This window comes from Leisingera sp. XS_AS12 (genome assembly GCF_041224635.1).
Classification (GTDB): Bacteria; Pseudomonadota; Alphaproteobacteria; order Rhodobacterales; family Rhodobacteraceae; genus Leisingera.
Genome location: NZ_JBGFGM010000126.1, coordinates 113,907 through 169,894 on the forward strand (window position 1 = coordinate 113,907; position 55,988 = coordinate 169,894).

General features: G+C 62.9%; 50 protein-coding genes and 1 tRNA gene (2 of these 51 cut by a window edge). 28 read left to right on the forward strand and 23 right to left on the reverse strand.

Going from position 1 to position 55,988, the window contains the following annotated elements; all coding sequences use genetic code 11:
• Positions 1-2,328, forward strand: the 3' portion of a protein-coding gene (mfd, locus tag AB9K35_RS20860) for a transcription-repair coupling factor (RefSeq protein WP_369929117.1). 1,131 nt of this gene lie to the left of the window's left edge; 2,328 of the gene's 3,459 nt are visible here — the last part of the coding sequence; its start codon lies beyond the left edge, outside the window; its stop codon occupies positions 2,326-2,328.
• Between the two features lie 83 nt (positions 2,329-2,411).
• Here mfd and AB9K35_RS20865 read toward each other — a convergent pair whose 3' ends face one another.
• The 3 genes from AB9K35_RS20865 to AB9K35_RS20875 all read right to left on the reverse strand — a co-directional run bounded on the left by AB9K35_RS20865 (position 2,412) and on the right by AB9K35_RS20875 (position 5,982).
• On the reverse strand, positions 2,412-3,635 hold the full coding sequence (locus AB9K35_RS20865) for a multidrug effflux MFS transporter (protein ID WP_369929119.1): 1,224 nt from the start codon (positions 3,633-3,635) through the stop codon (positions 2,412-2,414).
• Positions 3,636-3,811: 176 nt separating this feature from the next.
• The gene (locus AB9K35_RS20870) at positions 3,812-4,468 is read right to left on the reverse strand and encodes a DsbA family oxidoreductase (RefSeq protein WP_369929121.1); all 657 of its coding nucleotides are present in this window, start codon (positions 4,466-4,468) and stop codon (positions 3,812-3,814) included.
• On the reverse strand, positions 4,465-5,982 hold the full coding sequence (locus AB9K35_RS20875) for a class I adenylate-forming enzyme family protein (protein WP_369929123.1): 1,518 nt from the start codon (positions 5,980-5,982) through the stop codon (positions 4,465-4,467). The genes AB9K35_RS20870 and AB9K35_RS20875 overlap by 4 nt, the downstream gene beginning before the upstream one ends.
• 64 nt (positions 5,983-6,046) lie before the next feature.
• Between AB9K35_RS20875 and AB9K35_RS20880 the strand changes: the two genes are divergently transcribed.
• Positions 6,047-6,670, forward strand: a complete 624-nt coding sequence (locus AB9K35_RS20880) for an XRE family transcriptional regulator (RefSeq protein WP_222453254.1) — start codon at positions 6,047-6,049, stop codon at positions 6,668-6,670.
• 29 nt (positions 6,671-6,699) lie between these two features.
• On the opposite strand, the gene AB9K35_RS20885 is transcribed toward AB9K35_RS20880, so the two are convergent.
• Positions 6,700-6,933, reverse strand: a complete 234-nt coding sequence (locus AB9K35_RS20885; RefSeq protein WP_369929125.1) for a hypothetical protein — start codon at positions 6,931-6,933, stop codon at positions 6,700-6,702.
• A 532-nt stretch (positions 6,934-7,465) separates the two neighbouring features.
• A complete protein-coding gene (locus tag AB9K35_RS20890) occupies positions 7,466-9,283 on the reverse strand; it encodes an extracellular solute-binding protein (RefSeq protein WP_369929127.1) in 1,818 nt (605 codons plus the stop codon).
• Between the two features lie 324 nt (positions 9,284-9,607).
• Here AB9K35_RS20890 and AB9K35_RS20895 point away from each other — a divergent pair, with 324 nt between their 5' ends.
• Positions 9,608-10,381 (forward strand): 3-hydroxybutyrate dehydrogenase, encoded by a 774-nt coding sequence (locus AB9K35_RS20895; RefSeq protein WP_369929129.1) that lies wholly within the window; start codon positions 9,608-9,610, stop codon positions 10,379-10,381.
• 91 nt (positions 10,382-10,472) lie between these two features.
• Positions 10,473-11,501 (forward strand): patatin-like phospholipase family protein, encoded by a 1,029-nt coding sequence (locus tag AB9K35_RS20900; protein WP_369929131.1) that lies wholly within the window; start codon positions 10,473-10,475, stop codon positions 11,499-11,501.
• Here the strand turns inward: AB9K35_RS20900 and AB9K35_RS20905 are convergent.
• The 3 genes from AB9K35_RS20905 to AB9K35_RS20915 all read right to left on the reverse strand — a co-directional run bounded on the left by AB9K35_RS20905 (position 11,498) and on the right by AB9K35_RS20915 (position 14,110).
• Positions 11,498-12,208, reverse strand: a complete 711-nt coding sequence (locus AB9K35_RS20905; protein ID WP_222453249.1) for a DUF502 domain-containing protein — start codon at positions 12,206-12,208, stop codon at positions 11,498-11,500. The genes AB9K35_RS20900 and AB9K35_RS20905 overlap by 4 nt on opposite strands.
• An 85-nt stretch (positions 12,209-12,293) precedes the next feature.
• Positions 12,294-13,205 carry a pseudouridine-5'-phosphate glycosidase gene (locus AB9K35_RS20910; RefSeq protein ID WP_369929133.1) on the reverse strand — a complete coding sequence of 304 codons (912 nt, stop codon included), beginning with the start codon at positions 13,203-13,205 and terminating at the stop codon, positions 12,294-12,296.
• Positions 13,202-14,110, reverse strand: coding sequence for a PfkB family carbohydrate kinase (locus tag AB9K35_RS20915; protein WP_369929135.1), 909 nt, complete (start codon positions 14,108-14,110; stop codon positions 13,202-13,204). The genes AB9K35_RS20910 and AB9K35_RS20915 overlap by 4 nt, the downstream gene beginning before the upstream one ends.
• Positions 14,111-14,414: 304 nt before the next feature.
• Between AB9K35_RS20915 and AB9K35_RS20920 the strand changes: the two genes are divergently transcribed.
• Positions 14,415-15,566: a HupE/UreJ family protein gene (locus AB9K35_RS20920; RefSeq protein ID WP_369929137.1), complete on the forward strand. Its 1,152-nt coding sequence runs from the start codon at positions 14,415-14,417 to the stop codon at positions 15,564-15,566.
• Positions 15,567-15,596: 30 nt separating this feature from the next.
• Here AB9K35_RS20920 and AB9K35_RS20925 read toward each other — a convergent pair whose 3' ends face one another.
• Positions 15,597-16,229: a thiamine phosphate synthase gene (locus AB9K35_RS20925; protein ID WP_222453246.1), complete on the reverse strand. Its 633-nt coding sequence runs from the start codon at positions 16,227-16,229 to the stop codon at positions 15,597-15,599.
• A 166-nt stretch (positions 16,230-16,395) separates the two neighbouring features.
• Here AB9K35_RS20925 and AB9K35_RS20930 point away from each other — a divergent pair, with 166 nt between their 5' ends.
• From AB9K35_RS20930 to AB9K35_RS20940, 3 genes are read left to right on the forward strand one after another with little or no spacing between them, the layout of a single operon-like run.
• Positions 16,396-17,148 carry an RNA methyltransferase gene (locus AB9K35_RS20930; RefSeq protein ID WP_222453245.1) on the forward strand — a complete coding sequence of 251 codons (753 nt, stop codon included), beginning with the start codon at positions 16,396-16,398 and terminating at the stop codon, positions 17,146-17,148.
• A 60-nt stretch (positions 17,149-17,208) separates the two neighbouring features.
• Complete coding sequence (ctaA, locus tag AB9K35_RS20935; RefSeq protein WP_222453244.1) at positions 17,209-18,354, forward strand: heme A synthase; 1,146 nt, start codon at positions 17,209-17,211, stop codon at positions 18,352-18,354.
• A 4-nt stretch (positions 18,355-18,358) separates the two neighbouring features.
• Positions 18,359-19,828, forward strand: coding sequence for a carboxypeptidase M32 (locus tag AB9K35_RS20940; RefSeq protein WP_369929140.1), 1,470 nt, complete (start codon positions 18,359-18,361; stop codon positions 19,826-19,828).
• Between the two features lie 179 nt (positions 19,829-20,007).
• On the opposite strand, the gene AB9K35_RS20945 is transcribed toward AB9K35_RS20940, so the two are convergent.
• Positions 20,008-20,358 (reverse strand): DUF6614 family protein, encoded by a 351-nt coding sequence (locus AB9K35_RS20945; protein ID WP_369929142.1) that lies wholly within the window; start codon positions 20,356-20,358, stop codon positions 20,008-20,010.
• Positions 20,359-20,490: 132 nt separating this feature from the next.
• Complete coding sequence (gene gyrA / locus AB9K35_RS20950; RefSeq protein ID WP_222453241.1) at positions 20,491-23,193, reverse strand: DNA gyrase subunit A; 2,703 nt, start codon at positions 23,191-23,193, stop codon at positions 20,491-20,493.
• 222 nt (positions 23,194-23,415) lie between these two features.
• Here gyrA and AB9K35_RS20955 point away from each other — a divergent pair, with 222 nt between their 5' ends.
• Together AB9K35_RS20955 and AB9K35_RS20960 are read left to right on the forward strand one after the other, a co-directional pair.
• A complete protein-coding gene (locus AB9K35_RS20955) occupies positions 23,416-23,685 on the forward strand; it encodes an usg protein (RefSeq protein ID WP_369929144.1) in 270 nt (89 codons plus the stop codon).
• Between the two features lie 191 nt (positions 23,686-23,876).
• Positions 23,877-25,055: a hypothetical protein gene (locus AB9K35_RS20960; RefSeq protein ID WP_369929146.1), complete on the forward strand. Its 1,179-nt coding sequence runs from the start codon at positions 23,877-23,879 to the stop codon at positions 25,053-25,055.
• Positions 25,056-25,123: 68 nt separating this feature from the next.
• On the opposite strand, the gene AB9K35_RS20965 is transcribed toward AB9K35_RS20960, so the two are convergent.
• Positions 25,124-26,077: a radical SAM protein gene (locus AB9K35_RS20965; protein WP_369929148.1), complete on the reverse strand. Its 954-nt coding sequence runs from the start codon at positions 26,075-26,077 to the stop codon at positions 25,124-25,126.
• Between the two features lie 151 nt (positions 26,078-26,228).
• Between AB9K35_RS20965 and zwf the strand changes: the two genes are divergently transcribed.
• Together zwf and pgl are read left to right on the forward strand one after the other, a co-directional pair.
• Positions 26,229-27,713: a glucose-6-phosphate dehydrogenase gene (gene zwf, locus AB9K35_RS20970; protein WP_369929150.1), complete on the forward strand. Its 1,485-nt coding sequence runs from the start codon at positions 26,229-26,231 to the stop codon at positions 27,711-27,713.
• Complete coding sequence (gene pgl, locus AB9K35_RS20975; RefSeq protein WP_369929152.1) at positions 27,710-28,381, forward strand: 6-phosphogluconolactonase; 672 nt, start codon at positions 27,710-27,712, stop codon at positions 28,379-28,381. Before zwf ends, pgl begins: the two co-directional genes overlap by 4 nt.
• A 76-nt stretch (positions 28,382-28,457) precedes the next feature.
• Here the strand turns inward: pgl and AB9K35_RS20980 are convergent, their stop codons facing one another.
• The 3 genes from AB9K35_RS20980 to AB9K35_RS20990 all read right to left on the reverse strand — a co-directional run bounded on the left by AB9K35_RS20980 (position 28,458) and on the right by AB9K35_RS20990 (position 31,296).
• The gene (locus AB9K35_RS20980) at positions 28,458-28,940 is read right to left on the reverse strand and encodes a hypothetical protein (protein WP_369929154.1); all 483 of its coding nucleotides are present in this window, start codon (positions 28,938-28,940) and stop codon (positions 28,458-28,460) included.
• A gap of 160 nt (positions 28,941-29,100) precedes the next feature.
• A tRNA-Gly gene (locus AB9K35_RS20985) sits at positions 29,101-29,174 on the reverse strand.
• A 73-nt stretch (positions 29,175-29,247) separates the two neighbouring features.
• Entirely contained in the window at positions 29,248-31,296 is a 2,049-nt protein-coding gene (locus AB9K35_RS20990) for an ASKHA domain-containing protein (RefSeq protein ID WP_369929156.1), read from the reverse strand.
• A gap of 265 nt (positions 31,297-31,561) precedes the next feature.
• Between AB9K35_RS20990 and guaB the strand changes: the two genes are divergently transcribed.
• From guaB to AB9K35_RS21005, 3 genes are all read left to right on the forward strand, one after another.
• On the forward strand, positions 31,562-33,010 hold the full coding sequence (gene guaB / locus AB9K35_RS20995) for an IMP dehydrogenase (protein WP_369929158.1): 1,449 nt from the start codon (positions 31,562-31,564) through the stop codon (positions 33,008-33,010).
• 36 nt (positions 33,011-33,046) lie between these two features.
• Positions 33,047-34,228: an RsmB/NOP family class I SAM-dependent RNA methyltransferase gene (locus AB9K35_RS21000; protein WP_369929160.1), complete on the forward strand. Its 1,182-nt coding sequence runs from the start codon at positions 33,047-33,049 to the stop codon at positions 34,226-34,228.
• Between the two features lie 93 nt (positions 34,229-34,321).
• Entirely contained in the window at positions 34,322-36,637 is a 2,316-nt protein-coding gene (locus tag AB9K35_RS21005) for an ATP-binding protein (RefSeq protein WP_369929162.1), read from the forward strand.
• Between the two features lie 35 nt (positions 36,638-36,672).
• Here the strand turns inward: AB9K35_RS21005 and AB9K35_RS21010 are convergent, their stop codons facing one another.
• Entirely contained in the window at positions 36,673-37,293 is a 621-nt protein-coding gene (locus AB9K35_RS21010) for a gamma-glutamyl kinase (RefSeq protein ID WP_369929164.1), read from the reverse strand.
• 192 nt (positions 37,294-37,485) lie between these two features.
• Here AB9K35_RS21010 and recA point away from each other — a divergent pair, with 192 nt between their 5' ends.
• The 3 genes from recA to AB9K35_RS21025 all read left to right on the forward strand — a co-directional run bounded on the left by recA (position 37,486) and on the right by AB9K35_RS21025 (position 41,729).
• Positions 37,486-38,553: a recombinase RecA gene (gene recA / locus AB9K35_RS21015; protein WP_222453229.1), complete on the forward strand. Its 1,068-nt coding sequence runs from the start codon at positions 37,486-37,488 to the stop codon at positions 38,551-38,553.
• Positions 38,554-38,708: 155 nt separating this feature from the next.
• Positions 38,709-41,363 (forward strand): alanine--tRNA ligase, encoded by a 2,655-nt coding sequence (gene alaS, locus AB9K35_RS21020; protein ID WP_369929167.1) that lies wholly within the window; start codon positions 38,709-38,711, stop codon positions 41,361-41,363.
• Positions 41,364-41,441: 78 nt separating this feature from the next.
• Positions 41,442-41,729 carry a DUF1330 domain-containing protein gene (locus AB9K35_RS21025; protein WP_222453227.1) on the forward strand — a complete coding sequence of 96 codons (288 nt, stop codon included), beginning with the start codon at positions 41,442-41,444 and terminating at the stop codon, positions 41,727-41,729.
• 180 nt (positions 41,730-41,909) lie between these two features.
• Here AB9K35_RS21025 and typA read toward each other — a convergent pair whose 3' ends face one another.
• The 5 genes from typA to AB9K35_RS21050 form a co-directional block, all read right to left on the reverse strand.
• Positions 41,910-43,730, reverse strand: a complete 1,821-nt coding sequence (typA, locus tag AB9K35_RS21030; protein WP_222453226.1) for a translational GTPase TypA — start codon at positions 43,728-43,730, stop codon at positions 41,910-41,912.
• Positions 43,731-43,824: 94 nt separating this feature from the next.
• Positions 43,825-44,160, reverse strand: coding sequence for an SMR family transporter (locus AB9K35_RS21035; RefSeq protein ID WP_222453225.1), 336 nt, complete (start codon positions 44,158-44,160; stop codon positions 43,825-43,827).
• Positions 44,161-44,362: 202 nt separating this feature from the next.
• Complete coding sequence (locus AB9K35_RS21040) at positions 44,363-45,529, reverse strand: HD family hydrolase (protein WP_369929170.1); 1,167 nt, start codon at positions 45,527-45,529, stop codon at positions 44,363-44,365.
• Positions 45,526-45,768 carry a hypothetical protein gene (locus tag AB9K35_RS21045; RefSeq protein ID WP_222453223.1) on the reverse strand — a complete coding sequence of 81 codons (243 nt, stop codon included), beginning with the start codon at positions 45,766-45,768 and terminating at the stop codon, positions 45,526-45,528. Before AB9K35_RS21045 ends, AB9K35_RS21040 begins: the two co-directional genes overlap by 4 nt.
• Complete coding sequence (locus AB9K35_RS21050; protein WP_222453222.1) at positions 45,768-46,421, reverse strand: alpha/beta hydrolase; 654 nt, start codon at positions 46,419-46,421, stop codon at positions 45,768-45,770. The genes AB9K35_RS21045 and AB9K35_RS21050 overlap by 1 nt, the downstream gene beginning before the upstream one ends.
• A 186-nt stretch (positions 46,422-46,607) precedes the next feature.
• Here AB9K35_RS21050 and AB9K35_RS21055 point away from each other — a divergent pair, with 186 nt between their 5' ends.
• The 10 genes from AB9K35_RS21055 (at position 46,608) to AB9K35_RS21100 (ending at position 54,720) form a co-directional block, all read left to right on the forward strand.
• Positions 46,608-47,066 (forward strand): Rrf2 family transcriptional regulator, encoded by a 459-nt coding sequence (locus tag AB9K35_RS21055; RefSeq protein WP_222453221.1) that lies wholly within the window; start codon positions 46,608-46,610, stop codon positions 47,064-47,066.
• Positions 47,067-47,149: 83 nt separating this feature from the next.
• The gene (locus AB9K35_RS21060; RefSeq protein ID WP_369929172.1) at positions 47,150-48,193 is read left to right on the forward strand and encodes a cysteine desulfurase family protein; all 1,044 of its coding nucleotides are present in this window, start codon (positions 47,150-47,152) and stop codon (positions 48,191-48,193) included.
• Between the two features lie 14 nt (positions 48,194-48,207).
• Complete coding sequence (gene sufB / locus AB9K35_RS21065) at positions 48,208-49,731, forward strand: Fe-S cluster assembly protein SufB (protein ID WP_369929174.1); 1,524 nt, start codon at positions 48,208-48,210, stop codon at positions 49,729-49,731.
• A gap of 6 nt (positions 49,732-49,737) precedes the next feature.
• Positions 49,738-49,995, forward strand: a complete 258-nt coding sequence (locus AB9K35_RS21070; RefSeq protein ID WP_369929176.1) for a hypothetical protein — start codon at positions 49,738-49,740, stop codon at positions 49,993-49,995.
• A gap of 16 nt (positions 49,996-50,011) precedes the next feature.
• Complete coding sequence (locus AB9K35_RS21075; RefSeq protein WP_369929178.1) at positions 50,012-50,326, forward strand: YbjQ family protein; 315 nt, start codon at positions 50,012-50,014, stop codon at positions 50,324-50,326.
• A gap of 76 nt (positions 50,327-50,402) precedes the next feature.
• Entirely contained in the window at positions 50,403-51,161 is a 759-nt protein-coding gene (gene sufC, locus AB9K35_RS21080; protein WP_222453216.1) for a Fe-S cluster assembly ATPase SufC, read from the forward strand.
• Positions 51,161-52,441, forward strand: a complete 1,281-nt coding sequence (locus AB9K35_RS21085) for a SufD family Fe-S cluster assembly protein (protein WP_369929179.1) — start codon at positions 51,161-51,163, stop codon at positions 52,439-52,441. The genes sufC and AB9K35_RS21085 overlap by 1 nt, the downstream gene beginning before the upstream one ends.
• Positions 52,441-52,926 (forward strand): hypothetical protein, encoded by a 486-nt coding sequence (locus tag AB9K35_RS21090; RefSeq protein ID WP_222453214.1) that lies wholly within the window; start codon positions 52,441-52,443, stop codon positions 52,924-52,926. The genes AB9K35_RS21085 and AB9K35_RS21090 overlap by 1 nt, the downstream gene beginning before the upstream one ends.
• Positions 52,923-53,507 carry a YIP1 family protein gene (locus AB9K35_RS21095; protein ID WP_369929181.1) on the forward strand — a complete coding sequence of 195 codons (585 nt, stop codon included), beginning with the start codon at positions 52,923-52,925 and terminating at the stop codon, positions 53,505-53,507. Before AB9K35_RS21090 ends, AB9K35_RS21095 begins: the two co-directional genes overlap by 4 nt.
• Positions 53,500-54,720 (forward strand): cysteine desulfurase, encoded by a 1,221-nt coding sequence (locus AB9K35_RS21100; RefSeq protein ID WP_369929183.1) that lies wholly within the window; start codon positions 53,500-53,502, stop codon positions 54,718-54,720. Before AB9K35_RS21095 ends, AB9K35_RS21100 begins: the two co-directional genes overlap by 8 nt.
• A gap of 78 nt (positions 54,721-54,798) precedes the next feature.
• Here the strand turns inward: AB9K35_RS21100 and AB9K35_RS21105 are convergent, their stop codons facing one another.
• Together AB9K35_RS21105 and AB9K35_RS21110 are read right to left on the reverse strand one after the other, a co-directional pair.
• Positions 54,799-55,389 (reverse strand): HD domain-containing protein, encoded by a 591-nt coding sequence (locus AB9K35_RS21105; RefSeq protein WP_222453211.1) that lies wholly within the window; start codon positions 55,387-55,389, stop codon positions 54,799-54,801.
• Positions 55,390-55,392: 3 nt separating this feature from the next.
• Positions 55,393-55,988, reverse strand: the 3' portion of a protein-coding gene (locus AB9K35_RS21110; RefSeq protein ID WP_369929185.1) for a gamma-butyrobetaine dioxygenase. It continues 538 nt past the right edge of the window; 596 of the gene's 1,134 nt are visible here — the last part of the coding sequence; its start codon lies beyond the right edge, outside the window — the gene reads right to left on this strand; it ends in the stop codon at positions 55,393-55,395.

Genomic DNA, 55,988 nt, shown 5'->3' on the forward strand with positions numbered 1-55,988 from the left:
ATCAAAGCGCGGATGCAAGTCGGGCCGGTGGTTGTCGCCTCTTATTCCGAAGGCGCGCGTGAACGACTGGCCGGGCTGATCGAGGATGAGGGGCTGGCGGAGGCGATCCCGGTGATGGACGGCACCCGCATCGGCAAGTCTGGCCTGCATCTGGCGGTCTGGGCGCTGGAGCACGGGTTCGAGGCGCCGGACATGACGGTGATTTCGGAGCAGGACGTGCTGGGTGACCGGTTGATCCGCGCGCCGAAGAAGCGCCGCAAGGCAGAGAACTTCCTGACCGAGACCCAATCGCTCAGCCCCGGTGATCTGGTGGTGCATGTGGACCATGGCATCGGCCGCTACAAGGGGCTGGAGGTGGTCACGGCGGCGGGGGCCGCGCATGAATGCATTCTGCTGGAATACGCCGAACAGGCCAAGCTCTACCTGCCCGTCGAAAACATCGAGCTGTTGTCCAAATACGGCCACGAGGAAGGGTTGCTGGACCGTTTGGGCGGTGGCGCATGGCAGGCCAAGAAGGCCAAGTTGAAGGAACGCATCCGCGAGATGGCGGACAAGCTGATCCGCATCGCCGCCGAGCGCGCCCTGCGCAAGGCCCCGGTGATGGATCCGCCGCCGCATGCCTGGGAGGAGTTCTCGGCCCGCTTCCCCTATCAGGAGACCGACGATCAGCTGCGCGCCATCGAGGATGTGATGGAGGATCTGCACTCGGGTCAGCCGATGGACCGGTTGATCTGCGGCGACGTGGGCTTCGGCAAGACCGAGGTGGCAATGCGTGCGGCCTTCGTCGCCGCCATGTCGGGGCTGCAGGTGGCCGTGGTGGCTCCGACCACTCTGCTGGCGCGCCAGCACGCCGCATCCTTTGCCGAGCGGTTCCGCGGGTTTCCATTGCAAGTCAGGCAGTTGTCCAGGTTTGTTACAGCCAAGGAAGCGAGCCAGACCCGCGAGGGACTGGCCAAGGGCACCGTCGACATCGTGGTGGGCACCCACGCGGTGTTGGCCAAGAATATCAAGTTCCAGAACCTCGGCCTGTTGATCATCGACGAGGAGCAGCATTTCGGCGTTGCCCACAAGGAGCGTCTGAAGCAGCTGCGCAGCGACATCCATGTGCTGACCCTGACCGCAACGCCGATTCCGCGCACGTTGCAGCTGTCGTTGACCGGCGTGCGGGATCTTTCGATCATCGGCACACCGCCGGTGGACCGGTTGGCGATCCGAACCTACGTCAGCGAGTTCGACAGCGTTACCATCCGCGAGGCGCTCCTGCGTGAGCACTACCGGGGCGGCCAGAGTTTCTATGTGGTGCCGCGCATCAGCGATCTGCCGGAGGTCGAGGAATTCCTGAACGCGCAGCTGCCGGAGTTGACTTACGTGGTGGCGCACGGCCAGATGGCCGCGGGTGAGCTCGATGATCGCATGAATGCCTTTTACGACGGCAAATATGACGTATTGCTTGCAACAACGATCGTGGAGTCGGGGCTGGATATTCCGACCGCGAATACGATGGTGGTGCACCGCGCCGACATGTTCGGCCTGTCGCAACTCTACCAGATCCGCGGGCGGGTCGGGCGCTCCAAAACCCGCGCCTATGCCTATCTCACCACCAAGCCGCGCCAGCGGCTGACGCCTGCAGCCGAGAAACGCCTGCGGGTTCTCGGCTCGCTCGACACCCTGGGCGCGGGCTTTACGCTGGCCTCGCAAGACCTTGATATCCGGGGTGCAGGCAATCTTCTGGGCGAAGAGCAGTCCGGCCAGATGCGCGACGTGGGCTATGAGCTGTACCAGTCGATGCTGGAAGAGGCGATTGCCAAGATCAAATCGGGCGAAGCCGAAGGGCTGGCCGACACCGACGACCAATGGGCGCCGCAGATCAACCTCGGCGTGCCGGTGTTGATCCCCGAGGATTATGTGCCGGATCTGGACGTGCGTCTGGGGCTCTATCGCCGCCTGTCGTCGCTTTCGACCAAGGTGGAGCTGGAAGGATTTGCGGCCGAGCTGATCGACCGGTTCGGCAAACTGCCCAAGGAGGTGAACACGCTCCTGCTGGTGGTGCGGATCAAGGCGATGTGCAAACGCGCAGGCATCGCCAAGATGGATGGTGGCCCCAAGGGGGCAACGATCCAGTTCCACAATGACAAGTTCGCCTCGCCGCAAGGTCTGGTGGAATTCATCCAGGCGCAGAACGGTCTGGCCAAGGTGAAGGACAACAAGATCGTCGTCCGCCGTGACTGGAAAAAGGACAGCGACAAGATCAAGGGGGCGTTCGCCATTGCCCGCGATCTGGCCGAAAAGGTTGTCGCGGAAAAGAAAAAGGCCAAGGCAAAAGCCTAGGCCTGAAGGGCGCCAAGGAAACCGGGGTTTCCTTGGCCATGTTTTGTTTACGCATACCGCTGACCGCAGGTTGCGATGCGGGGTTATTCCGCGGGCAGGCGGGCCTCGATATGGGCCATGCGCAGCATCAGCGTAAAGGCCAGGCAGGTCATCGTGAGCAAGCCGGTGCCAAGCGGCAGCAGGGTGCCATCAAACAACAGCCCGACCGGAGCCGCGATGGCCACCGCCAGTACGGTTGAAACCGCTCCGGTGACCGAGGCCGCCATGCCGGCAATATGGCCCATCGGCTCCATCGCCATGGCATTCAGATTGCCGAGCGTGGTGCCCGCCAGAAAGAAAACGCTGGTCTGCCATGCCACGAACAGGCCGAACATCAAGGTTTGCGGCAGCGCCTGGGTGCTCAGCAGCAGCATCGTGGCGGAGAACAGGATTTGGGCTCCGAGCGACCAGGTCACAATTCGGCGCATGCCGACACGCACCACGATGGCGGCATTCAGCAGGCTGGCGCTGCCAGACATCAGCGCCACGAAGCCGAACCAGAACGGAAAGCTTGCCCCGCGGTCGAAGATGACATCGTAGACCTGCTGCACCATCGTCAGCATCGTGAACAGCATGCCAAGGCACAGGGTTTGCACCATGATGGACAGGCGCACGCTGGGATGGGCGAACATCTCGCGTACCGCGCCCATCAGCAGTGGCATGCGGAAGGGGCGGCGGTTCTGTCTTGGCAGGGTTTCGGGCAGGCGCAGGCCCATCCAGGCAATGATCACCAGCGCAAACAGGGTGAACGCAAGGAAGATGGCGCGCCAGCTGGAAACCGCGATGATGCCCGCGCCCAGCATCGGCGCAATGGCAGGGACAAGCGTGAAGATCATCATCGCGATCGACATGATCCGCGCCATTTCGCGCCCGGAGAACAGGTCGCGCACAATTGCCAGACCGACCACCCGTGGCCCGGCAGCGCCGAGCCCCATCACGACGCGCGAGGCCAGCAACAGCTCAAGCGACTGCGCGCGCCAGGCGACCAGCGCCGCCGCGATGTAAAGGATGGCGCCGCCTGCGATCACGCGCTTGCGCCCAAATGCGTCTGACAGGGGGCCGGTAAAAAAGGTGCCCATCCCCATGCCCAGCACAAATGCCGTCAGCACCAATTGGGCGCGATTGATGTCTCCGGGGCTGAGGGCCTGACCGATTTCGGGCAGGGCAGGCAGCATTGCGTCGATGGAAAAGGCAATGGTGGCAAACATCATCGCGATAAGCGCGATGAACTCGGCTTTTGAGACGCCGGGCTTGGCGGAAATATTCATCTGAAACCTCTAACGGGGCTACAGGCGGCACCGGGGATCGGCGCCGGTCTGCGAGCCTTGCGTTTCCGCTAGCATGAATGCGACAACCGGGCCATATCCCGAGCCGCACAAAACGCTGTGCATTGTTGCGATGCTAAGCAGTTTCCCGCCGCCGTGGCGAGGTTTCAAAGGCGGTGTCAGTCGGACTCCGCGTTGGCCAACTGCTGCTGGATATCCGCGATGACCTGTTTCCACAGCTCGGGCTGCTGGGCGCCCGGAACCGCATGCTGATTGGCAACGATGAAGGTCGGCACCGACGTGACCCCCATCTTGCGGGAGTGCGCATCGCGGCTCTGGATGGTTTCGACGTCGCTGTCACCTTCGAGAAGCCGACGAATGGCGGCCGCGTCCAGACCGGCTTCCTCGGCCAGTTCGGTCAGCACATCGTGGTCTCCAATGTCCCTGGCCTTTATGAAATAGGCCTCGAAAAGCGCATCGACGATCAGCGACTGTTTGCCTTCGATGCCCGCCCAGTGGATCAACCGGTGCGCATCCAGCGTGTTCGGCGTGCGCGTCATCCCTTCGAAGTTGATCGACAGCCCGGCCTTCTCGGCGTGTTCTACCACAGGGGCATAGGCCTTCACCGCGCCTTCCTTGCCGCCGAACTTGCGCTCGAGATATTCGCGTCGGTCCATGCCCTCGCGTGGCATGTCGGGATTGAGCTGGAAGGGGTGCCATTCGATCACGAAGGGGTGATCCGGAACGTCTGCCAGGGCCTTGTCCAGATGTGTCTTACCAATATAGCACCAGGGGCAGATCGGATCGGACAGGATGTCGAGTTTGACAGTGGTCATCTTGGGTTTCCTTTGAACAGAGCGGGCAGGGCGCGACGGCGCAATTTTCCGTTAGCGCCCAGCGGCAGGCTGTCGAGATGGACATAGGCGCGGGGCTGCTTGTATCGCGCCAACCGGGCGGAGGCAAAGGCCTCCAGCTCGGAAACGCTCACTTCTTCGGGACCGGTGTAAAAAGCGGCGATGATCTGCACGCCGGGCTTGATCTCGACCGCAGCAGCCGCGACCTGTGCGAGGCCGGGATGCGCAGCCAATGCGGTTTCAACTTCGATCGGAGAGACCCTGTACCCGCCCGCGTTCATCATATCATCATCGCGGCCGAGATAGTGAATCTGACCGTCGGCGTGCATCACGCCGAGATCGCCAGTCAGGAACCAGTCGCCCTGAAATCGTTCGGCGGTCTCGGCCTCGGCATGGAGGTATCCCAGCATCAGTCCCGGGTCGCTGCGGTGGACGGCGATGGTGCCGGGCTCGCCCCTTGGCACTGGTCCTTCGGCGCCGAGGATGGCGACCCGCCGTCCGGGCTGGGGCTGCCCTAGGCTGCCGTCGTGCGCGGGCTGCTCCGGACAGGATGAGATGAAGGTGGAGCACTCCGACATGCCGAAGGCTTCGTGCAGGGGGCGGTCGGTTGCCCGTTTCCATTGCGCCAAGATCGCAGGGTTCAGCTTTTCACCTGCGCAAAGCCCGTGGTGCAGATCCGGCAGGGGCGGCAGGTCGGCGCGAAGCATTTTCCGATAGACACCTGGCGCGGCGGCAAAGAGCGTGGCGCGATGGTCTCGCAGCATTTGCGGGAGTGCTTCGGGGCTGGTGCCGGGCGCGGGCACCAAGGCTGTGGCCCCGGCGGCCCAGGGGTCCATCAACCCGGTGCCAAGCGTGAAGGTCCAGTTGAATGCGCCCGCATGCAGAAGCCTGTCGTCGGGCCTCAGCGCGTACCAGCCGGAGACCATCATCTGCCGCGCCCAGACCGCCCGATGGGCATGCAGCACGGCGCGCGGATTTCCGCTGGTTCCGGAGGTGAAGACGATATAAGCCGACCGGTCCGGGCTGCCCATGTCGTAGTCGCAAGGGGCCAGATCCCGCATGGCCACCAGAGACACGGTCGTGATCTGGCAGGGGTGACTCGCGCAGGAAATGGCTGGATCCCGCAGCACCGCTGCCGGTTTCAGGAGGGCGATCATTCGCGCGGTCTCCGGTTCCGTCAGCTGGGCCGAGGTCGGCACCGGCACCAGCCCGGCGGCAATCGCGCCCAGGTAGGCAATCGGAAATTCCACCGTATTGCCGAGCCGCATCAGCACCACGTCACCCGGGCGCAGCCCGGCTTGGAGCAGGCCGGTGCCAGTGCCCCGAACCGCGGCCTCCAGCTCCGCGTAGCTCCAGTCGGTATGTCGCGGGCCATCCACGATCGAAAGCGCGGTCTTGTCCGGTTGTGTTTCGGCGTGGCGCAGCACATGGGCGGCCATGTTGAACGACGTTGGGCAGGGCACCGCCGCGGCGGAGGTGTCGGAAATGGATAGCATCACAATTGGCTAGCCCGCGCGCTCCTGCGTTGCAAGCGGCGTTGGCGCGGATTATAGAGAGCGCATGAAAGCCCGTGACCCGAAATCCCTGATTACCATTGCCCGCGCCAGCGGCTCGGACGAGACTGCTGAACCCTTGGATCTGGGAGCCCGCGTGCGCGAACTGCGCAAGGCGCGGGACTGGACGCTGGAATACGCGGCCAATCAGGCAGGGCTGGCGCGCTCGACATTGTCCAAGATCGAAAATGGCCAGATGTCACCGACTTACGAGGCGTTGAAGAAGCTGGCCGAAGGGTTGGAAATCTCCGTGCCGCAGCTGTTTACCCCGCCGCAAAGGGACCAGGTGAACGGGCGGATGACGGTGACCAAGTCCGGCGATGGCGCGGCCCATGCCACCGCCACCTACGAGCATGAGCTGCTGGCGGACGGCCTGTCCCGCAAGCAGATGCTGCCGTACCGTGCCCGTGTTCGCGCGCGGTCGATGGAGGAATTCGACGGCTGGGTGCGCCACGACGGCGAGGAATTCCTGTACGTGCTCACCGGTGTCATCAAGCTTTACACGGAATTTTACGAGCCGATCGAGATGCGTCGTGGGGACAGCGCCTATTACGACGCTGCCATGGGGCACAACGTGATTTCCACCAGCCCGGAAGATGCAATGATCCTCTGGGTAACCTCGCTGGCCTGATCCACTTCGGGGCCAGTGGACCAGCTTCGCTAATGTTGCGGCTGGCCGTCCAACTCGCGCAGCAGGCTTTCGACATAGAGGAAGTCATCGACCTCTTCTCTTGCCTCGGTGAGCGTGAGGTGATGGGTGCGGGCCAGATAGGCGACGAATTTGTCCCGGTCATCCAATAGCGATGGGGCGTTCTTGGCCTTCAAATGTGGAAAGCGCTGTTTGATGCGTGGCATCCTGTCAATCCAGCTGGCAGCTGCTGCTTGTACAGGCATTGGGGGCACTCCCTGACAAACGGTTCACGATGGTTGGATGCCCATCCTAACATTTTTTCGACGACCTGATAACAGGGCGTCAAGCGCAGCGGCGTGGCCCGCCCTCAAAGTCGCCGGTCACCCGGCCGAAATCACAGTCCGATGGACGCCGAAAGATGGCTGGATGCGATGGTTCGTTTGCGGTGCTTTGGCGGCAGCTGGTGCTCCGGGCCGCGCGCGATGGGGCTAGCGCATTGTCGTCCGATCGGTCCGTCTGGCGCGTGTCGAAGCACCGCTGCGTTGGGGGCTATCCAAGGTGACAGTTTGACGTTGTCGGATGTTGCCTGGGCCGTTGGGCGGTGTGCCCGAGGGGCAATTCAAAGCTCATATCTCGCCCGCCGTTCGGAGCAGTTTCGACGTGCTTGAAGGCCAGAATGCGCACAGGATCGTTTTGCGAAAATGCAAGGGTGGGGTGTTAGAGGGTAATCCGGAGAGAGGAGGTGTCGCCGCCCTATCTGTCCCTGCAGGGGCAGTGGCGGCGACACCAAATGCCTTACTCAGGCTGATGCCACCAGACATGCGGCATGAACTCGGTCCGGTCGCCGTAGATCGGCAGTGTCTCGGGAAAGCGCAGTTCTTTCTTATGCGCGATCCTGCCCACGTCGTAGGTCCAGAAGGGGATCACGTAGCGACCAGCGGTCAAAACGCGGTCCAGCGCGCGCACGGCGTGAACGAAATCCTCCGGCTCCTTGGCCGTTAGCATCGCATCGATCATCGCTTCGGCGGCCGGGCTGTTCATGCCCATCAGGTTGCGGCTGCCGGGTTCGGTAATCCCCTCGCTCCCCCAGTAATAGCGCTGTTCGTTGCCCGGGCTAAGAGACAGTTCCCGGCGGTAACGTGTGAGGTCAAAATCGTAATTCGTCTCGCGCTCGACGAATTGGGCGTTATCGACGGTCTCCACCTTAAGCGATATGCCGAGGCGCTCCAATGCGCGCCCATAGATGCCGATCACCGTGTCCATCTCGCTGTCGCCCTGGCGGATAAGAACGGTCAGTTCCAGCGGTGTTCCACCGTCGTTGCGCAGCACGCCGTCCTGCACGGTCCAGCCGGCCTCAACCAGCAGCTTGGCTGCGCGCCGCAGATCCTTTCGGTTTCGCTCACTGCTATCGCCTTCGGGCAGGCTATAGCCCTCCAGCGTGCCGGGAGGCAGGTCGTCGGCGAAGGGTTCCAGCAGCTCGCGTACGGCACCTTCTGCCGGGCCTGGGCGCATGCCCAGAACAGAACCCGAGTAATAGGACTGAATGCGGGGCTGGCTGCCGCCGGTGATCGTGCCGTTGATGTATTCGAAATTGAACGCCAGCAACAGCGCCTCGCGCACGCGCCAATCGTCCAGGGGCGCGCGGCGGGTGTTCATCACCAGGCCGGTCATCCCGGACGGGCGTTGATGAGGGATTTCGGTCTTCACGATATCGCCACGTGTGGCGGCGGGGAAATCATAGGCGACCTCCCAGCGGTCGGCATTGAATTCGCGCACCGCGCTCAGCTCACCCGCCTTGAAGGCTTCGAACAGGACGGTCTCATCGCCGAAAAAGTCGATGCGCATTTCATCAAAGTTCTGCGTTCCTGCGCGAAACGGCAGATCGGCGCCCCAGTAATCGGGGTTGCGCTGCAGCGTGACGTAACGCCCGGCTTCGTAGTCCGACACGACGTAGGCGCCGGTCCCGATGGGCGCGCCGTCGACGGTATCGGTGGCGAAATCCTTGCCCTCCCATTGGGACTTCTTGAGGATCGGCCGCATTCCGGCAATCAGCGCCAACTCGCGATCCTGCGTATTGAACGCAATCCTGAGTTTGCGCGGGCCGGTCTGTTCAATGCTTTCGACCTTGGTCCAGAAACCGCGATAGCGGGGGTGTCCCTTGGTTCCCAGGGTCTCGTAGGACCAGATCACGTCTTCGATGGTGACCGGGCTCCCGTCGGAGAATCGGGCTTCCTCCCGCAGGGTGAATTCGACCCAGGATCGATCCTCGGGCACCTCAATCGATTCGGCTAGCAGCCCGTAAAGGGTGAAGGGTTCGTCCCAGGAACGACCCATCAGGCTCTCATAGCTCCAGTAGCGTAGTTGCCAGGGGACGGTGCCTTTAAGTTGAAACGGGTTCAACGAGTCAAAGCCACCGGTGTTACCAAAGACAACCCGTCCGCCCTTGGGCGCGTCGGGGTTGGCATAGGGCAGGGACACAAAATCCGGTGGTAGAGCCGGGTCCCCATACATAGCTATGCCATGAGCTGATTCTGCCAAGGCGAAATTGGCGGTAAAAGCCAAGGTGATTCCTGCCCATGCAGCCCGAAAAATCCGGAAATTTTCTTTTCTCATTTTGCCTACAATCCCCGACGGCCCTTGTTTTCCTGCGCGATCACGCTAGGCGCGCTCCACCGTCTTTTCAAACTTTTAGCTTGGATGAAACTGGGAAATTGCTTATAAAGGGGTCACTGCTCGATAGGTTTCTTGCCTGTATGAAACCTGCCTCAATAACTGACGCCCGCCTCGCGCGGGCGTTTTTTTTGGTGACACGGCTCCGGTTGCCAAGGCTGTCCGCGCGGCAAAACGTGTGGATCTTTCCGTACTCCTACGCGTTTATTTTGCAGTTGCAGCATGGCACAGTGCGGCCAGGAACCGACAGCTGAGGGGTATAGCCAAATGTCGTTGAAAGGAAAAACCGCCGTTATCACCGGGTCGAACTCCGGGATCGGGTTGGGCATCGCGCGCGAACTGGCCCGGGCTGGCGCCGATGTGGTGCTGAATTCCTTTACGGATCGCGCCGAGGATCATGAACTTGCCAGTCAACTTGCGGCCGAATTCGGCGTTGGTGCCCACTATATTCAGGCGGACATGTCCAAGGGGAGCGAGTGCCGCGCCCTGATCGAGCAGGCCGGGGCCTGTGACATCCTGGTGAACAACGCGGGCATTCAGCATGTTGCCCCGATCGAGAGCTTTCCCGAGGAAAAGTGGGACGCGATCATCGCGATCAATATGTCGTCGGCCTATCACACCATGGCGGCGGCGCTGCCGAAGATGCGGGCGGCAGGCTGGGGACGGATTGTCAACATCGCCTCGGCCCACGGCCTGACGGCATCGCCCTACAAATCGGCCTATGTGGCGGCCAAGCATGGGGTGGTGGGCATGACCAAGACTGTCGCGCTGGAAACCGCGGAGGAGCCGATCACTTGTAACGCAATCTGCCCGGGCTACGTGCTGACACCTCTGGTGGAGGCGCAGATCCCGGACACGATGGAAAAATACAACATGAGCCGCGAGGATGTGGTGAAGAAGGTGATGCTGGAGCGCCAGCCCAGTCGCGAATTCGCCACTGTCGAGCAGATGGGAGGGACCACCGTGTTCCTGTGCTCCGACGCGGCAGCGCAGATTACCGGCACGACGATCAGCGTCGACGGCGGCTGGACCGCCCTTTAAGGGCGCGCGATCGGCAGGCGGGAGAGGGGCGGCTCTGTCTTGCGCCTCCTGCCTGCTCTGAGGCGGCACAGGCGAAAGGGGCGAAAACGCGATGGTGAAACGGATTGATCTTGCCCTGCAGGGGGGCGGCGCCCACGGGGCCTTTACCTGGGGCGTTCTCGACCGCCTGCTGGAAGAAGAGCGGTTGGAGGTGGCGGCGATCACCGGCACCTCTGCCGGCGCGCTGAACGGTGCCGCGTTCAAGTCGGGCATGGTGCAGGGCGGGCGCGAAGGTGCCAAGGCCGCCTTGGACAGGTTGTGGCGCAAGATGGGCGCCGTGGGCGATATGCGATTTGCCCATTGGCTGACGCGCTTTGATGCCGTGGCCATGGCCAGCACCTGGGAGGCGATGGTGCCGTTCTCGCCAATGGATACGATGAGCCAGGTCGTCTCGCCGTACCACTATGGGCCGTTCTATCGCAACCCGCTGCGCGACGTGGTCGAGGCCTTCGACTTTGCCAATGTCTGTGCCGATGAGGGGCCGGAACTGTTCGTCTGCGCGACCTGTGTACGGACCGGAAAGATCCGGGTGTTCCAGGGGGAGGAGCTCGGGACCGACGCCATTCTGGCTTCGGCATGTCTTCCTGATCTGTTTCAAGCGGTGGAAATCGAGGATCCCCGGACGGGCCGGATCGAGGCCTACTGGGACGGTGGCTACACCGGAAATCCCGCGTTGTTCCCACTGTTCCGCGAAAACCTGCCCGGCGACGTGGTGATCGTGAACATCAATCCGCTGGAACGTGATGAAATCCCCAAGACGCCGCAACAGATACGAAACCGGGTGAACGAGATCAGCTTCAATTCTTCGCTGTTGCGCGAACTGCGGGCGATCAACTTCGTGCAGCGGCTGCTGGCGGATGGCACGCTGGAGCCGGGGCGGATGAAGGCGGTCCGGGTCCACATGATTTCCGACGATGCGTTGATGACTCAGCTGTCCGTGACCACCAAGCTGGTTCCGGTGCCGCAGATCCTGGCGCGGTTGAAACAGGCAGGGCGCGCCGCCGCTGACAAGTTCCTGGAGCGCGACTGGGGCAACCTGGGCGAGCGGTCCTCGGTTGATCTGCCGGAGATGTTCAGTTAGGCGCTCTTTCGCGCGCCCCGGCCGCTGTCCGCTGTCAGCGGTTGGCTGGGATCCTTGGGGTTGGGGTAGACGAGGCCTGCGGAAATCACCAGTTTCGCGGAATCCTCGACCGACATGTCCAACTCGATCACGTCTTCCTCGGGAACGAACAGCAGAAAGCCCGAGGTCGGGTTCGGCGTCGTGGGAAGGAAGACGCTCATCAGCTTGCCGCTGGTTTCGGCACGGTTTGCAATCTCGCCCTTGGCCGTGGTGGAGATGAAGCCGATCGCCCAGATGCCCTTGCGCGGGTATTGTACCAGGCAGGCCTTTTCAAAGCTGCGCTCGGATTGGGCGAACACGGTTTCGGAGATCTGCTTGATACCCGAGTAGACGGTACGCACCACCGGCATCCGGTCCACGAGGCTTTCGGCAAAGCTGATCATCGACCGGCCGATGATGCCCTTGGCGATCCAGCCGACGATGACCGTGAACAACAGGAAGATGATCAGCCCGACGCCGCGCAGGTTGATCCCGATGTATTGTTCAGGACGAAACGTATGCGGCACCAGCGGCAGCACCACGCTGTCGATCCACCCCATGACGGACCACAGAAGCCAGATTGTCAGGCCGACCGGGGCAATCACCACGATGCCGGTAAAGAAAGAGGCGCGCAGCCTTGAAAACAGTCCGGGGCGGCGGTGGGGTTCTTCGTCGAAGGGCGTTGTCATCTGGTCAGCTTTTGCGGAAATTTCCAAATGAACCTAGGCATTGAATGGGGGCGGAGCAATGGGGGCCGCCCCCAAAATCAAGTCATTATGCCAGTTTGTTCAGTTCCTGGGCGATCCGGGCCGCCAGTCGCGCGTTGTTGCGCACCAGTGCGATGTTCGCGGTCAGCGAACGTCCTTCTGTCAATTCAAAGATCCGGGACAGCAGAAACGGCGTCACATCCTTGCCCGCGATGCCTTGCGCATCCGCTTCGGACTGGGCCTGCGCGATCACGGGGGCGAGGTCTTCTGCGGCGATCTCGTCCTCGGCCGGGATCGGGTTGGCGACCAGTTGCCCGCCGGGCAGGCCCATCGCCTGCCGGGTTGCGTGGGCGCGGGCGATCTGGGCGGCGTCATCCATGCGCAGCGGTGCCTTCAGGTCGGATTGCGCCGACCAGAAGGCGGGGAAGCTGTCCTGGCCGTAGGCAATCACCGGCACGCCTTGGGTTTCCAGCACTTCCAGGGTCTTCGGGACGTCAAGAATGGCCTTGGCGCCGGCTGCGACCACGGTGACCGGGGTCTGGGCCAGCTCCAGCAGGTCGGCGGAGATATCGAAGGAGGTCTCGGCCCCCTTGTGCACGCCGCCGATGCCACCGGTGGCAAAGACCGAAATGCCCGCCAGCCGAGCGGCGATCATGGTTGCGGCTACGGTGGTGGCGCCGGTGCCGCCGGTGGCGATGCAGGCGGGCATGTCGGCGCGCGAAATCTTGGCGACGCCCTTGGCCTGGCCCAGCGCCTGCAGCTGCTCGGGTTCGAGACCAACGTGCAGCACGCCGTCCAGGACTGCCATGGTGGCGGGCACGGCGCCTGCATCGCGGATGTCCTGCTCGACCTGGGCGGCGACCTCGACATTCTGCGGGTAGGGCATGCCGTGGGTGATGATGGTGCTTTCCAGCGCCACGATGGCACGGCCTTCATCCTTGGCGGACTGGACCTCGGCGGAATAACGGATGTCGATCACAGCGGGGGTTCTCCTGAAACGTAGGTGGCGGCGGCTTTCAACGCCGCGGTCAATGCGGTGCGGCGGTCGGCGCCGCCGGCTTCGGCGGCGATATGCGCCGCCATGAAGGTGTCGCCCGCCCCGGTGACGCGGGCCACGGTAACGCGGGGCGGCTCGAGGGTGATGGCGCCTGCGGCGCTGGCCTCGGTTGCGGATTTGCCGCCATCGGTCACCAGCACCCGCGCCGCGCCGCGCGCGAGCATGGCTTTTGCAGCGGTCTCGCTGTCGGTGAACTCAGCCTGGCACAGGATGCCGGCCTCTTCGAGGTTCACGTAGAGCGTGCCGCGGCTGCGGCTGAGGAAGGGGCGCAGGCGTTCAGCCTTGCCGGGTGAGGCAGGGGCCACGCGCAGGTCGGCGGCGGCAAAGGCCGGGCTGGCGGCGATCTCGTCCAGCAGCGACAGGGTCAGGTTGCCGTCCAGCGCCACCTGGCCCGCGTAGGGGGCCTCGAGAGTGCCAAGCGCGCCGTCGGACAGCGGGCGCAGGATCTTGTCGCCTGCCGCTTCCAGCGAATGGGCGTCGGCGATGGCGGCGATCAGCCCGTTGGCGCCCTCTACCGCCATGTAGCGGTCGGTGGGCAGATCCTCGGAGCGGTAGACGTGGTCGGTGTTCAGCCCGAGGTGGCCGCAGGCATTGATCAGCTCGTCCCCCTCAGGGTCGCGCCCGATCGAGGTCAGCAGGGCAGGTGTCATGCCGAAACGGGCGAGCGTCATGGCAATGTTCATCGCCACGCCGCCGGGGAGACGGGTGATGCGACCGGGCATGTCGGAGCCACGCTGCATTTCCATGCTCGAGCGGCCGATGATGTCCCAAAGGACCGATCCGATGCACAGGATGGCAGGGGCTGAAGTGTTTGGCGCTTGTGTCATGGAAACCTATTGCCGCCTTTGGCAAAACTTCGCAAGCGTGTTCGCCGCGCTGCCGCTGTAAAGGCCCGGCGCATTGAGACTTGGCGGTTGCCAGGCGCGTGTCACACGGCAAGAGGTCAGCGGGTGCGCCTGCTGTTTGCATTCACGCAGGCATAGCGGGGCAACGACGGTGCAGGTGTCGAAACAAAGGTGCTTGCTATCTTGAGAGCGCTATCCAACACTCGTGGGACCACATCAGGTAAATTGCGCCGGAAGGGGCGCGCCGTCCGGCACAAGCAGTGGGGAGTGGTACAGGCAAGATGACATGACGTTGTCCTCCGGATTGCGGCGTTGTTTGAAAGGGCTGCGGATATGCGTCGCGCTCGTGATCTGCGCCTTTGCCGCTGTTGCCTCGCCTGCCCGAAGCCACGAGGTGACGCCCACGATCGTGGATTTCTCCGTTTCGGAAGGCCGGATCACGTTGCAGCTGCGGATGAACGCGGAAGCCTTCGTGGCGGGGATGGATCTGGATCGGCTGGCGAATACCGAGGAAAGCCCGCTATCCGCCGATTACGATGAACTTCGGGCGCTGGCTCCGGCAGAGATTGAACCGATGGTGCGTCTCTTTGCCGAGGATTGGTTGAACGACCTCTCGGTCACTGCCAATGGCCCCGTAGAGCTGGCGCTGGAGACCGTGGTCATCCCGGATGTCGGTGATACGACCGTGCCGCGCGCGTCGACATTGCGCCTGGTCGGATCCCTGCCAGCCAATGCGCGCAGCTTGCGGATCTCATGGCCGACCGGATCCGGCGAGGTGGTGCTGCGCCAGAATTCCGTAGAGGCGCCCTATACCGGCTTTCTGAAGGCTGGACAGCGGTCCGTCGCGATACCGATCGGCGGCGGCGCTGTCGGCGCCCCGATGGAGGTCCTTGCCGATTATACGCGTCTCGGGATGGCCCATGTTCCGGCCAAGGGAGTGGAGCACCTGCTGTTCGTGCTCGGACTGTTCTTGCTCAGCCCGCGCCTGTGGCCGCTGATGTTGCAGGCTAGCCTGTTCCTTGCGGGGCAAAGCCTGACGCTCGCGCTGGGCGCTGTGGGGGCTGTGGCTGTCAATTTCGCAGTGGTCGAGCCGTTGGTCGCGCTGACCATCGTTCTGGTGGCGGTGGAGAATATCTTTGTCCGTCGCTTGCACTATTGGCGCGTGGTGCTGGTCGTGGTCGCTGGCCTGCTGCACGGCCTTGCGCTTGCCCAACCATTGGCGCAAGCCGGGCTGCCTCCGGGCGCGGTGTCACCCGCGTTGGTTGGCTTCGGCCTGGGTGTGGCGGCGGTTCAGGTTGCGGTGGTCGCAGTGGCCTATCTGGGGGTGCGCCTGTGGTTCGGGCGGCACCCGAAATACCGGGGCCGGGTGGCGATCCCGGCATCGCTCACCATCGCGGTGGTCGGCGGCTATTGGTTGGTTGAGCGCCTGGTTCTGTAAGGCGCCCACTTTCCGCTGGATCGGCCCGGATCAGCCCATCGCCCGGGTCAGCGTCTTCAGCGCCGCCAGGGGATCTTCGGCGTGCCAGATTTCATCACCGATACCAAAGAAGTCGGTGAAGGGCGCGACCTGGCGCACCAGGTCTTCGGTCAGCCCGCCTTCGGCGACGACCGGCACCTCGATCATCTCGGACCACCACTGGAACAGGTCAACCTCGGCCTGTGCGCCATCGCCGAGACCGGACGTGCCGACCGGACCGAAGCTGACGTAATCCGCGCCTGCTTCGCCCGCGACCATTCCGTCGTGTTGCGACGCGCCGCAAAAGGAGCCGACGATGGCATCCGGCCCCAGCGCCTTGCGCGCGGTGCGGATGGATTTTGACGCATCGGTCAGGTGGACGCCGTCCAGCCCCAGGCGCTCGGCCAGGATCTGGTGGTCGGAGATCACCAGCGCCACGTCGCGCGCCATCGTCACTTCGCGCAGGGCGTCGCCCGCGCGGCTCAGCGTGTCTTCGTCACGGCTGGCCAGATCCAGCCGCACACAGGCGACCTCGACCGCATCAAGAACCCGTGCCAGCTGACCGGGAAATTTGCCCAGCTCGAAACTGGGCGGGGAGATCAGGTAGATCTGCGGCTGTTCCGGTGCGTCTGCAGGGCTTTCCATCGTGGCGCTCCAATATTCAGGGAATTGGTCGGTATTTATCCGATTTGCTGCGGGACGCAAGGATTTGCGCGGTGCGAGGGGCAGGAAAAGGGCGGTCAGGCGGCGCCGGACCTTGCCCCGCAGCGCTGTGGGCAGTAGAGCTGTGCCGATTTTGCCGGAGATGAAGATGCCCACGGAAAACCCCCAACCCGCCTTTGTCCTTGTCCGCCCGCAGATGGGCGAGAATATCGGTGCCGCAGCCCGGGCGATGTGGAACTTCGGACTGGACCGGATGCGCATCGTGGCGCCCCGTGACGGCTGGCCCAACCCCAAGGCCGTGGCCATGTCGTCGGGCGCGGGTCGCTTGCTGGACGAGGCGCAGCTCTGCGCGGACGTGCCCGAGGCGCTGGGCGATTGCACCTATGTATTCGCCACCACCGCCCGCCAGCGCGGGCTGACCAAACCGGTCTACAGCCCCGAGCGCGCGATGCAGATCGCGGCGGAGAAGATCGCCGCAGGCGAGAAGGTCGCGGTGATGTTCGGCCCCGAACGCGCGGGCCTGGAGAACGAGGACATCGCCAAGGCCAACGCCATCATCTCGGTGCCGGTGAACCCGCTCTATGCCTCGCTGAACCTCGGTCAATGCGTGTTGCTGACCGGCTATGAATGGATGCGGCAATCCGCGGAAGTGGTGCATGAAACCACCGATCTCGGCCGCAAGGGCGAATGGGCCACCGGGCTAGAGGTGGAAAAGCTGGTCGAGCATTACGAGCAGCGGTTGGATGAGGCGGGTTTCTTCTTCCCGCCGGAAAAGGCTGAGGGAATGAAAACCAACCTGCGCAACCTTTGGTCCCGCATGCGGATGACCCGCTCCGATGTGCAGATGCTGCATGGCATCATGCGGCAGATGGTGCGCTGGAAGGAACGGGACGGCCAATAAGCCGCACTGGACCACAGCTGAAACCACCCCTAGCTTGGCAGCAAAGTTGACGAGGCAAGCATGAGCAAGCGTAGCATTTTCCAAGAAGTCGAGGGCGAGAAATCCGATGCGCCCGTGGTACAGCCGGGGGTGATCGATCGTGGCCGTTCCGGCGCTCGCAGGGCCATTCGCGCGTGGCTGATGGTGCTGTTTGGCCTGGTGGTGGCCATGATCGTCGTCGGCGGGCTGACCCGGCTCACCGACAGCGGGTTGTCGATCACCGAATGGCGACCGGTGACCGGTGCCATCCCGCCGATGTCCGAGGCCGAATGGCAGGCCGAGTTCGACAAGTACAAGCAGATCGACCAATGGCGCATCCAGAACCAGTGGATGGAGCTTGCGGACTTCAAGGAAATCTACTGGTGGGAATGGGGGCACCGTCAGCTGGGGCGCGTGATCGGTCTGGTGTGGGCCCTTGGCTTCTTTGGCTTCCTGGTCGCCCGGAAGATCCCGGCAGGGTGGACCGGACGCTTGCTGCTGCCCGGTGTGCTGGGCGCGGTGCAGGGCGCGATCGGCTGGTGGATGGTGGCCTCTGGCGTCACTCAGGGAGAGGGCATGACCTCTGTCGCCTCTTATCGTCTGGCGACGCATCTTGGGCTGGCCTTTGTGATCCTCGGCTACATTGCATGGTACGTGCTGCTGCTTGGACGCGAGGAGCGGGAATTGATGCAGGCGCGCCGGGCCAAGGAGGCGAAGCTGTTCAGCCTGTCCACCGGCCTGATGCATTTCGCCTTCCTGCAGATCCTGCTGGGGGCGCTGGTGGCCGGGATCGACGCGGGGCGCTCCTATACCGACTGGCCGCTGATGGGCGGTCAGGTGTTCCCCCCGAACCCGTTCATGGTCGAGCCGCTGTGGCGCAACTTCTTTGAAAATCCCGGCCTGGTGCAGTTCATCCACCGGGTGGCGGGCTACCTGCTGTTTGCCTTTGCGGTGGTCGCCTGGCTGCGGGGGCGCGGTTCCGCCCATGCGCGGACCCGGTTTGCCTTCAACGCGGTGATCGCCGCGATGTCGGTTCAGGTGGTGCTGGGGATTGTGACGGTGCTCTACGCGGCGCCGCTGCATGCGGCGATCACGCACCAGCTGGTGGCGATTGTCGTCTGGGTGCTGATCCTGCGCGCCCGCTACCTGTCGGCCTATCCGATTGCAACTTCGATCAAGGACCATTGAGACCATGACCGCATTTGACGAATTGATGGCGTTTGAACGCGAAACGCAGGCGCTGGCGCAGATCGCGGGCCGTCTCGGCTGGGATCAGGAAACCGTGATGCCCCGGGGCGCGGCACCGCAGCGGGGCGAGGAAATGGCCGCGATCGAAGCGGTGCTCCATGCCCGCCGAAGCGATCCGCGCGTGGCCGAATGGCTGGAGCAGGCTGACGCTTCGGATGAGGTCGCAGCGGCGCAGTTGCGCGAGATCCGCCGCAGTTACGAGCGCACGGTGAAGGTCCCCGCCGATCTGGCCAAGCGTCTTGCCCAGGTCACGTCCGAGGCACAGGGCAAATGGGCCGAGGCCCGCGCCGCCGAGGATGTCGCCGCCTTCCTGCCCGTCCTGGCCGAAGTGGTCGCTCTGAAGCGCGAAGAAGGCCAGGCGCTGGCTGCGGGTGGTGATGTCTATGACGCCATGGTGCAGGATTATGAACCCGGCATGAGCGGCGCGGGGATCGCCGAGATCTTTGATGCCATGCGCCCCGGGTTGGTTGAGCTTCGGGCCAAAGTGCTGGACCGTCCCGCCCCCAAGGCCGTCGAAGGCAAGTTCGACGAAGCCAAGCAAATGCAGTTGAGCGTCAAGATCGCCGAAACCTTCGGCTATGATTTGCGCCATGGCCGGGTCGACAAGGCGGTTCACCCGTTCAGCTCCGGCTCCGGGCTGGATGTGCGCATCACCACGCGCACCAGTGCCACCGATCCTTTCAACTGCATCTATTCCACCATCCACGAGGTCGGTCACGCCGCCTACGAGCAGAACATCTCACGCGAGTTCCTGCTGACGCCGCTGGGACGCGGGGTGTCGATGGGGGTGCATGAAAGTCAGAGCCGGATCTACGAGAACCAGATCGGGCGCAGCCGCGCCTTCACCGGATGGCTGTTCGGGCAGATGCAGGAGATGTTTGGCGACTTCGGCATCGCCGATGCGGATGCCTTCTATGCAGCGGTGAACCGCGTCAACAAAGGCTACATACGCACCGAGGCGGATGAGCTCCAATACAACCTGCATGTGATGCTCCGCTTTGATCTGGAGCGCGCGCTGATGCGGGGGGATCTGGAGGTCGCCGACCTTGAAGCCGCGTGGAACGATCGCTTCGAGGCGGATTTCGGCTATGCCGTGGACAAGCCGTCGAATGGCTGCTTGCAGGATGTTCACTGGTCCGTCGGCTTGTTTGGTTATTTCCCGACCTATGCCCTTGGCAATGTTTATTCCGGCTGCCTGTACCAGGCGCTGCGACGGGACGTGCCGGGCCTGGATGCAGAGCTGGCGACAGGCGTTACCTCGGCCGCGACTGGCTGGTTGCGCCAGAACCTGCAAAACTTCGGTGGCCTGCGCAGCCCGCGCGACACCATCATTCATGCGTCCGGGATGGAGCCGGGGCATGAGCCGCTGCTGGCGTATCTGAACGAAAAATTCGGCCTGATCTACGATTTGTAAATCGGGGCGGGCAGGGGTCCGGGGTGACGCGCAGCGGTTGCCCCGGAATTGCCGTATTGTTGGGGTATCCTCTCAGAACGTGGTGAGTTGAGAGGGTAACAAGATGCACACAGCTGTAGCTTATCTGCTTTTTGCAAGCTTCGTTCTGGCGCCGACGCTGATCTGAATTCGCTCGGCGGTCAGATCAATGCCATGCGCTCGGCCCGCTCCGGGTCGGGGAACGGTCGATAGAGGCCGTAGTCGGCCCTGGCAATCAACGCCGAGACATTCGAATACAGCTTCTCCACTTCCTCGTCATGTTCGCCAAGGACGCGGAAGGCCTGGTCCAGCTGGGTCATATCGGTAAATTCGATCTCCAGCATGAAATCACGGGAGTCGCCGCTGGCGAGGTTCAACTTGCGCCGCAGCAGGCGCCATTTCTGGACCACGCCGCGTTCCTTCAGGTAGCCCAACCATTGGTCAACCGCGCTGGCAAAACTCAGGGCCTTGGCCTCGTGGTGCAGATCGATGGCACAGTGATAGAGGTTCATCAGGCGTCTCCTCGCAGATGGTCAACCACAGGATGAGGCTGGCACAGAAGGGTTAGCAGTGTGTTAAACACCAAAAAAACGCCGCCCCGAACTGCGGGGCGGCGTTGTCGTTGATGCATTGTGAAAAGGGCTTCAGCTCTCTTCTTCGTCCTCGCCGTTCTCCGCGATCCAGGCGACCGAGACGACTTCTTCGCCTTTGCCGGTGTTGAACACCCGCACGCCACCGGCAGAGCGGGAGCGGAAGGAAATTCCCTCCACCGGTACCCGGATCGACTGCCCCTTGGAGGTTGCAAGCATGATCTGGTCGTCCATCTCCACCGGGAAGGACGCGACGATCTCGCCACCGCGCATCGCCTTGTCCATGGCGGTGACGCCCATACCGCCGCGGCCGCGCACAGGGTAGTCGTGGCTGGACGACAACTTGCCCGAACCGCCCGACGTAATGGTCAGGATCAGGTTTTCCGCTGCCGACATCTCGGCATAGAGCTCGGTCGAGAAGTTGGGATCTTCCACCGCGTCCTCATCCGAAGCCTCGGCGTCGTCGGTCAGACCGGCCATGGCGCGACGCATCTTCAGGTAGGCCGTGCGCTGCTCCGGTGTGTACTTGGAATGGCGGATGACGGACATCGAGACCACCCGATCCTCTCCGGTGAGCTTGATCCCGCGGACACCGGTGGATTCGCGCGAGTTGAACACGCGCACATCGGTGGAGCGGAAGCGGATGGCGCGGCCCGAGTTGGTGAACAGCATCACGTCATCGTCTTCCGAGCAGATCCGCACGTTGACCAGCTGCACCGAGCCGTCCTCGGGCAGTTTCATCGCGATCTTGCCGTTGCGGCGAACGTTGGTGAAATCGGACAACCGGTTGCGACGCACGTCGCCGCCAGAGGTGGCAAAGACCACCTGCAGGTTTTCCCATTCCTCGTCCGGCACATCGACCGGCATGATCGCGGCAATCGACACGCCCGGCGGGATCGGCAGGATGTTGACGATCGCCTTGCCCTTCGACGTGCGGCCGCCCTGCGGCAGGCGCCAGGTCTTCAGCTTGTAGACCATGCCGTCGGTGGTGAAGAACAGCAGCTGGGTATGGGTGTTGGCCACGAACAGCGTGGTCACCACATCCTCTTCCTTGGTCTGCATGCCGCTGAGGCCCTTGCCGCCGCGCTTCTGGGCGCGGAAGTCTGCCAGCGGGGTGCGCTTGATGTAGCCGCCGGAGGTCACGGTCACCACCATGTCCTCGCGCTCGATCAGGTCCTCGTCCTCCATGTCGCCGGACCAGTCGACGATCTCGGTGCGGCGCGGCACGGCGAAGTTGTCGCGCACCTCGCGCAGCTCGTCCGCGATGATGCCCATGATGCGCTCACGCGAGGACAGGATTTCCAGGTATTCCTTGATCTTGCGCGCCAGTTCTTCCAGCTCGTCGGTAACTTCCTTGACGCCGATCTGGGTCAGGCGCTGCAGACGCAGCTCGAGGATGGCGCGGGCCTGGGTTTCGGACAGGTTGTAGGTCCCGTCGTCGTTCATCGTGTGGGTCGGATCGTCGATCAGGCGGATGTAGTCCGCGATCTCGGCGGCCGGCCAGCGTCGTGTCATCAGTTTTTCACGTGCTTCGGCGGCATCGGCCGAGGCCCGGATGGTGGCGACCACCTCGTCGACGTTGGAGACCGCGACGGCCAGACCACACAGGATGTGACTGCGCTCGCGCGCCTTGCGCAGCTCGTAAGCGGTGCGGCGGGCAACGACGTCCTCGCGGAACTCGATGAAGGAGGTCAGGAACTTGCGCAGGGTCAGCTGCTCGGGGCGGCCGCCATTCAGGGCCAGCATGTTGCAGCCAAATGAGGTCTGCATCGGGGTGAAGCGATAGAGCTGGTTCAGCACCACTTCGGGCGTTGCATCGCGCTTCAGCTCGACCACGACCCGCACGCCGTTGCGGTCGGATTCGTCCTGTACGTGGGCGACGCCTTCGATCTTCTTCTCGCGGACCTGCTCGGCGATCTTCTCGATCATCGCGGCCTTGTTCACCTGATAGGGGATCTCGTCCACGACGATGGCGTAGCGGTCCTTGCGGATTTCCTCCACGCGGGTCTTGGCGCGGATGATGACGCTGCCGCGACCCTCGAGGTATGCCTTGCGCGCGCCCGAGCGACCCAGCATCACGCCGCCGGTCGGAAAGTCCGGGCCGGGGATGTAGTCGATCAGCTGTTCGCTGGTCAGGTCCGGGTCTTCGATCAGCGCCAGCGTGGCATCAACCACTTCGCCCAGGTTGTGCGGCGGGATGTTGGTGGCCATGCCAACGGCGATACCGCCGGCGCCGTTGACCAGCATGTTCGGGAACCGCGCGGGCAGAACCGTGGGTTCCCGGTCCTTGCCGTCGTAGTTGTCCTGGAAATCGACGGTTTCTTTTTCGATGTCCGCCAGGATTGCCGCAGCGGGCTTGTCCATGCGCACCTCGGTGTAACGCATGGCCGCCGGGTTGTCGCCGTCCATCGAGCCGAAGTTGCCCTGGCCGTCCAGCAGGGGCAGCGACATCGAGAAGTCCTGCGCCATCCGCACCAGCGCGTCATAGATCGCGCTGTCGCCGTGCGGGTGGTATTTACCCATCACGTCGCCGACGGGGCGGGCCGACTTCCGGTAAGGCTTGTCGTGGGTGTTGCCGGACTCATGCATTGCATAGAGAATGCGCCGGTGCACCGGTTTCAGCCCGTCGCGCAGATCCGGGATCGCGCGGCTGACGATGACCGACATCGCGTAATCGAGATACGAGTTGCGCATCTCGGACTCGATGGAGACCGTGGGACCGTCATAGACTGGCCGTTCCGGCAGGTTTTCATCCATATTTTCAGGAGTTTCCGGCGTATCGCTCACGTTGGCTGCCCGCTCTTTCTTCTGGCTCTATATCTTGTGTTAGCACCTTATCAGATACCGCATATGAGGCGCAAGCACACAGCCCGGCGGTCCGCAGGCGAGACCGATTTTACGGTATGATGCAGGTTTTAACAGAAATTAACCAATTGCCTCCTAGCATCATGGGAAGGGGGATAAAATTGGAGGACAATTATGGAGACAACCGAAACTGAACTGATGCTGAAGGGATATGGGCTGACCACGGCGGAGCTGACCTACCACATGCCGGATTACACCCATGTGCTGAACACCTTCGTGTGGCAGCAATACGACCTTTTGCCCGATCATCCACGCCTGTTCGAATTCATCGAGTTCTGGCAACGCGAGATCGACGGCCCCTTGCATTCAGTACGGTTCAGCCATCGCAAGATGATCGGTCCCAATGAATGGCGAAACGTGGTGGGAGAATTCCCGATCCACTGACCACATCTTGCGAGACGCCGCACTGCGCTGATCGATGGGATCAGGACGAATTTGCGTTGTTTTTCAATTGCCGCGTTCCGACTCGCGCAATAGGGTCGCGACCACAGGTTTCGGCAGGTGTTCAGGTTGTGCCCCCTTGGTGCAATGCCTGCCGGTGCCGATGGTAAAGAATTGAGGCAAGGCAAATTCTCATGCGTACACGCGTTTACGGCACAGATATTGACAACCGGTTTAAGGCGACCACCGAAATCCGCGAGAGCTTTTATGGCCGCGGCGGGGATGATGTCTTCGAGATCTTTCATCACGATTTCGACCAGAATGATCCCGACCGGGTTTTCGGCCCCGACCAGTCCGACCGGTTCTTTGGTGGCAGCGGGGATGACACCCTCGAAACGCTGCACTTCGATTTCACCAGGGAAGAGGGATATGTCGCGCATTACAGCGACTACCGGCAGATCAGTTTTGATGGTGGCCGGGGCTATGACACCGTCGCATCCGACATTGTGATCAATGCGGTCGATCAGGGCGGACTGGAGCTGAGCCTGATCGAAACCAGCGTAAGGTCTGTGGAGCATTGGGACTACGATATCTCCCTTGGCAACTACAGCTCGGCCATGCCCGCTTTCAACGGTGGCACCTTCGCAATCGTCGCTGGCACTCAGGATGATACGCTGGAGATCGCGCAGTATCAGAACTGCTCGGGAGCAGAGATCGACATAAGCACCCTGAAGGGCAATGATGCGGTTATCTACAAGGCCTACAGCAGCATCGGGCAATTGAATGTCGCAACGGGCAGCGGGCATGACTACTTCGATTTCAGCGCCCGCTGGGCGGTGTCTGCCGACGTTCGCGTCAATACCGGAAATGGCAATGACACGGTGGTGATCCACGGCTCGACGGTGAGCCATGCGCAGGACCTGGATGTGGATATCCGCACCGGCCGCGGCAAGGATACCATCGTCCTGGAAGGGATGCACAGCGAGTTCGTGTCCGCGGGCGCTGGAAGCGATGACATCTATGTTCTGACGGGAAGCTTTGCCAACGCGCCCGATACGATCAAGACGGGCGGCGGTCGGGATCGCTTGTTCGTTGAACTGGATGCCTATTCCACCGTCGCGGTTGTCCGGGACTTTGACGCCGACAAGGATGTCTTCGTGTTCGACCAGCAGGAAGCCAGGGAGCTGCTGCCCCGCGATGCGACCGTGACCTTTGACCGTCAGGAGTGGCAGGATGCGGAAGAGGATCGCCTGTTCATGGATAATGACGCGGACAAGCTCTACTACGGCGACAATGTGCTGGTTGAATTCAGCAATGACGTCACCCTCACCGCCGACAACTTCTCGGTCGGCGAGTGGGCGTTTTTCGCCTGATCCCGGCAGACGTTACGTCCGGATGACTGAACCTCCTGCTCGGGCCTCCTGCCCGGGCGGGGGGCAGCTTAGGCGGAACAGTTTGCGCCGCCCAATACGCAGAATTTGGCACAATGCGGGTGGTTCAGCTGTACCGCCCGCTCGGCGTCGGCCAGGGTGCTGCCCATCTCGAATTCCTCCGCATATGGCAGCAAGGTGCAGGCCAGCACGGCCGGGCGTTCAGCCCCCCGGCGCTTCACCACCATTCGCGAGGACGCGCACATGACGCTGTCCGGTGACTTGTTCAGGATGTTCCAGCAAGCGGTTGTGATTTCCGGCACTTCAACGGTTTCGTCCATTTCCGGGAACAGCACGGTCTGGCCGGGATCGAAGGCGTCGATTGCAAAACCATGGGCGCGGTAGAGCGCGTCGTAGCCCGCCCGCGCGTCACTTTCGCTCTCCCCCCAGACCGTGCGGCCTGCAACCGCCATTGAAAAGCCGTTGTCACGCAGCCACTGCATGCCTTCGAGGGTCTTGGCGAAACTGCCTGCGCCGCGTTCCTTGTCGTGCAGGGCCTTGCTGTGGTGGTCGACCGAGATGCGCAGGGTCAACTGGTCGGCAAAAGCCTGCTGCAGGTTCAGCAGCCCCGCTCGCACCGATTTGCGCATCATGGGCCGCATGGCGTTGGTCAGGATCAGGACCTTGTAGCCGCGCTCCAATGCCGCGCGCGCCATGGCGATCATCTGCGGGTTCATGAAGGGTTCGCCGCCGGTAAAGCCGATTTCCTGCACCGGCCAGCCACGTGCCTCCAGCTGGTCGAGATAGTCTTCGACCTCGGCGGCGGTCAGATACACGAGCGCGTCGTTTGTCGGGGAGCTGAGGATATAGCAGTTGTCGCACTCGATGTTGCAGAGTGTACCGGTGTTGAACCACAGGGTCTGCGGATTGCTGAGGGGGACCGATGCCCGGGGTTGCCCGTCTGCGGTAATATAAGGGTCCTGGAACTTGCCCGTGTTTGCAGCGGGTTTTTGCAGATCTTTCATGCGGATATCCTTTGCAGCAGTTCCCTTCCGCGCAAGCTACCTTATACTATGCGGGAATTGAAAGCCGCCGGACCTTTACATGACACGGATGTGAGCGTCAGTGTGCCTGGGCCACGCCAGTCAGGGCGAGCAACAAGCGGGAAGAGCAACGATGGTTTCGCGTATCATACCGGTCGCCCCCTTCGACCTGGTGATCTTTGGCGGTACGGGGGATCTGGCGCAGCGCAAGATCCTGCCTGCGCTTTTCCGGCGCCACTGTGCCGGACAGTTGCCGGGATCGGAATGGATCATAGGTGCCGCGCGGGCAGGGCTGAGTTGTGCCGATTATCGCAACATCGTGGCGACGGCCCTGCGCGAGCACTGTGGCCCGCGCGGCGTCGATGATGCAGAGCTGACCAGTTTCCTGTCGCGCGTCAGCTACGTGGCGCTTGACGGAATGGGCACCCAAGGCTGGGAAGAGCTTGCCGCGCAACTGCGGCCGAGCGCGGAGGTGCCGGTTCGTCTGTTCTACTTCTCGGTCGGACCGGCCCTGTTTGCACCGCTGGCGGAGCGCTTGCACAGTCATGGCTTGACCAATGGCGATACCCGCATCGTGGTCGAGAAGCCTTTTGGCCGCGACCTCCAGACGGCCAAGGCGCTCAACCGTACACTGGCCAGTCATTTCGACGAGGGGCAGATCTATCGCATCGATCACTACCTGGGCAAGGAAACGGTGCAAAACCTGATGGCGGTGCGGTTCGGCAATATGCTGTTCGAGCCGCTGTGGAACAGCCAGTATGTGGACCACATCCAGATCACCGTGGCCGAAACCGTCGGCATCGAGGGGCGGGAAGACTATTACGAACGCTCGGGTGCCATGCGCGATATGATGCAGAACCACCTGATGCAACTTTTGTGCCTGATCGCGATGGAGCCTCCGGCCAAGTTCGACCCGGATGCCGTGCGGGACGAAAAGCTCAAGGTGATCCGGGCGTTGGACCCGGTCGAGCCGCATCACATCGTGCGCGGTCAATATCAGGCGCGGCAGGCGGCTGAGGGGGGCGCGCAGGCGCATCCGTCCTACCGTGATACGGTCGGCAATCCGCGCAGCCGCACCGAGAGCTACGTGGCGTTGAAGGCCCATATCAGCAACTGGCGCTGGGCGGGCACGCCGTTTTATCTGCGCACCGGCAAGCGGCTGGTCGCACGGTCTTCGGTGATCAACGTCATGTTCAAGGATGCGCCGCATTCCATCTTTGGTGCAGAAGCCGGACGCCACGCAAACCATCTGAAGATCCGGCTCCAGCCCAACGAGGGCATCACCTTGAGCGTGACCATCAAGGAGCCGGGGCAGGGTGGCATGCGCCTGATTGACGTGCCCCTGGACATGAGCTTTGCCGAGGCCCTGGGCGAGGAGGGGGGCACTCCGCCGGATGCCTATGAACGGCTGATCATGGACGTTGTGCGCGGCGACCAGACGCTGTTCATGCGTGGTGACGAGGTCGAAGCGGCCTGGGCCTGGACCGACCCCATCATCGCGGGGTGGGAAGCCCGCGGCGACGTGCCGAAACCATATGACAGCGGCAGCACCGGACCCGGTGACGCTGATTTGTTAATGCGCCGCGATGGGCGTGAGTGGAGGGGAATAAACCCATGAAATTCAACGAATACGCTGATCGAGACATGTTGGCGATCGAGGTCGCCAATGAAATGGCGGGCGATCTGAAGACCCACCTTTTGCACAATGATCTGGTGTCGCTGGCGGTTGCAGGCGGCACCACGCCGGCGCCGATTTTCGATGACCTCTGTGCCGCGGACATCGATTGGGCGCGGGTGCAGGTCATGGCCACTGATGAACGTTGGGTGGCAGAGGACAATCCGCGCTCCAACGCGGCGATGATCCGGGCGCGGCTGCTGCAGAACCGCGCTGCGGCGGCGCAGTTCATGCCTTTCTACCTGCCCGGCCAGGACCCCGCCGCGGCCGCAGTCGAGCTGGAGCGGCAACTGCAGGATAAATTGCCCCTGTCGGTGGTCTTGTTGGGCATGGGGGAAGACATGCACACGGCCTCGCTGTTTCCCGGTGCAGACGGGCTGGAGGAGGCGCTGGCGGCCGATGCGCCTGCCTTTGCCGTGATGCGCCCGGACAGCCAGCCCGAAGCCCGTATCAGCCTGACCGCACGGGTTCTGGATGCGGCGATTGCCAAGCATCTCGTGATCTTCGGCGACGCGAAACGCGCAGCCCTGGAGCGCGCGATGACCCTGCCGCCGGAGGAAGCGCCTATTCAGGCCGTGCTCTCCGAGGCACGGGTGCACTGGGCGCCCTGAGACGTGACCTCACAGCTATCGTCAGCGCGGCCTCGGGCTGCCAGCTGGCCGCAAAAACGACTGCGGACCTCCTTGGTCAAGGCATCGTAAGGTTGCCGGTGATCGTATTGACGAAATTTCCGCTCGCGGGATCCGTCAGCGACGAAAAGCGACCTCCGCCACTGGCCTCGGCCCAGGGGCCGGTGCCGCCGCTGATTGTCCAGCTGCCGGTGAGGGCGCCGGTTGCCTCCATGGCCTCGGCGTCCCAGTGTAAGACGACGCTGTCGCCAGCCTTGTCCTTGAAAGCGCAGATGCCGCCACCCGAGGCGGCGCCTGCGGAGACCTCAACCGCGCCAAAGCAGGGGCCTGATGCGCCGTTCATCGGGTGGTCGGGGCTTTCCATGTCGACTTTTTCGTAAGTACTGCTGACCTGCATCACCATGTGATTGTCGGCGATTTGCGTCACCGTGCTGCTTGAGGTGCCCGTGCCTTGTCCGCCCTGGTCCCAGGTCGTTCCAGCAAGGGCGTTGCCTGCCGCCAGGATGCAGACAAACGCGCTGATCGAACCAAACTGTGCCATACCAATACCCTCTCAACCACGTGACCCGACCATCGGGTGCACGCGGGCAGTCTAGCACATTCGGTGTGTTTTGGTGCGACGCCGCGGTACTAGGCCTACGGGATCCGTGCCATCACGGCGGCCTGCCTGATGCTTAGGCGGTGCAGAGAAGAAAGGAAACTGGAGCGGGTAGCGGGAATCGAACCCGCGCGTTCAGCTTGGGAAGCTGACAGGCTACCATTACATCATACCCGCCTGTGGAACGAAGAATTATGCTGCGCCGCCAATGAGGTCAAGGGCGACGCTGCTGTTTTCCACAGGTTTGGTCTTAGCCGCGGCGGCGTCTTCGGCGGCCACCGCTCGCGGCACCGCTCTCGCCGCCACCGGTGTTGAAGTTGACCTGCGGCAGGGTCACCACGGTTTCCAGGATCGGGAAGGGTTCAGCCGAGTTCGGGATCGCCGAGGCGTTGACGAAATGCTCCTGGAAGCGCGGCTCCACCGCGGTCTCGATCTTCTCGATGCGGCGCACGGTTTCTTCGATCTCGGCGCGCGCATCGGTGTTCAGCAGCGCGATCCGGGCGCCGGTGCCGGCCGCGTTGCCCGCAGACGTCACCTTGTTCAGCTCGCAATCGGGTATCATGCCCAGCACCATCGCGTGCTTGGCCGAGATATGCGCACCGAACGCGCCGGCCAGCACCACCCGGTCGACCTTGTCGACGCCGAACTTGTCCATCAGCAGCCGCGCGCCGGAGTAGAGCGCCGCCTTGGCCATCTGGATCGCGCGGATGTCGGGGTTGGTGACGGTGATGGTCGGCCCGCCATCGGCAGATCCGTCCCACAGCAGGTAGGCATTGGTGCGCCCGTCCTGAATGCAGCGGCTGGTGCCGGTCTGTTCGGCCGAGCCGATGAGACCGGAGGCGTCCAGCACGCCCGCCAGCCGCATCTCGGCGATTGCTTCGATGATGCCGGAGCCGCAGATGCCGGTGATGCCGGTGGTGGCGATGGATTCGGCAAATCCGTCCTCGTCCGACCAGACGTCGGAACCGATGACGCGGAAGCGCGGCTCCTTGGTCTCCGGGTTGATTTCAACCCGCTCGATGGCGCCGGGGGCGGCGCGCTGGCCGCTGGAGATCTGCGCGCCCTCGAACGCCGGGCCGGTGGGGGAGGAGCAGGCCAGTACCTTTTCCTTGTTGCCGAGCAGGATCTCGGCGTTGGTGCCGACGTCGACCACCAGAACCAGGTCCTCGGACTTGTCCGGCGCTTCCGACAGCGCGACCGCCGCGGCATCGGCGCCGACGTGGCCGGCGATGCAGGGCAGCAGGTAGACACGGGCAGCCGGGTGGATGTTCAGATCCAGCTCGTTCGCGCGCAAGGCCAGCGCGTTGGAGGTCGCCAGCGCAAAGGGCGCCTGACCAAGTTCGAACGGGTCGATGCCAAGGAACAGATGGTGCATCACCGGGTTGCAGACGAAGACGGCATCGACGATCAGCGCCTTGTCGATCCCGGCCTCCGAAGCGATCTGGGTGAACAGCGCGTTCATGCCCTCGCGCACCGCGCGGGTCATCTCCTGGTCGCCGCCCTTGTTCATCATCGAATAGGACACCCGGCTCATCAGGTCTTCGCCAAAGCGGATCTGCGGGTTCATGATGCCCGAGGAGGCGACGACCTCGCCGGTTTTCAGATCGCACAGATGTGCGGCGATGGTGGTGGAGCCGAGGTCGACCGCCAGCCCGTAAACCGTGCCTTCATAGTAGCCCGGCCAGATGTGCATGATCTTGGGCGGGTGGCTCTCGTCGCCGAGGTGGACGGCGACGGTGACTTTCCAGTCGCCCTTGCGCAGCGCCGGTTGCAGGACGCTCAGGATGTGCAGGTCGGTCTTGACACCCTTCAGCTGCCACTGGGTTTCCAAGGCCTCGATCAGCCGCTCCATGTCTCCGGTGGGTTTGTGCATGTCGGGTTCTTCGACCTCGACGTAAAACAGCCGGGTGGAGGGGTTCATCACGATGTCCCGGGCCTCGGCGCGTTTGCGCACAACCTGCCGGTGGACCTGGCTTTCCGGCGGCACGTCGATCACGACGTCGCCCTGCACCGTGGCCTGGCAGCCCAGGCGGCGACCATCGATCAGCCCGCGCTTGTCCTTGTAACGCTGTTCGACCTTGTTCCACTCGCTCAGCGCGCCCTCTGCCACGGTGACGCCGTGTTTGGGGAATTCACCGTAGGATGGCGTGATCTGGCATTTCGAGCAGATGCCGCGGCCGCCGCAGACAGAATCCAGGTCGACGCCAAGCTGACGCGCCGCCGTCAGGATCGGCGTACCTACGGGAAAACGTCCGCGCTTGCCGGAGGGGGTAAACACAACGAGGGGTTCGTCAGTCATGCCGGTGGCCTTCTCACTTCCGCAGTTTCGGCGGAGCATATGGGCTTTTGCGGCGGGCGAAAGGCATGGCGCGGCATTTTCAGGTCTGCGGGCGGCATTTTTGCAGGTTTCAGCACGGGTTTAACGGAAAATCGGCCCGGCGGGCATGCCGTTGCGGGGCGTGTGCGATGCTGCAGCGCAGGATTTCTGCCCCGGGCCTCTTTCCCATCGTCCAGTTCTGTGCCATAGGGTCACCGCCAAACGGGGTTATGCATGGGGATGACAAATGCAGATTCGTGAGGCTCTCACCTTTGATGATGTTCTTCTGGTTCCGGGCGCGTCCAGCGTGTTGCCGAATACGGCTGATACGCGCACGCGGGTGACGCAGTCGGTGTCGCTGAACATCCCGCTGCTCAGCTCTGCGATGGACACGGTGACAGAGGCTCGCATGGCGATTGCCATGGCGCAGGCGGGTGGCATGGGCGTGATCCACAAGAACTTGAACGTGGAAGAGCAGGCGCAGGAAGTCCGCCGGGTGAAGCGCTTTGTCTCCGGCATCGTCTACAACCCCATTACCCTGACCGCCGATCAGACCCTGGCCGACGCCAAGGCGCTGCAGGAACGCTACCGGGTCACCGGCTTCCCGGTGGTGGATGGGGCTGGCCGCGTGGTCGGCATCGTCACCAATCGCGACATGCGGTTTGCCTCGGATGACAGCACGCCGGTCTCGGTGATGATGACCTCCGACAACCTGGCGCTGCTGCATGAGCCCGCGGACCTGGAAGAAGCCAAGTCCCTGATGAAGGCGCGCCGGATCGAAAAGCTGCTGGTTACCGACAAGGATGGCAAGCTGACCGGCCTGCTGACCCTGAAGGACACCGAACAGGCGGTTCTGAACCCCACCGCCTGCAAGGATGAACTGGGCCGTCTGCGGGTCGCTGCGGCGACCTCCGTTGGCGACAGCGGTTTCGAACGCTCCGAAGCGTTGATCGATGCGGGCGTCGACGTCGTCGTGGTGGATACCGCCCATGGTCATTCGGCCGGGGTGATCGACGCGGTCAAGCGGATCAAGGCGAAATACGGTGATATCCAGGTGATCGCGGGCAATGTGGCCACTGCCGAAGCCACCCGCGCGCTGATCGACGCGGGGGCCGATGCGGTCAAGGTCGGCATTGGCCCGGGCTCCATCTGCACCACCCGCATGGTGGCGGGCGTGGGCGTGCCGCAGCTGACCGCGATCATGGATTGCGCGGGCGCGGCGGGCGACGTACCGGTGATTGCGGATGGCGGCATCAAGTTCTCGGGCGATTTTGCCAAGGCGATCGCGGCGGGCGCATCCTGCGCGATGGTCGGCTCGATGATCGCGGGTACCGATGAATCGCCGGGCGAGGTGATCCTGTACCAGGGTCGCTCGTTCAAATCCTACCGCGGCATGGGCTCGATGGGCGCTATGGCGCGCGGTTCTGCCGACCGGTATTTCCAGAAGGATGCTGCCAGCGACAAGCTGGTGCCCGAGGGGATCGAAGGCCAGGTGCCCTACAAGGGCGGCGCTGGTGCGGTTGTGCATCAGCTGGTGGGCGGCCTGCGCGCGGCAATGGGCTACACCGGCTGCGCCACCGTCGACGAGATGCGCAAGAACTGCAACTTTGTCCGCATCACCGGCGCCGGCCTCAAGGAAAGCCACGTGCATGACGTGCAGATCACCCGCGAAGCCCCGAACTACCGGGTGGGCTGAGACGATGATGGCCGCATGTGACCAAGGGGCAGGGGCATGACCCCCGCCGCCCGCCTGCAGGCGGCCATTGAGATCCTCGACCAGGTGTTGGCCGGGGAAGCGGCGGAAAAGGCGCTGACCTCCTGGGGGCGGCGCAGCCGTTTTGCCGGTTCCAAGGACCGCGCGGCGGTTCGCGATCACGTGTTCACCGCCCTGCGCTGCCTGCGCTCGCATGCTGCTCTTGGCGGCTCCCGCAGTGGGCGCGGCCTGATCCTGGGCGCTTTGCGCGAGGCGGGCACTGACCCCGATACCGTTTTTACCGGGGTCGGGCACGCTCCCGCAGCGCTGACGGCCGAGGAGCGGCAATTGCCTGCACCGCTGGAGGCCGACAGCGCCGAAGCGCTTGATATTCCCGACTGGCTGTGGCCGGAGTTTCGCGCCAGCCTTGGGGCAGGGGCCGCCGACGCGGCCCGGGCGCTGCGCTCCCGCGCGCCGGTGCACCTGCGCGTGAACCCGCGTCGGGGTACCGTGGCGGAAGCGCTGGAGCGTCTGCGGGCGGATGGTATCGAGGCCACAGAGCACCCCGCTGCACGGATGGCGCTCGAAGTGGTCGAGGGCGCGCGCCGGTTGCGCAACGCCGAGGCCTATCAGAGCGGATTGGTCGAACTGCAGGATGCGGCCAGCCAGGCGGTGGTCGAACAATTACCGCTGAGCGACGGCATGAAGGTTCTGGACTATTGTGCGGGTGGTGGCGGCAAGGCCTTGGCCATGGCCGCACAGGCCGACATTGACCTGTTTGCCCATGATGCCGACCCCAGGCGGATGAAGGATCTGCCGCAGCGGGCTGCACGGGCGGGCGCAGAGGTGAGCTGTCTTGCGACCGAAGCTCTCGACAGCGCTGGCCCGTTCGATCTGGTGCTGTGCGATGTGCCCTGTTCCGGGTCCGGCTCCTGGCGTCGCGCGCCCGAAGGTAAATGGCGATTGACGGCTGAGCGGTTGCAAGACCTGTATCAAGTGCAGGCCAGCATCCTGCGTGAGGCCGCGCGGCTGACCGCGCCGGGCGGCTATCTGGCCTATGCGACCTGCTCGATGCTGCGCGGGGAAAATACCGAGCAAGTTCAACGGTTTCTTCAGGAAAATGCCGGGTGGAAACTGGTCTGCGAGCACAGCTGGAAGGTGCAGGACGGGACCGATGGTTTCCATGTTGCCGTGTTGACGCGCCAGACTGGCGATTGCTAGGGTTCCAGCTGGAAAAGTTTTGGTATTCTTAACGTGGTTTTAACCTGAACCGCCGCGTTATGGCGGCATCTCAGCAAAAGTAGCGGAGTCCTAATGCCCGGTCGCCAAGAAACCTCCGTTCCGGAACTGCGCGTTCACGCGCCCGAGCACGCCCGGCTTGCAGCGACCGTTCTGCTCGCGGTGATGTTGATCGCCAGCCCCTGGTTGTTGCCTCTGCCGGAATGGATCGGGCGCGGATTCATCATGGTCGGGCTGACGCTGATTGCCGTGGCGGTGCTGATGATGGTGCAGACACGGCTGCGGCTGAATGCGCGCGCGATGGCTGCTGAGTTACTGACGGGCTTTATCGAGAAAGACGCGACTCCCAGTTTCGTCACCGATGACGACGGTGTGATCCACGCTTGCAACGGTGCCGCCGTGAAGCGGTTTCAGGATGCCACCCGCGACACGCTGGCGGGAACGTTGCGCTCGGTTTTGGCGAACCCTTCCGCGGTGCTCTACCGGCTGCAAAGCCGGGCACGTGTGGATGGCGCCGCGCGCGAGGATATCGTCACGCGACGCGGGCATGTGCGGCTGGCCGTGCACCAGATGACCGGCGGCAGCTTCCTGTGGCGGGTTGAGGATATTCAGGAGCGCAGCAGCAGCGGGCGTGGTGCCGATGCAATGCCGGTGCCGATGATCACGGTGGGCCGCACCGGGGCGGTGCTGTTCATGAACGAAGCCGCGCGCACCCTGATCGGCGAGCGCGTGAAATCGACGGACCGCCTGTTTCCGTCGCTTCCGATCCTGCCGGGGCAGATCAACACGCTCAGCACCAAGAACGGGCCGGTTTCCGTTTTGGTCAGCGAGAAGAACCGCACCCAGGGTCGCAGCGAGCTGTTCCTGATGGAAGTCGATGAAAGCGGCCTCAACTCCAGCCAGGCCGGTCTGGAGGCGTTGCCGGTTCCCTTCCTGAAGGTGGCGGCGAGCGGCGAGATTCTGAGCGCGAACCGGATGGCCCTGCGCCTGTTGGGTGTCAGCAGCTGTGCCAACCTGAAACTGGGCCAGTTGATGGAGGGCCTGGGACGGCCGATGTCGGACTGGCTGCGCGATACGGCCGACGGTCTGGCGCCGAACAAGTCCGAGTTTCTGCGCCTGTCGCGTGGCGACAAGGAGGTGTTTGTCCAGGTCACCCTGACCCGCACGGTGGAAGAGGGCGAGCCCGTCCTGATCGCGGTGCTGAACGATGCGACTGAGCTGAAGACGCTCGAGGCGCAATTTGTCCAAAGCCAGAAGATGCAGGCAATCGGTCAGCTGGCGGGCGGTGTTGCGCATGATTTCAACAACCTTCTGACCGCGATTTCAGGCCATTGCGACCTGCTGCTGCTGCGTCACGACCAGGGCGACCAGGATTACGGCGACCTGATCCAGATCCATGAAAACGCCAACCGGGCTGCCTCGCTGGTGAGCCAGCTTCTGGCCTTTTCACGCAAACAGACACTGCAGCCGGAAACGCTGGATGTACGCGATACCCTGTCGGATCTCACCCATCTGCTGAACCGTCTGGTCGGCGAGAAGGTCACCCTGACGCTGAGCCATGACCCGGTGATGAAATCGATCCGCGCTGATAAACGCCAGCTCGAACAGGTGCTGATGAACCTGGTGGTGAATGCCCGCGATGCGATGCCGCAAGGGGGCGAAATCCGTGTCGAAACCGAGGTCCTGTCGCTCGACAAACCTCTCGAGCGCAACCGCGCCACGGTTCCGGCCGGCGACTGGGTCACCGTCAAGGTCTCGGACGAGGGCGTCGGCATCGCGCCGGACAAGCTGCAAAAGGTGTTTGAGCCGTTCTACACCACCAAGCGCACCGGTGAGGGCACGGGTCTTGGCCTGTCCACCGCCTACGGCATCATCAAGCAGACGGGCGGTTACATCTTCGTGGATTCCGTGCAAGGGCAAGGCACCCAGTTCACGCTGTTCTTCCCGGTCTACAAACCGCAGGCCGAGCCCAAGGCCGCGGAAGCGCCAGCAGATGTGACCGAGCGCGGCGGCAATGCGCAGCACGGCGAGGGCGTGGTGCTGCTGGTGGAAGATGAAGCGCCGGTGCGCGCCTTTGCATCCCGTGCGCTGCGGATGCGGGGGTACACCGTTCTCGAGGCCGAATCCGCCGAGGACGCGCTGCGCACGCTGGAGGATCCGGGGCTGACGGTGGATGTGTTTGTCACCGATGTGGTGATGCCCGGGATGGACGGACCCAGCTGGGTGCGACAGGCGCTGAAAGAGCGCCCCGACACACGCGTGGTTTTCGTGTCCGGCTATGCCGAGGGCGCCTTCGGCGAAGCCGACCCCGAAGTGCCGAACTCGGTCTTCCTGCCAAAACCCTTCTCGCTCAATCAGTTGACGGAAACTGTTCACGCTCAGTTGCACTGAGTGGTGACCGCGTCGCCTGACTGCGCCTTGTCGGTCTAGGCGGATTGCACCGGCTGGTTCGCGGCCGGGATGCTTTCATAGAGGTCGAACTCCGCCGCTCGTTTGCGTCGCAGATGCGCCTCTGCTTCCGGCGTGAGGGTCAGCGCCGCCTGCGGGCTGACATTGCGCCGTTCGAGCCGGATGTCGGTGTCCAGGCGATGCTCCAGGAACAGTCGCAGCGCATCCGTGTCCTCGTAGCGGAACAGGTGGTCGACCTTGCAGCCATTTGGCTGGGCTTCCAGAAACTTCGCCTGGCTGCCGACGTTGGCGTAGGCGGGCGGCTTGCCCTTGCAGTAGGCCTTCACGAAGGCGTCGAAAGTGAGGTCGCGGGTGGAGTTGGCATGCCCGTCCAGCGCCGGGCGCTGGCGATAGCGGAACCAGCTGCCAAGCCAGCTGATCGGTTCACGCATCACGGCGACCACCTCCAGCTCCGCGCCGCAGACCTTGTCGAACATGGGCCGAATCCAGCGGTTGTAGCGGTAAAGCGGCGCATGTTTGAGCTGCGGCGGGTCGGAAATGATCAGATCGGCCCGGTCGCGCAATGCCTCCTGCAGGGCGGTGGTGCCGGTCTTGGGGACTGACAACAACGCCAGCCGTTCCTTGTAAAATATCATCATTTCATAAACCGTCCGGTAAAAACTGGTGGCGCCCGATTATCGTAAATACTTCCTTAACATCTTGCCCGCGCAGTGGGTACAGCAGTTTTCTGTTGCAATGTTCCCGTTTTGATCCGATAAGGAACAAGAGGTGAACAAAGCAGTGATTGCCGCGCGCCCCGGTGTGTGACACATAGAAAGGGACAAGGGACTATGGCGGATCTTTTGACCATGAAGAACAAAGTAAGCGGTGACAAGCAGAAGGCGCTGGACAGCGCGCTTGCCCAGATCGAGCGGCAGTTTGGCAAGGGCTCGATCATGAAGCTCGGCGACGGCAGTGCCATGCAGGAGATCGAGGCCAGTTCAACCGGCTCTCTGGGGCTGGACATTGCCCTTGGCATCGGCGGTCTGCCGATGGGGCGGATCATCGAAATTTACGGCCCGGAAAGCTCGGGCAAGACCACGCTGACGCTGCATTGCATTGCAGAACAGCAGAAAAAAGGTGGCGTCTGTGCCTTCGTCGACGCGGAACACGCGCTGGACCCGCAATATGCGGCCAAGCTGGGCGTTGACCTGGACGAGCTGCTGATCTCGCAGCCCGACACCGGTGAACAGGCGCTGGAAATCACCGACACGCTGGTGCGCTCGGGCGCGGTGAACATGGTGATCGTCGACTCGGTTGCGGCGCTGACGCCGAAATCCGAGCTTGAGGGCGACATGGGCGACAGCAACGTCGGCGTGCAGGCCCGCCTGATGAGCCAGGCGATGCGCAAGCTGACCGGCTCCATCAGCCGTTCCAAATGCATGGTGATCTTCATCAACCAGATCCGCATGAAGATCGGCGTCATGTTCGGCTCGCCCGAAACCACCACCGGCGGCAACGCGCTGAAATTCTACTCCTCGGTGCGTCTCGACATCCGCCGCATCGGCTCGATCAAGGACCGGGACGAGGTGGTTGGCAACTCCACCCGCGTCAAGGTGGTCAAGAACAAGGTGGCGCCGCCGTTCAAGCAGGTGGAATTCGACATCATGTACGGTGAAGGCATCTCCAAGATGGGTGAATTGCTGGACCTGGGCGTGGCGGCCGGTGTCGTCAACAAGTCCGGTGCCTGGTTCTCCTACGGGGATGAGCGGATCGGCCAGGGGCGGGAAAACGCCAAGACCTTCCTGCGCGAGAACCCGGCCATTGCCTACGACATCGAGGACAAGATCCGCGCCGCTCATGGTCTGGAGTTCGACCGGCCCGACGTGGATGACGCCGACGATATTCTCGAGGCCTGAACGCCGGATAGTCTGATCAAATCCCGGGATTTGCGGGGCGCAGCGACGGCTGCGCCCTTTTTCATGGGCTGTGCCGAACGGTCGATGTGGACAGTGCGCGGGCAGGGCGCTACACCTGCCCGGAACGCTTAGACAAAGCCGAAGAGATCCCGCATATGCCGACGCTCAACGACATCAGATCGACCTTTCTGAACTATTTCGCCAAACAGGGTCACGAGGTGGTGGACTCCAGCCCACTGGTGCCCCGCAACGATCCCACCCTGATGTTCACCAACTCAGGCATGGTGCAGTTCAAGAACTGTTTCACCGGGGTAGAGACCCGCGACTACAAACGTGCCACCACCTCGCAGAAATGCGTCCGTGCCGGCGGCAAGCACAACGACCTCGACAATGTCGGCTATACCGCGCGCCACCACACGTTTTTCGAGATGCTCGGCAACTTCTCCTTTGGTGACTACTTCAAGAACGAGGCGATCCCCTTTGCCTGGGAACTGATCACCAAGGAATTCGATATCCCGAAGGATCGGCTGTACACGACCGTCTATCACACCGATGACGAGGCCTTTGAAATCTGGAAGAAGATGGGCGTGCCCGAGGACCGGATCATCCGCATCGCCACCTCGGACAACTTCTGGCAGATGGGCGATACCGGCCCCTGCGGCCCCTGCACCGAGATCTTCTATGACCACGGCGATCACATCTGGGGTGGCCCTCCGGGCTCGCCTGAGGAAGACGGCGACCGTTTCATCGAGATCTGGAACCTCGTGTTCATGCAGAATGAGCGCTTTGCCGACGGCTCGATGGTGGATCTGGACATGCAGTCGATCGACACTGGCATGGGCCTGGAGCGGATCGCCGCGCTGCTGCAGGGCACCCACGACAACTACGAGACCGACCTGTTCAAGTCGTTGATCGAGGCGTCGGCCAATGTGACCAACACCGATCCTTTCGGCGATCAGAACGTGCATCACCGGGTGATCGCCGATCACCTGCGCTCCTGCTCCTTCCTGATTGCCGAGGGTGTGCTGCCCTCGAACGAGGGGCGCGGGTACGTGCTGCGCCGGATCATGCGCCGCGCGATGCGCCATGCGTCCTTGCTGGGGGCTTCGGACCCGGTGATGCACAAGCTGGTGCCGTCGCTGGTGCAGAAGATGGGGGCCGCCTACCCCGAGCTGAGCCAGGGCCAGGCGCTGATCGAGGAAACCTTCGAGCAGGAGGAAACCCGTTTCCTCAAGACGCTGGACCGCGGTCTGAAGCTGCTGGACGAGGCCTCCAGCGATCTGGGCAAAGGCGACGTGCTGCCGGGCGAAACCGCGTTCAAACTCTATGACACCTATGGCTTCCCGCTGGACCTGACCCAGGACGCCCTGCGCGCCAAGGAGATCGAAGTCGACACCGAAGGCTTCGATGCCGCGATGAAAGCGCAGAAGGAGCAATCCCGCGCTGGCGGGATCGGTCTTGGCGAGGCCGCGGACGTAAAGGTCTACTTCGATATCCTGGATGCCGCTGGCCCGACCGATTTCCTCGGCTACGAGACCGAGAATGCAGAGGGCCAGGTTGTTGCCATCGTCAAGGATGGCGCGCAGCTGCAGTCCGCGGGCAAGGGCGACACGGTGCAGATCATCCTGAACCAGACCCCGTTCTACGGCGAAAGCGGCGGGCAGGTCGGGGACACTGGCGCCCTGACGGTGGACGGCGGCGCGGCGCGTGTCATCGACACCAAGAAGGTCGAAGGCCTGTTCCTGCATATCGCCGAAGTGACCGAAGGCGAGATTTCCGTCGGGGCCGGGGCGACAATGGAGGTCGACCACGACCGGCGCAGCCAGATCCGCGCCAACCATTCGGCCACCCACCTGCTGCATGAAGCACTGCGCAATGCGCTTGGCGAACATGTGGCGCAGAAGGGCTCGCTGAACGCAGCGGACCGGCTGCGGTTCGATTTCAGCCACAACAAGGCGCTGAGCGCAGAAGAGTTGAGCCGCGTTGGCGCCGAAGTGAACGAATTCATTCGGCAGAACACGCCCGTCTCGACCCGGATCATGACACCGGATGATGCCCGTGCGTTGGGCGCGCAGGCGCTGTTCGGCGAGAAATACGGTGAAGAGGTTCGCGTGGTCTCCATGGGGCGTTCGCCCACTGGCAAGGGCCACGATGGGGAAACCTATTCGATCGAACTCTGCGGCGGCACCCATGTGAAGCAGACCGGTGACATCGGCACCTTCGTGATCCTGGGCGACAGCGCGTCCTCCGCCGGTGTGCGCCGTATCGAGGCGCTGACCGGGGCCGCGGCATTTGCGCATCTGGAACGCGAGGCTGGCCGTATGGCCGAGGTTGCGGCGGCATTGAAGGCACAGCCTGCGGATGTCATGGACCGGTTGAAAGCCCTGATGGATGAACGCAAGGCGCTGCAAAACGAGATTTCTAACCTCAAGCAGCAAATCGCCATGGGGGGCGGTTCCGGCGGCAACGGCGCAGAGGCCAAGGAAATCAACGGCAAGACGTTCCTGGCGCAGGCCTTGCAGGGGGTGTCCGGCAAGGATCTGCGTGGCCTGATCGACGCGCACAAGCAGAACCTCGGCTCCGGCGTCATCCTGCTGATCGCAGAGGACGACGGCAAGGTCGCCGTGGCGGCCGGTGTCACCGATGATCTGACCGGTGAAATCTCGGCCGTGGACGTGCTCAAGGCTGCGGTGCCCGCGGTGGGCGGCAAGGGCGGCGGTGGTCGTCCCGACATGGCCCAGGGCGGCGGCAAGGATTTCTCCGGCGCTCAGGCCGCGATCGAGGCAGCGGAGGCGCTGCTGGCTTCCTGACCATTTGGTCAAAAAAAGCTTGGTCTTTCCGGCAAAACCCCTAATCTGCCGGGAAGATCAGAAACTATGGAGGCTGCGATGCCCGCACTTTGGATTGCCCATGTAACCGTCACCGATGCCGAGGCGTATGGCAAATACGCCGAGCTGGCAGGCCCGGCAATCGCCAAGCACGGCGGCAGCTTCATCGCCCGGGGTGGAAAGTTCGTGCAGCTGGAAGGCAAGGAACGCCCGCGCAATGTCGTGGCCAAGTTTCCGAGCGTCGAAGCCGCTGTGGAGTGCTACAACAGCCCTGAGTACCAGGAAGCGTTGAGCCATGCGCGCGATGCCTCCGAGCGGGAGCTGATGGTTGTGGAAACCAGCGAGTAATTTTGCCGCCGCCCGCAAAGGGGCGGGTAAGCAACGTTAGGAACGGGCGCCCCATGGGGCGCCCTTTTCGTTTGGCAGCACCGGGTTGCGGACCCGGTGCGCCGTGGCGCCACTGGGGGCGAAAGCGAAAAGGGGCGCCACATGGCGCCCCTTCTGCAAGGTCTTGTTGATTTCGGACGCTTACTGCGCGGCCTTGGACATCCGCTTGCGCTCATGCGGGTCCAGGTACCGCTTGCGCAGGCGAATATTGTTCGGCGTCACTTCGACCAGTTCGTCGTCGTTGATATAGGCGATCGCTTCTTCAAGCGACAATGTCATCGGAGGCGTCAGGCGCACGGCGTCATCGCTGCCGGAGGCACGCACGTTGGTCAGCTTCTTGCCTTTCAGCGGGTTCACTTCCAGGTCGTTGTCCCGGCTGTGCTCACCGATGATCATGCCGGTGTAGACGTCCGCCTGGGGGCCGATCATCATCTTGCCACGCTCTTCCAGGTTCCACAGCGCATAGGCGACCGACTGGCCGTTCTCCATCGAGATCAGCACACCGGCACGGCGACCGGGGATCGGGCCCTTGTGCGGTGCCCAGCCGTGGAACACGCGGTTCAGCACGCCGGTACCGCGAGTGTCGGTCAGGAACTCCCCGTGGTAGCCGATCAGCCCGCGAGAGGGAACATGGGCGATGATGCGGGTCTTGCCTGCGCCAGCCTGTTTCATCTCCACCAGGTCGCCCTTGCGGGCGCCGGTCAGCTTCTCGATCACCGCGCCGGAGTATTCGTCATCGACGTCGATGGTGGCTTCCTCGATCGGCTCCATGCGGACGCCGTCGATTTCCTTCATGATCACCTGCGGGCGGGAGATCGACAGCTCGAACCCTTCGCGGCGCATGTTTTCGATCAGCACACCCATCTGCAGTTCGCCGCGGCCAGAGACCTCGAAGGCTTCGCCGCCGGGGGTGTCTTCAACCTTGATCGCGACGTTGCTTTCGGCTTCTTTCAGAAGACGGTCACGGATGACGCGGGATTGTACCTTCTTGCCATCGCGGCCCGCCAGCGGGCTGTCGTTGATGCCGAAGGTCACGGTGATGGTCGGCGGGTCGATCGGCTGGGCGTCCAGCGGCTCTTCCACCGCAAGCGCGCAGATGGTGTCGGCCACGGTGGCCTTGGACATGCCCGCGATCGAGACGATGTCACCGGCCTGGGCTTCTTCGATGTCCTGTTGTGCAAGGCCGCGGAACGCCTGGATGCGGGTGACGCGGAACTGCTCGATCTTCTGGCCGATGCGGCTGATGGCCTGAACCGTCGCGCCAACCTTCAGGGTGCCGGATTCGACCCGACCGGTCAGCAGGCGGCCAACGAAGGGGTCGCTGCCCAGCGTGGTCGCGAGCATGCGGAAATCTTCGTTCTGGCGTTTGATCTGCTTGGGCTCGGGCACGTGGTTCACGATCAGGTTGAACAACGCGTGCAGATCCTTGCGGGGGCCGTCCAGCTCCATGTCGGCCCAGCCGTTGCGGCCGGAGGCATACATATGCGGGAAGTCCAGCTGGTCTTCGGTCGCGTCCAGCGAGGCAAAGAGGTCAAAGCATTCGTCCAGCGCACGGTCGGGCTCGGCGTCGGGCTTGTCGACCTTGTTCAGCACCACGATCGGGCGCAGGCCCAGGGCCAGTGCCTTGGAGGTCACGAATTTGGTCTGCGGCATCGGGCCTTCGGCGGCGTCCACCAGCAGCACCACGCCGTCGACCATCGACAGGATCCGCTCAACCTCGCCGCCAAAGTCGGCGTGGCCGGGGGTGTCGACGATGTTGATGCGGGTGCCGTTCCACTCCACCGAGGTGGGCTTGGCAAAAATGGTGATGCCGCGTTCGCGCTCAAGATCGTTGCTGTCCATGGCGCGTTCCGCCACAGCCTGATTTTCGCGGAAAGCGCCGGATTGTTTCAGCAGCTCGTCAACCAGGGTGGTTTTGCCGTGGTCGACGTGAGCAATGATCGCAATGTTGCGCAGGTCCATGACGTTCGCCTTTGTAAGGAAGTTGCGCCGCGCATAGCCCGAACCCCGATCAAAGGCCAGAGGAAAACTACCCCGGACCACCAGCAATCGGCGATCAGTGGCCTGAAGTCTTGGAAAACAGGTGAATGATGACGATTCCGGACATGATCAGGGTCATTCCGATCACGGCGGGCAGGTCCAGTTTCTGGCCAAAGACCAGGTAAGCGATCACCGCAATCAGCAGGATTCCAAGGCCGGACCAGATTGCATAGACCACGCCCACGGGCATGAACTTCAGCGTCAGCCCCATCATGTAGAAGGAGAACCCATAGGCCACCAGAACGATCAGCGACGGCCCGAGGCGGGAAAACTGCTGGCTGGCCTGCAGGGCGGTGGTGCCGATCGTCTCTGCCGCGACCGCAATGATCAGGTAGATGTAGTGAACTGGCATCGGATCCCTCCGTTCTGGCAGGCCGACAGGAGATGACCTGCCATTTTCGCCTAGCGCATTCACCGCAGGTCGAAAAGACGCGAAATTGCGCGTCAGGCGCATTCTCGCCCGCGCGATGAGATTTCTTTTGGTTGAGTGCCCCTGAAACAGTTCTCTGCATCGGGGCGGGGATCCGGCCAGCGAGAGGCTGCCCGGATCGAAGTTACAACCGTCCAGCCTCTCGGAACCAGGGTTCGACGCGGGATCGCACGTAGGTCCACACCTGCGGTGCGCCACGCTGGATCTTCGCGCCGACGCGCGCGTCCAGCTGGGGGAGGCTGACGTCGTAGTCCAGCCAGCTCCCGCCGCCGTTCAGCAGGTTCAGCAGGACGGGCTGCACCCGGTCGATCGACTTTGCAAACACGGCGTCCGGGCTTTCGGCTGCCTCGAATTCCTGCCAGATCTCGTAGAGCGGTCGGCCCTGGTCCGCGGGCAGCAGGCCAAACAGGCGGGTGGCCGCAGCTTGTTCCTTATCGGCGATTGCAGCAAGCTCCTGCGGATCAAGGACGCCATGGATCGGCGCATCGCCGGCATCGATCTCGACAAGGTCGTGCAGCAGAAGCATCTGCAGAACCCGGTCGACGTCGACGGGGGCGGTGCTGTCTTCGGCCAGGACCCAGGCGTAAAGCATGATGTGCCAGCTGTGCTCGGCGGAGTTTTCATGCCGCGAGCCATCACCCAGTTTCGACGCGCGGGTGATCTGCTTCAGCTTGTCCGCTTCGTTCAGGAATGCGAGCCGGGTCGTCAGCTGGCTGCAATCGATGTCGCTGGCGCGGCCCAGTTTGGCCTGCGCATGGTGATAGGCTTGAGGAAAGCTGTGCTTCAGCGCCGCGGCGCGTCCTCCGTCGAGGTTCTGGCGCACCACGTCGAGGTGCCAGTTCAGCGGCGTTGCGCCATACACGGTCTGGAACATCGGCTGGCAATGATCGACCTGTTTGGCGTATTGCGCGTCCGGCGTCTCCGCCGCTTCGAACTCCTGCCACAGCGCGAGGAATTCCGCCCCCTGATCCTCAGGCAGCAGGCCGAACAGACGTTGTGCCGCGGTCTGCTCAGCGGCGGCCACGGCGGCCCAGTCGGCCTCGGCGGTGATCGGGTGATCGCCTGCGTCAATTTCCACCAGATCATGCAGCAGCAGCATGCGGATGGCACGGAAGATGTCGACCTGTGGCGCCGCGAACGGCGCAAGCACCAACGCATAGAGCGCCAGATGCCAGCTGTGTTCCGCCGAGTTTTCGCGGCGACTGCAGTCGAGGATCAAATTCTGGCGCTCGATGGTGCGCAGCTTGTCGGCCTCGAGCAGGAAGGCGAACTGCGCATCGAGACGGCTCATGGCTGACCCTTCGCGTCCAGCTGTGCCTTGACCTGTTCGATCTTGGCGTTCAGGAACGCGCGCGCCTTGCGCTCGGCCAGGCGAACGCGCATTTCGGTCAGGAAGGCCTCCTCCAGCGACTGGGAGGCAGCGCCGAGAACCTGGCCCACCTCCACGTACAGTCGCTCTTCGCCGGTGGCGTCCTGCACCTTGAGCGTATCGATCGCCAGTTTCTGGGCCAGCGTTTCGATTGTGCCCATCAGCGGCTGGTCTCGGTCAGGCGGCGTTTCACGTAATCGGTGACGCTGCTGATCATCGTGTCCATATGCGGCTCCTGGAAGAAGTGATCCGCGCCCTCGATCTCATTGTGGGTGATGGTGATGCCCTTCTGCTCGTGCAGCTTGTTCACCAGGTTGGCGGTGTCGGCGGGCGGTGCCACGCGGTCGGCGGTGCCGTTGATGATCAGGCCCGAGGAGGGGCAGGGTGCCAGGAAGGAGAAATCATACATGTTGGCCGGCGGTGCGACCGAGATGAAGCCGGTGATTTCCGGACGGCGCATCAATAGCTGCATGCCGATCCAGGCGCCAAAGGAGAAGCCCGCAACCCAGCAATGTTTGGAGTTGGAGTTCATCGACTGCAGGTAATCCAGCGCTGACGCGGCATCGGACAGCTCGCCCACGCCCTGGTCGTATTCGCCCTGGCTGCGCCCGACGCCGCGGAAATTGAACCGCAGCACGGTAAAGCCCATGTTGTAGAAAGCGTAATGCAGGTTGTAGACGACCTTGTTGTTCATCGTTCCGCCGAACTGCGGGTGCGGGTGCAGCACGATGGCAATCGGTGCGTCTTTTTCTTTTTGCGGGTGATAGCGGCCTTCGAGGCGGCCTTCGGGTCCGGGAAAGATGACCTCGGGCATGGGCGGTTCAAATCCTACTGTCGTTTGTCGGGTCTGCCGTCAGAAAACTTGACGGGTTCCGTCAGGCATCTTAGAACAGTTCTAATCACGGCGTGGGCCAAGCCGCGCACCGTCAGGCTGAGATACGCACAGACGTCGACAAGGTCAATGTTTTCGCACGTCCAAGGCGATTTCGAGGGATGAAACATGAAACTTTCCACCAAAGGCCGTTATGCAATGGTCGCCCTTGCAGATATCGCCCTGCAGCCGACGGGCACTCTGGTGCCGCTCGGCGATATTTCACGGCGTCAGGATATTTCCCTGCCGTACCTTGAGCAGCTGTTCGTCAAGCTGCGCCGTGCGGGACTGGTCGAATCCGTGCGTGGTCCGGGAGGCGGTTACCGGCTGGCGATGCCGCCCGCGGAAATTCGCGTGGTCGACATTCTCTCGGCAGTGGATGAGACGGTCGATGCCATGCACAAGGGGGCCGGGGCCTCGGGTGCGCTGTCCGGTAGCCGGGCGCAATCGCTGACCAACCGCCTGTGGGAGGGGTTGAGCGCGCATGTCTATGTGTTCCTGCACCAGACCCGCCTGTCCGATGTGATCGAGAATGACCTGGCGCCCTGTCCGGCGGTGCCGAACCTGTTCGCGGTTGTGGACGACTGAAACCGAAAGGTCCGCTGGCGCAGGGGCTTTGCGCTGGCGGCTATTCCGCGTATGAGACGGGACCACTTTGAAAAGATGACTCCATGACACGTGTTTACCTGGACCATAACGCCACAGCGTGGCTTCGCCCCGAAGCGCGGGAGGCGATGGTGGCCGCGATGGATGTCTGCGGCAACCCCTCCTCGGTTCATGCAGAAGGGCGTGCCGCCAAGGCCCTGGTCGAGAAGGCGCGGGCCCAGGTCGCGGCTGCCTTTGGCGCAGACGGGGCCGACATCGTGTTCACCTCCGGCTCCACCGAGGGCGCGGCGCTGGCGCTTGCCGGGCGCCAGCTGCACGGTGCACCGGTCGAACATGACGCGGTGCGGGCCTGGACGGTCGAAGACCTTCCGGTCGGCGCCGATGGGGCAGTGCAGGTTTCTGATCCCGCGGCCTCGACCGTGCAGCTTGCGAATTCCGAAACAGGGATCATCCAGACGCTCCCCGATGGGCTGGCGGTCACAGATGCGACCCAGGCCTTTGGCAAGCTGCCGGTCGCCTTCAACTGGCTGGGCGCGCAGATGGCGCTGATCTCGGCGCATAAACTGGGCGGCCCCAAGGGGATCGGCGCCGTGGTCCTGCGCCGTGGCACGGACCTGCCTGCGCAGATCAAGGGCGGCGGCCAGGAGATGGGGCGCCGGTCCGGCACCGAAAATGTCATTGGAATTGCCGGGTTCGGGGCCGCAGCCGAGGCTGCCGCAAAAGATCTGGCGGATGGTGTCTGGGACAGGGTTGCAGAACTTAGAAATATTCTAGAAAAGTCGCTTGTGTCTGGCGCAAGCCATACTATTTTTGTCGGGAAGGATCAGACGCGCCTGCCGAACACTTTGTGTTTTGCGACACCGGGCTGGAAGGGCGAAACCCAGGTCATGCAGATGGATCTGGCGGGGTTTGCCATCAGCGCGGGCAGTGCCTGTTCCAGCGGCAAGGTACGCGCCAGTGCGGTGCTGACCGCGATGGGATATGACGAGGCCACGGCACAAGGCGCGGTGCGCGTGTCGCTTGGGCCTCAGACAACGGAAGAAGATGTGCTGCGCTTTGCCGAGGCGTGGCTGCAAAAAGAAAAGAAACATCGCGCCCGCGCGGCGTGAATGAGGAGATGACAATGGCCGCTTTGGACCAAACCCAAGTCAAGGAAGGTGTTGACCAGGAAACCGTGGATGCGGTCCGTGAAGTAGGCGGTGCCTATAAATACGGCTGGGAAACCGACATCGAGATGGAATACGCCCCCAAGGGCGTGAACCCGGACATCGTCCGGCTGATCTCGGAAAAGAACGAAGAGCCGGAATGGATGACCGAATGGCGCCTGCAGGCTTTCGAGCGCTGGGAAAAGATGGACGAGCCTAACTGGGCCATGGTCAGCTACCCCGAGATCGACTTCCAGGACCAGTATTACTACGCCCGTCCGAAGTCTATGGAAGTGAAGCCGAAGTCGCTGGACGAGGTCGATCCCAAGCTGCTGGCGACCTACGAAAAACTCGGCATCCCGCTGAAGGAACAGATGATCCTGGCCGGCGTCGAAGGCGCAGGCGACACCCCGGAAGAAGGCCGCAAGGTGGCGGTGGACGCGGTGTTCGACTCCGTCTCCGTCGGCACCACCTTCCAGAAAGAGCTGAAAGAAGCGGGCGTCATCTTCTGCTCGATCTCCGAGGCGATCCGCGAGCACCCCGAGCTGGTGAAGAAATACCTCGGCTCCGTGGTGCCGGTTTCCGACAACTTCTATGCGACGCTGAACTCGGCCGTGTTCTCGGACGGCTCCTTCGTCTACGTGCCGCCGGGCGTGCGCTGCCCGATGGAACTGTCCACCTATTTCCGTATCAACGCGGAAAACACCGGCCAGTTCGAGCGCACCCTGATCATCGCCGACAAGGGCTCTTACGTCTCCTACCTCGAGGGCTGCACCGCACCGCAGCGTGACACCGCGCAGCTGCACGCCGCGGTGGTGGAAATCATCGTCGAGGAAGACGCCGAGGTGAAATACTCGACCGTCCAGAACTGGTATCCGGGCGACGAGAACGGCAAGGGCGGTATCTACAACTTCGTGACCAAGCGCGCCGATTGCCGCGGCGACCGCGCCAAGGTGATGTGGACCCAGGTGGAAACCGGTTCTGCCGTGACCTGGAAATACCCCTCCTGCATCCTGCGTGGTGATGAAAGCCAGGGCGAGTTCTACTCGATCGCGATTGCCAACAACATGCAGCAGGCCGACACCGGCACCAAGATGGTGCACCTGGGCAAGAACACCAAGTCGCGCATCGTCTCCAAGGGGATCTCGGCCGGCAAGGCGCAGAACACCTACCGCGGTCTGGTGTCGATGCACCCCAAGGCCAAGAACTCGCGCAACTACACGCAGTGCGACAGCCTGCTGATCGGCGACAAATGCGGCGCCCACACGGTTCCCTATATCGAGGTGAAGAACAACTCTTCCCGCGTGGAGCATGAGGCGACCACCTCTAAGGTGGACGACGACCAGCTGTTCTACTGCCGTCAGCGCGGCATGGACGAGGAAGAGGCGGTGGCCCTGGTGGTCAACGGCTTCTGCAAGGACGTTCTGCAGGCGCTGCCGATGGAGTTCGCCATGGAAGCGCAGCAGCTGGTTGCGATCTCGCTGGAAGGCTCGGTGGGGTAAGAGGGAGTGCTTGAAACGCTGGAGGCAATCAAGGCTTGGGCATTCCCACAGACTTTGGTCGCTCAAGTCCTTGTTGGCCTCCTTCTCGCTCTGGCAATCTTGCTGCCTTTCAAGGTCGGGCAAGTTTTGTGGCCGAGCGATCCGGAAAATGGAGTGATGAAGGCTTTTGCAATACTGGTCGCTGCGTCGACGTTTGTAGCGATGAAAGCCATCTACCTGAATTTCGGATTGATTTTGGTTGAGCGGGAAACTGAAGGCCAGTGAAAGGAGAAGGCAGGAAATGATCGTCACAACGACCAACAGCGTCGAAGGCTACCAGATCGCCGACTACAAGGGCATCGTGGTAGGCGAGGCGATCATGGGCGCCAATGTGGTGCGCGATTTCTTTGCCTCGGTCACCGACATCGTTGGCGGCCGCTCCGGGGCATATGAAAGCAAGCTTCAGGACGCCCGCGAAACCGCCCTGGCCGAGCTGGAAGAGCGCGCCCGCGCTGCCGGGGCCAACGCCGTGGTGGGCGTTGACCTGGATTACGAAGTCATCGCCGACTCCATGTTGATGGTTTCGGCAAGCGGCACCGCTGTGGTGCTGGCGTAGAAATGAGCAGGCCCTTCAAAGGCCATTGAAATATCGCGGGCCACGCGCTCGCCACAGAATGCGACACGAGGAAAAAATGCTCGAAATCAAAAACCTGCACGTCAAACTTGAAGATGAAGACAAGCAGATCCTGAAGGGTCTGGACCTCAAGGTCGAGGCCGGCAAGGTGCATGCCATCATGGGCCCCAACGGCTCGGGCAAATCGACGCTGTCTTACGTGCTGTCCGGCCGTGATGGCTATGAGGTGACCGAGGGTTCGGCGGAACTGCTGGGCGAGGACATCCTGGAGCTGGAGCCGGAAGAGCGCGCCGCGGCGGGCATGTTCCTGGCGTTCCAGTACCCGGTCGAAATCCCCGGCGTTGGCAACATGACCTTCCTGCGCACCGCGGTGAACGCACAGCGCAAGGCCCGCGGCGAGGAAGAGCTGTCGGCCTCCGATTTCCTGAAAGAGGTCCGCGCCAAGGCAAAGACCCTGAAGATCGACGCCGACATGCTGAAGCGCCCGGTCAACGTCGGCTTCTCCGGCGGTGAGAAGAAGCGCAACGAAATCCTGCAGATGGCGATGCTCGAGCCGAAGCTCTGCATCCTGGACGAGACCGACTCCGGCCTCGACGTGGACGCAATGAAGCTGGTGGCCGATGGCGTGAACGCGCTGCGTGACGAGGGCCGCGGCTTCCTGGTGATCACCCACTACCAGCGTCTGCTGGACCACATCAAACCGGACGTGGTGCACATTCTGGCGGATGGCCGCATTGTGAAGACCGGCGGCCCCGAGCTGGCGCTGGAAGTCGAAAACAACGGCTATGCCGGCATCCTGGCCGAGGTGGACGCGTAATGGCACTTCCCGAAGCAAAACAAACCGCAACTGAGGCGCGGCTGGCCGCGCTGACGCTGCCCGAGGGCGGCTGTCTTTCCGCCGCGCGCCATGCCGCGCTGTCGCGGGTGCAGACCATGGGTCTGCCGGGGCGGCGTGACGAATACTGGAAATACACCCGTCCGGACACGCTGGTGCAGGCGGATGTGCCCGAAGCCGCGGTTTTCGAGACCGGCGAGCCGCCGATGTTCAACGACTTCGACCGCCTGAAGGTGGTGTTCGTTGACGGTGTGTTCGATGCCGAAGCCTCCGACGATCTGTCGCTGGAAGGCATCACCATCGAGCGTCTGGCCGATGTCGAGAAGAAGGACATCCACTGGGCCAAGGACCTCTACGGTGTTCTCGAGGCGCGTGGGCAAACCCCGGTGCAGCGGCCGCTGGCAGCGCTGAACAGCGCCTTTGCCACCGATGGCGTGGTCGTTCACGTGACGGGCAAGCCGTCGAAACCGATCAACCTGATCTACCGTCATGCCGACACCGGGTCGGATGCGATCCTGCATCACGTGATCCGCGTGGATGCCGGTGCCGAGGCGACGATCCTCGAAAATGGCCCCGCAGCCGCACGGTTCAACAAGTGCATGGAGATCGACGTCGCCGACACCGGCAGCCTGCACCTGGTGCGTGCCCAGGGGCGTGACCACGAGCGCCGGGCCGCGACGCATCTCTTTGCCCGCCTCGGCAAGGAATCGGTTTTCAAATCGTTCACCCTGACAGTGAATGGCGTGCTGACCCGCAACGAAGCCGTGATCGAGCTTACCGGGGATGATGCCGTGGCCCATATCGCGGGCGCTTGTGTCGGCGATGGTGATTTCCACCACGATGACACCGTCTTCATCACCCATGATGCGCTGAACTGCGAAAGCCGCCAGGTGTTCAAGAAGGTTCTGCGCAACGGGGCCACCGGCGTGTTCCAGGGCAAGATCCTGGTGAAGGAAGGCGCGCAGAAGACTGACGGCTACCAGATTTCGCAGTCGCTGCTTCTGGACGACGACAGCCAGTTCCTGGCCAAGCCTGAGCTTGAGATCTATGCCGATGACGTTGCCTGCTCGCATGGCTCCACCTCCGGTGCGATCGACGAGGAAGGCCTGTTCTACCTGCGGTCCCGCGGTGTGCCCAAGGCCGAGGCAATCGACCTGATGACACTCGCATTCCTGGCCGAAGCGGTGGAGGAGATCGAGGACGGCGACGTGGCAGATGCGATCATCGCCCGGCTGCAAGGCTGGCTGGCCCGGCGTCACTGATGTCGGTCACCACGGATATTCCGGCAACCTACCTGGGGCCGCGCAAGGTTTTTGCGCGGCTTCTCAGCATGGGCGCGCGGGAAGACCGGCTGCTGGTGTTCCTGCTCAGTGGCTGCGTGCTGGCCTTCGTGGCGCAGATGCCAAAGCTCGCCCGCGAGGCGCATCTGACCGGGCAGGAGCTGAACATGCTATTGGGCGGTGCGCTGCTGGGCATCGTCTTCATCGCGCCTTTGTTGTTCTACGCATTGGCGCTGATTGCCCATTGGCTGGCCCGCGCCCTTGGCGGCGTCGGGGAGGCCCATCAGGCGCGGCTTGCGCTGTTCTGGGCGTTTCTGGCGGCGAGTCCCGTGATGCTCTTGCATGGGCTGGTGGCCGGGTTCATCGGTGCGGGGGCCGCGCTGGACAGCGTCGGGCTGCTGTGGTGCGTGGTGTTCTTTTGGTTCTTCGCCTCGGGGATGGTTCAAGGATACTGGGCAAACAGATGAAATCGCTGCTTGAATTTGCTGCTTTCACGGTGCGTTCGCCTCAGCTGGCGGCAGATCGTATCCTGTTGGCGTCATTGCCGCGGGAGGTGGTGTGGACCGCTTTCCTGCTGTCGGTGGTGCTGAACAGCTGCGTCTATGCGCTTCAGCAGATCCTGTTCCCACTGCCCCCCGAGGTGCTGCTTCCGCGGTTCTCGCCGGGTGCCTATTTCGTAATGGTACTGGCCTTGCAGGCGGCCTTTGTCGCGATGCTGTCGGCGACCGGTCGCTGGCTGGGCGGGCAGGGCAGATTTCTTGCGCTGCTTGCGGTGATTACCTGGTTGCAACTGATGCAGGCCGGGCTGAACACGGCCCTGATCGTGATGTTCCTGGCGCTGCCGTCCTTGGCTGCGCTGGTGAACATCGGGGTGAATATTCTGGTCTTTGTGATCCTGCTGCATTTCGTCAAGGCGGCGCATGGCTTTGACAGCATCTGGCGTGCGTTGGGTGTGGTGCTGATGGCCAGCCTGATCCTGGTTTTTGCCCTTCTTTTCCTCTTGGGCCTGATCGGCCCCACCAACCTTGGATTTCCCGAACATGTATGATGTGGAAAAAATCCGCGCCGATTTCCCGATCCTGTCGCGCACGGTGAACGGCAAGCCGCTGACCTATCTCGACAACGGCGCTTCGGCGCAGAAACCGCAGGTGGTCATCGATGCCGTTACGCGTGCCTACGCAGAGGAATATTCGAACGTTCACCGTGGTTTGCACTACCTGTCCAACCTGGCGACCGAGAAATACGAGGCGGTGCGCGGTACCGTTGCGCGGTTCTTGAACGCCGGGGATGAGAACAGCATCGTGCTGAATTCCGGCACCACCGAGGGCATCAATCTGGTCGCCTATGGCTGGGCGATGCCGCGGTTCGAGGCGGGCGACGAGATCGTCCTGTCGGTGATGGAGCACCATGCCAACATCGTGCCCTGGCACTTCCTGCGCGAACGCCAGGGGGTGGTGCTGAAATGGGTCGACACCGAGGCCGACGGTAGCCTGGATCCGCAAAAGGTGATCGACGCCATCTCCCCGCGGACCAAGCTGGTGGCGGTGACCCAGTGCTCCAACGTGCTGGGCACCGTGGTCGACGTGAAAACCATTACCGCTGCCGCCCAGGCCAAGGGTGTGGCGGTGTTGGTTGACGGCTCGCAGGGGGCGGTTCACATGCCGGTCGACGTGCAGGACATCGGCTGCGATTTCTACGCGATCACCGGTCACAAGCTCTATGGTCCCTCCGGGTCCGGCGCGATTTACATCAAGCCCGAGCGGATGGCCGAGATGCGCCCCTTCATCGGTGGTGGCGACATGATCCGCGAAGTGTCAAAGGATCAGGTGATCTACAATGATCCGCCGATGAAGTTCGAAGCCGGGACTCCCGGCATCGTGCAGACCATCGGCCTTGGCGTTGCGCTGGATTACATGATGGGCCTCGGAATGGCGAACATCGCCGCGCATGAGGCGGGCCTGCGCGATTACGCCATGTCACGGCTCAAAGGTTTGAACTGGGTGAACATCCAGGGGCAGGCTCCGGGAAAGGCGGCGATCTTCAGCTTTACGCTGGAGGGCGCGGCCCATGCCCACGACATCTCCACCATTCTGGACAAGAAGGGCGTCGCGGTGCGCGCCGGGCACCATTGCGCCGGACCGCTGATGGACCATCTGGGGGTATCGGCGACCTGCCGGGCGTCATTTGGTCTCTACAACACCAAGGCGGAAGTCGACACGCTGATCGAAGCGCTGGAACTGGCGCATGACCTGTTCGCCTGAAACAGGCCGCGCATGATTACGGGGGCATCCCAATAGAAAGCGGCGCCCGCGAGGGCGCCGCTTTTCTGCTTCCGGGCCTCAGCCTTGCATGTGGCGGTCGACCATCCGTTGCACCATCGGGGCGAAATGCCAGAAGTCCGGTGTCTGCATGTCGGGGCGTTTGCCGGCTTCGTCCAGGTAGCGCACGGCAATGATCTGCGGCAGGTTCGGATTTGTCTCGAAGGCCGCAACTTCCTCGGGGCTCATCGGGCCGCCTTGCAGGTTCAGCGAATGGATCGACGCGTCTGACAGGCGCTTGAAATACTCGGGCCTGGTGGCACAAAGATAACGCTTGGCAGCAACGTGATACCGCACGCAATCGGTGATCACGCTGGGAAAGAACCGCTCCAGAACCTCGGCACCGGCATCCTCGTGGTGGCGATCCTCGGTGTCCTCCATGCTGAAGGTGCCGAATTCGCTGGTGAAGTGGCCGATATCATGCAGCAACGCGCCGACGATGATCTCTTCTGGCTGGCCGTTCTGCTCTGCGATGGTCGCGCCCTGCAACATATGCTCGGTCATCGTGACGGGCTCGCCGAGGTATTCCTCGTCACCCCGACGGTCAAAGATGTCACCGAGGAAGGCCACGATGTTGTCGCGGGTCAGGGTGCTGAAATCGGGCTTGCTCATGGGTCAGCCTTCCAGTTCGGCGTTCAGCACGGCGAGGGTGGACAGCAGGCCGTCCTTGTCGGCGTAGCATCCCTGCAGCCAGCGTGATCCGCTGCCGGAATAGCCCAGCCGCGCGTGCAGCACGCGGGTGTTGTCGACGATGAAGCTTTCGCCGGGCTCCAGCTTGAAGGCAATCCCCATCTCGGGGTCGTCGATGATCTCGGCCAGTTGCCGATAGGCGGCATAATAGGCGTCCATTTGCTCGAACGGAACATCCACTAGCGGTGCCGCGGAGCGGTTGTTGAAGCGTATGGCGCTCAGTTCCCCATCCGGCGAGAGTCCGATCATCGGGCGGCGCGAGTGCAGATGAACGCCGTCAGAGCCCTTGTACTCGAACCGTGCGGGGTAGCCTGCCAGCAGCGCGAACCCCTCGGGGTTCAGCTCGCGCAGGCGTTCCGCGGCGCGAAAACCGTCGACCACGATGCTGTCGCCGCCCTCGGCCGAGTTCTCAAGGCAGTAGAGGATCTGCAAGGTCGGCACCGGATCGCGGTAGGGGTTGTCGGTGTGCGCCTGCAGGCCCAGCCCGGTATAGGCGAGGTTGGTCGGGTTGACCTCGGTGC

Bases quoted from the DNA above. Each gene is read 5' to 3' on its own strand.
- AB9K35_RS20865 (WP_369929119.1), bottom strand. From the start codon at position 3,635: ATGAATATTTCCGCCAAGCCCGGCGTCTCAAAAGCCGAGTTCATCGCG.
- AB9K35_RS20870 (WP_369929121.1), bottom strand. From the start codon at position 4,468: ATGACCACTGTCAAACTCGACATCCTGTCCGATCCGATCTGCCCCTGG.
- AB9K35_RS20875 (WP_369929123.1), bottom strand. From the start codon at position 5,982: ATGCTATCCATTTCCGACACCTCCGCCGCGGCGGTGCCCTGCCCAACG.
- AB9K35_RS20880 (WP_222453254.1), top strand. From the start codon at position 6,047: ATGAAAGCCCGTGACCCGAAATCCCTGATTACCATTGCCCGCGCCAGC.
- AB9K35_RS20885 (WP_369929125.1), bottom strand. From the start codon at position 6,933: ATGCCTGTACAAGCAGCAGCTGCCAGCTGGATTGACAGGATGCCACGC.
- AB9K35_RS20890 (WP_369929127.1), bottom strand. From the start codon at position 9,283: ATGAGAAAAGAAAATTTCCGGATTTTTCGGGCTGCATGGGCAGGAATC.
- AB9K35_RS20895 (WP_369929129.1), top strand. From the start codon at position 9,608: ATGTCGTTGAAAGGAAAAACCGCCGTTATCACCGGGTCGAACTCCGGG.
- AB9K35_RS20900 (WP_369929131.1), top strand. From the start codon at position 10,473: ATGGTGAAACGGATTGATCTTGCCCTGCAGGGGGGCGGCGCCCACGGG.
- AB9K35_RS20905 (WP_222453249.1), bottom strand. From the start codon at position 12,208: ATGACAACGCCCTTCGACGAAGAACCCCACCGCCGCCCCGGACTGTTT.
- AB9K35_RS20915 (WP_369929135.1), bottom strand. From the start codon at position 14,110: ATGACACAAGCGCCAAACACTTCAGCCCCTGCCATCCTGTGCATCGGA.
- AB9K35_RS20920 (WP_369929137.1), top strand. From the start codon at position 14,415: ATGACGTTGTCCTCCGGATTGCGGCGTTGTTTGAAAGGGCTGCGGATA.
- AB9K35_RS20925 (WP_222453246.1), bottom strand. From the start codon at position 16,229: ATGGAAAGCCCTGCAGACGCACCGGAACAGCCGCAGATCTACCTGATC.
- AB9K35_RS20930 (WP_222453245.1), top strand. From the start codon at position 16,396: ATGCCCACGGAAAACCCCCAACCCGCCTTTGTCCTTGTCCGCCCGCAG.
- ctaA (WP_222453244.1), top strand. From the start codon at position 17,209: ATGAGCAAGCGTAGCATTTTCCAAGAAGTCGAGGGCGAGAAATCCGAT.
- AB9K35_RS20940 (WP_369929140.1), top strand. From the start codon at position 18,359: ATGACCGCATTTGACGAATTGATGGCGTTTGAACGCGAAACGCAGGCG.
- AB9K35_RS20945 (WP_369929142.1), bottom strand. From the start codon at position 20,358: ATGAACCTCTATCACTGTGCCATCGATCTGCACCACGAGGCCAAGGCC.
- gyrA (WP_222453241.1), bottom strand. From the start codon at position 23,193: ATGGATGAAAACCTGCCGGAACGGCCAGTCTATGACGGTCCCACGGTC.
- AB9K35_RS20955 (WP_369929144.1), top strand. From the start codon at position 23,416: ATGGAGACAACCGAAACTGAACTGATGCTGAAGGGATATGGGCTGACC.
- AB9K35_RS20960 (WP_369929146.1), top strand. From the start codon at position 23,877: ATGCGTACACGCGTTTACGGCACAGATATTGACAACCGGTTTAAGGCG.
- AB9K35_RS20965 (WP_369929148.1), bottom strand. From the start codon at position 26,077: ATGAAAGATCTGCAAAAACCCGCTGCAAACACGGGCAAGTTCCAGGAC.
- zwf (WP_369929150.1), top strand. From the start codon at position 26,229: ATGGTTTCGCGTATCATACCGGTCGCCCCCTTCGACCTGGTGATCTTT.
- pgl (WP_369929152.1), top strand. From the start codon at position 27,710: ATGAAATTCAACGAATACGCTGATCGAGACATGTTGGCGATCGAGGTC.
- AB9K35_RS20980 (WP_369929154.1), bottom strand. From the start codon at position 28,940: ATGGCACAGTTTGGTTCGATCAGCGCGTTTGTCTGCATCCTGGCGGCA.
- AB9K35_RS20990 (WP_369929156.1), bottom strand. From the start codon at position 31,296: ATGACTGACGAACCCCTCGTTGTGTTTACCCCCTCCGGCAAGCGCGGA.
- guaB (WP_369929158.1), top strand. From the start codon at position 31,562: ATGCAGATTCGTGAGGCTCTCACCTTTGATGATGTTCTTCTGGTTCCG.
- AB9K35_RS21000 (WP_369929160.1), top strand. From the start codon at position 33,047: ATGACCCCCGCCGCCCGCCTGCAGGCGGCCATTGAGATCCTCGACCAG.
- AB9K35_RS21005 (WP_369929162.1), top strand. From the start codon at position 34,322: ATGCCCGGTCGCCAAGAAACCTCCGTTCCGGAACTGCGCGTTCACGCG.
- AB9K35_RS21010 (WP_369929164.1), bottom strand. From the start codon at position 37,293: ATGATGATATTTTACAAGGAACGGCTGGCGTTGTTGTCAGTCCCCAAG.
- recA (WP_222453229.1), top strand. From the start codon at position 37,486: ATGGCGGATCTTTTGACCATGAAGAACAAAGTAAGCGGTGACAAGCAG.
- alaS (WP_369929167.1), top strand. From the start codon at position 38,709: ATGCCGACGCTCAACGACATCAGATCGACCTTTCTGAACTATTTCGCC.
- AB9K35_RS21025 (WP_222453227.1), top strand. From the start codon at position 41,442: ATGCCCGCACTTTGGATTGCCCATGTAACCGTCACCGATGCCGAGGCG.
- typA (WP_222453226.1), bottom strand. From the start codon at position 43,730: ATGGACCTGCGCAACATTGCGATCATTGCTCACGTCGACCACGGCAAA.
- AB9K35_RS21035 (WP_222453225.1), bottom strand. From the start codon at position 44,160: ATGCCAGTTCACTACATCTACCTGATCATTGCGGTCGCGGCAGAGACG.
- AB9K35_RS21040 (WP_369929170.1), bottom strand. From the start codon at position 45,529: ATGAGCCGTCTCGATGCGCAGTTCGCCTTCCTGCTCGAGGCCGACAAG.
- AB9K35_RS21045 (WP_222453223.1), bottom strand. From the start codon at position 45,768: ATGGGCACAATCGAAACGCTGGCCCAGAAACTGGCGATCGATACGCTC.
- AB9K35_RS21050 (WP_222453222.1), bottom strand. From the start codon at position 46,421: ATGCCCGAGGTCATCTTTCCCGGACCCGAAGGCCGCCTCGAAGGCCGC.
- AB9K35_RS21055 (WP_222453221.1), top strand. From the start codon at position 46,608: ATGAAACTTTCCACCAAAGGCCGTTATGCAATGGTCGCCCTTGCAGAT.
- AB9K35_RS21060 (WP_369929172.1), top strand. From the start codon at position 47,150: ATGACACGTGTTTACCTGGACCATAACGCCACAGCGTGGCTTCGCCCC.
- sufB (WP_369929174.1), top strand. From the start codon at position 48,208: ATGGCCGCTTTGGACCAAACCCAAGTCAAGGAAGGTGTTGACCAGGAA.
- AB9K35_RS21075 (WP_369929178.1), top strand. From the start codon at position 50,012: ATGATCGTCACAACGACCAACAGCGTCGAAGGCTACCAGATCGCCGAC.
- sufC (WP_222453216.1), top strand. From the start codon at position 50,403: ATGCTCGAAATCAAAAACCTGCACGTCAAACTTGAAGATGAAGACAAG.
- AB9K35_RS21085 (WP_369929179.1), top strand. From the start codon at position 51,161: ATGGCACTTCCCGAAGCAAAACAAACCGCAACTGAGGCGCGGCTGGCC.
- AB9K35_RS21090 (WP_222453214.1), top strand. From the start codon at position 52,441: ATGTCGGTCACCACGGATATTCCGGCAACCTACCTGGGGCCGCGCAAG.
- AB9K35_RS21095 (WP_369929181.1), top strand. From the start codon at position 52,923: ATGAAATCGCTGCTTGAATTTGCTGCTTTCACGGTGCGTTCGCCTCAG.
- AB9K35_RS21100 (WP_369929183.1), top strand. From the start codon at position 53,500: ATGTATGATGTGGAAAAAATCCGCGCCGATTTCCCGATCCTGTCGCGC.
- AB9K35_RS21105 (WP_222453211.1), bottom strand. From the start codon at position 55,389: ATGAGCAAGCCCGATTTCAGCACCCTGACCCGCGACAACATCGTGGCC.